General features: G+C 68.1%; 53 protein-coding genes (2 of these 53 only partly in view). 16 read left to right on the top strand and 37 right to left on the bottom strand.

All coding sequences use genetic code 11. The features are described 5' to 3' along the window. Positions 1-436, bottom strand: the start of a protein-coding gene (locus AB0J95_RS48835; protein WP_364773380.1) for a gamma-aminobutyraldehyde dehydrogenase. The gene continues 998 nt to the left of window position 1, outside the view; the window shows 436 of its 1434 coding nt (coding positions 1-436); it begins with the start codon at positions 434-436; its stop codon lies beyond the left edge, outside the window. An 11-nt stretch (positions 437-447) separates the two neighbouring features. Then, entirely contained in the window at positions 448-1827 is a 1380-nt protein-coding gene (locus AB0J95_RS48830) for an APC family permease (RefSeq protein WP_364773378.1), read from the bottom strand. A gap of 154 nt (positions 1828-1981) precedes the next feature. Here AB0J95_RS48830 and AB0J95_RS48825 point away from each other — a divergent pair, with 154 nt between their 5' ends. Both AB0J95_RS48825 and AB0J95_RS48820 read left to right on the top strand, forming a co-directional pair. Next, the gene (locus tag AB0J95_RS48825) at positions 1982-2470 is read left to right on the top strand and encodes an Lrp/AsnC family transcriptional regulator (protein ID WP_364773376.1); all 489 of its coding nucleotides are present in this window, start codon (positions 1982-1984) and stop codon (positions 2468-2470) included. A 79-nt stretch (positions 2471-2549) separates the two neighbouring features. After that, the gene (locus AB0J95_RS48820) at positions 2550-3923 is read left to right on the top strand and encodes an aspartate aminotransferase family protein (RefSeq protein ID WP_364773374.1); all 1374 of its coding nucleotides are present in this window, start codon (positions 2550-2552) and stop codon (positions 3921-3923) included. A gap of 45 nt (positions 3924-3968) precedes the next feature. Here AB0J95_RS48820 and AB0J95_RS48815 read toward each other — a convergent pair whose 3' ends face one another. Then, complete coding sequence (locus AB0J95_RS48815) at positions 3969-4217, bottom strand: hypothetical protein (protein WP_364773372.1); 249 nt, start codon at positions 4215-4217, stop codon at positions 3969-3971. A 93-nt stretch (positions 4218-4310) separates the two neighbouring features. After that, the gene (locus AB0J95_RS48810; protein ID WP_364773371.1) at positions 4311-4742 is read right to left on the bottom strand and encodes a MarR family transcriptional regulator; all 432 of its coding nucleotides are present in this window, start codon (positions 4740-4742) and stop codon (positions 4311-4313) included. A gap of 56 nt (positions 4743-4798) precedes the next feature. Here AB0J95_RS48810 and AB0J95_RS48805 point away from each other — a divergent pair, with 56 nt between their 5' ends. Beyond that, positions 4799-5125: an antibiotic biosynthesis monooxygenase family protein gene (locus AB0J95_RS48805; protein WP_364773370.1), complete on the top strand. Its 327-nt coding sequence runs from the start codon at positions 4799-4801 to the stop codon at positions 5123-5125. 213 nt (positions 5126-5338) lie between these two features. Here the strand turns inward: AB0J95_RS48805 and AB0J95_RS48800 are convergent, their stop codons facing one another. From AB0J95_RS48800 to AB0J95_RS48790, 3 genes are all read right to left on the bottom strand, one after another. Continuing rightward, positions 5339-6958: an NAD(P)/FAD-dependent oxidoreductase gene (locus AB0J95_RS48800; RefSeq protein ID WP_364773368.1), complete on the bottom strand. Its 1620-nt coding sequence runs from the start codon at positions 6956-6958 to the stop codon at positions 5339-5341. 80 nt (positions 6959-7038) lie between these two features. Beyond that, on the bottom strand, positions 7039-7881 hold the full coding sequence (locus AB0J95_RS48795) for an LLM class F420-dependent oxidoreductase (RefSeq protein ID WP_364773367.1): 843 nt from the start codon (positions 7879-7881) through the stop codon (positions 7039-7041). Between the two features lie 32 nt (positions 7882-7913). Further along, complete coding sequence (locus AB0J95_RS48790; protein WP_364773365.1) at positions 7914-8378, bottom strand: DinB family protein; 465 nt, start codon at positions 8376-8378, stop codon at positions 7914-7916. Between the two features lie 71 nt (positions 8379-8449). Between AB0J95_RS48790 and AB0J95_RS48785 the strand changes: the two genes are divergently transcribed. Continuing rightward, positions 8450-9859 carry a cytosine permease gene (locus tag AB0J95_RS48785; RefSeq protein WP_364773364.1) on the top strand — a complete coding sequence of 470 codons (1410 nt, stop codon included), beginning with the start codon at positions 8450-8452 and terminating at the stop codon, positions 9857-9859. On the opposite strand, the gene AB0J95_RS48780 is transcribed toward AB0J95_RS48785, so the two are convergent. The 3 genes from AB0J95_RS48780 to AB0J95_RS48770 all read right to left on the bottom strand — a co-directional run bounded on the left by AB0J95_RS48780 (position 9837) and on the right by AB0J95_RS48770 (position 12705). Beyond that, the gene (locus tag AB0J95_RS48780) at positions 9837-11936 is read right to left on the bottom strand and encodes a diguanylate cyclase (RefSeq protein WP_364773363.1); all 2100 of its coding nucleotides are present in this window, start codon (positions 11934-11936) and stop codon (positions 9837-9839) included. The genes AB0J95_RS48785 and AB0J95_RS48780 overlap by 23 nt on opposite strands. A 98-nt stretch (positions 11937-12034) precedes the next feature. After that, a complete protein-coding gene (locus AB0J95_RS48775; RefSeq protein ID WP_364773362.1) occupies positions 12035-12343 on the bottom strand; it encodes a hypothetical protein in 309 nt (102 codons plus the stop codon). Between the two features lie 89 nt (positions 12344-12432). Beyond that, positions 12433-12705, bottom strand: coding sequence for a LuxR C-terminal-related transcriptional regulator (locus tag AB0J95_RS48770; RefSeq protein WP_364773361.1), 273 nt, complete (start codon positions 12703-12705; stop codon positions 12433-12435). Between the two features lie 365 nt (positions 12706-13070). On the opposite strand from AB0J95_RS48770, the gene AB0J95_RS48765 reads away from it, so the two are divergent. Further along, the gene (locus AB0J95_RS48765; protein ID WP_364773360.1) at positions 13071-13493 is read left to right on the top strand and encodes a cupin domain-containing protein; all 423 of its coding nucleotides are present in this window, start codon (positions 13071-13073) and stop codon (positions 13491-13493) included. 37 nt (positions 13494-13530) lie between these two features. Here AB0J95_RS48765 and aroQ read toward each other — a convergent pair whose 3' ends face one another. Both aroQ and AB0J95_RS48755 read right to left on the bottom strand, forming a co-directional pair. Then, complete coding sequence (aroQ, locus tag AB0J95_RS48760; RefSeq protein ID WP_364773358.1) at positions 13531-14100, bottom strand: gamma subclass chorismate mutase AroQ; 570 nt, start codon at positions 14098-14100, stop codon at positions 13531-13533. Between the two features lie 21 nt (positions 14101-14121). Then, positions 14122-14754, bottom strand: coding sequence for a rhomboid family intramembrane serine protease (locus AB0J95_RS48755; RefSeq protein ID WP_364773357.1), 633 nt, complete (start codon positions 14752-14754; stop codon positions 14122-14124). Positions 14755-14845: 91 nt separating this feature from the next. On the opposite strand from AB0J95_RS48755, the gene AB0J95_RS48750 reads away from it, so the two are divergent. Then, the gene (locus AB0J95_RS48750; RefSeq protein WP_364773356.1) at positions 14846-15331 is read left to right on the top strand and encodes a DUF5134 domain-containing protein; all 486 of its coding nucleotides are present in this window, start codon (positions 14846-14848) and stop codon (positions 15329-15331) included. Between the two features lie 55 nt (positions 15332-15386). On the opposite strand, the gene AB0J95_RS48745 is transcribed toward AB0J95_RS48750, so the two are convergent. From AB0J95_RS48745 to AB0J95_RS48735, 3 genes are read right to left on the bottom strand one after another with little or no spacing between them, the layout of a single operon-like run. Beyond that, positions 15387-15824 (bottom strand): heavy metal-responsive transcriptional regulator, encoded by a 438-nt coding sequence (locus tag AB0J95_RS48745; RefSeq protein WP_364773355.1) that lies wholly within the window; start codon positions 15822-15824, stop codon positions 15387-15389. A gap of 42 nt (positions 15825-15866) precedes the next feature. Further along, positions 15867-16466, bottom strand: a complete 600-nt coding sequence (locus AB0J95_RS48740) for an FMN reductase (protein ID WP_364773354.1) — start codon at positions 16464-16466, stop codon at positions 15867-15869. 38 nt (positions 16467-16504) lie between these two features. Continuing rightward, positions 16505-16894 carry a hypothetical protein gene (locus AB0J95_RS48735; protein ID WP_364773352.1) on the bottom strand — a complete coding sequence of 130 codons (390 nt, stop codon included), beginning with the start codon at positions 16892-16894 and terminating at the stop codon, positions 16505-16507. 44 nt (positions 16895-16938) lie between these two features. On the opposite strand from AB0J95_RS48735, the gene AB0J95_RS48730 reads away from it, so the two are divergent. Further along, entirely contained in the window at positions 16939-17568 is a 630-nt protein-coding gene (locus AB0J95_RS48730; RefSeq protein ID WP_364773351.1) for a methyltransferase domain-containing protein, read from the top strand. On the opposite strand, the gene AB0J95_RS48725 is transcribed toward AB0J95_RS48730, so the two are convergent. Next, on the bottom strand, positions 17550-19040 hold the full coding sequence (locus AB0J95_RS48725) for a serine/threonine-protein kinase (RefSeq protein ID WP_364773350.1): 1491 nt from the start codon (positions 19038-19040) through the stop codon (positions 17550-17552). The two genes, AB0J95_RS48730 and AB0J95_RS48725, sit on opposite strands and share 19 nt — an antisense overlap. Before the next feature lie 12 nt (positions 19041-19052). Then, positions 19053-21374 carry an N-6 DNA methylase gene (locus AB0J95_RS48720; RefSeq protein WP_364773349.1) on the bottom strand — a complete coding sequence of 774 codons (2322 nt, stop codon included), beginning with the start codon at positions 21372-21374 and terminating at the stop codon, positions 19053-19055. A gap of 130 nt (positions 21375-21504) precedes the next feature. Between AB0J95_RS48720 and AB0J95_RS48715 the strand changes: the two genes are divergently transcribed. Next, positions 21505-22227: an AfsR/SARP family transcriptional regulator gene (locus AB0J95_RS48715; protein ID WP_364773348.1), complete on the top strand. Its 723-nt coding sequence runs from the start codon at positions 21505-21507 to the stop codon at positions 22225-22227. A gap of 30 nt (positions 22228-22257) precedes the next feature. After that, positions 22258-23016 (top strand): class I SAM-dependent methyltransferase, encoded by a 759-nt coding sequence (locus AB0J95_RS48710; protein WP_364773346.1) that lies wholly within the window; start codon positions 22258-22260, stop codon positions 23014-23016. On the opposite strand, the gene AB0J95_RS48705 is transcribed toward AB0J95_RS48710, so the two are convergent. Beyond that, entirely contained in the window at positions 22991-24178 is a 1188-nt protein-coding gene (locus AB0J95_RS48705) for an MFS transporter (RefSeq protein ID WP_364773345.1), read from the bottom strand. The two genes, AB0J95_RS48710 and AB0J95_RS48705, sit on opposite strands and share 26 nt — an antisense overlap. A gap of 67 nt (positions 24179-24245) precedes the next feature. Between AB0J95_RS48705 and AB0J95_RS48700 the strand changes: the two genes are divergently transcribed. Next, the gene (locus AB0J95_RS48700; protein ID WP_364773343.1) at positions 24246-24581 is read left to right on the top strand and encodes a helix-turn-helix domain-containing protein; all 336 of its coding nucleotides are present in this window, start codon (positions 24246-24248) and stop codon (positions 24579-24581) included. 95 nt (positions 24582-24676) lie between these two features. On the opposite strand, the gene AB0J95_RS48695 is transcribed toward AB0J95_RS48700, so the two are convergent. After that, positions 24677-25108: an MEKHLA domain-containing protein gene (locus tag AB0J95_RS48695; protein WP_364773341.1), complete on the bottom strand. Its 432-nt coding sequence runs from the start codon at positions 25106-25108 to the stop codon at positions 24677-24679. Between the two features lie 182 nt (positions 25109-25290). On the opposite strand from AB0J95_RS48695, the gene AB0J95_RS48690 reads away from it, so the two are divergent. Together AB0J95_RS48690 and AB0J95_RS48685 are read left to right on the top strand one after the other, a co-directional pair. Beyond that, a complete protein-coding gene (locus AB0J95_RS48690; RefSeq protein ID WP_364773339.1) occupies positions 25291-26214 on the top strand; it encodes a C1 family peptidase in 924 nt (307 codons plus the stop codon). 141 nt (positions 26215-26355) lie between these two features. Further along, complete coding sequence (locus AB0J95_RS48685) at positions 26356-28422, top strand: glycoside hydrolase family 2 TIM barrel-domain containing protein (protein ID WP_364773337.1); 2067 nt, start codon at positions 26356-26358, stop codon at positions 28420-28422. Here the strand turns inward: AB0J95_RS48685 and AB0J95_RS48680 are convergent. Continuing rightward, positions 28403-29524, bottom strand: coding sequence for a VanZ family protein (locus AB0J95_RS48680; protein ID WP_364773336.1), 1122 nt, complete (start codon positions 29522-29524; stop codon positions 28403-28405). The genes AB0J95_RS48685 and AB0J95_RS48680 overlap by 20 nt on opposite strands. A gap of 195 nt (positions 29525-29719) precedes the next feature. Further along, entirely contained in the window at positions 29720-32806 is a 3087-nt protein-coding gene (locus AB0J95_RS48675) for a BTAD domain-containing putative transcriptional regulator (protein ID WP_364773335.1), read from the bottom strand. A gap of 219 nt (positions 32807-33025) precedes the next feature. On the opposite strand from AB0J95_RS48675, the gene AB0J95_RS48670 reads away from it, so the two are divergent. Together AB0J95_RS48670 and AB0J95_RS48665 are read left to right on the top strand one after the other, a co-directional pair. Further along, entirely contained in the window at positions 33026-33523 is a 498-nt protein-coding gene (locus tag AB0J95_RS48670; RefSeq protein ID WP_364773333.1) for a SigE family RNA polymerase sigma factor, read from the top strand. Further along, positions 33520-34539 (top strand): LCP family protein, encoded by a 1020-nt coding sequence (locus AB0J95_RS48665; RefSeq protein ID WP_364773332.1) that lies wholly within the window; start codon positions 33520-33522, stop codon positions 34537-34539. The genes AB0J95_RS48670 and AB0J95_RS48665 overlap by 4 nt, the downstream gene beginning before the upstream one ends. A gap of 93 nt (positions 34540-34632) precedes the next feature. On the opposite strand, the gene AB0J95_RS48660 is transcribed toward AB0J95_RS48665, so the two are convergent. From AB0J95_RS48660 to AB0J95_RS48635, 6 genes are all read right to left on the bottom strand, one after another. Beyond that, complete coding sequence (locus tag AB0J95_RS48660; RefSeq protein ID WP_364773330.1) at positions 34633-36189, bottom strand: benzoate-CoA ligase family protein; 1557 nt, start codon at positions 36187-36189, stop codon at positions 34633-34635. Between the two features lie 17 nt (positions 36190-36206). Beyond that, the gene (gene boxB / locus AB0J95_RS48655) at positions 36207-37628 is read right to left on the bottom strand and encodes a benzoyl-CoA 2,3-epoxidase subunit BoxB (RefSeq protein WP_364773404.1); all 1422 of its coding nucleotides are present in this window, start codon (positions 37626-37628) and stop codon (positions 36207-36209) included. Positions 37629-37633: 5 nt separating this feature from the next. Continuing rightward, positions 37634-39250, bottom strand: a complete 1617-nt coding sequence (boxC, locus tag AB0J95_RS48650) for a 2,3-epoxybenzoyl-CoA dihydrolase (protein ID WP_364773329.1) — start codon at positions 39248-39250, stop codon at positions 37634-37636. Positions 39251-39348: 98 nt separating this feature from the next. Then, positions 39349-40161, bottom strand: coding sequence for an NAD-dependent epimerase/dehydratase family protein (locus AB0J95_RS48645; RefSeq protein ID WP_364773327.1), 813 nt, complete (start codon positions 40159-40161; stop codon positions 39349-39351). A 71-nt stretch (positions 40162-40232) separates the two neighbouring features. Next, positions 40233-41081, bottom strand: a complete 849-nt coding sequence (locus AB0J95_RS48640; RefSeq protein WP_364773325.1) for a PmoA family protein — start codon at positions 41079-41081, stop codon at positions 40233-40235. Positions 41082-41102: 21 nt separating this feature from the next. Then, positions 41103-41717 (bottom strand): VC0807 family protein, encoded by a 615-nt coding sequence (locus AB0J95_RS48635; protein ID WP_364773324.1) that lies wholly within the window; start codon positions 41715-41717, stop codon positions 41103-41105. Between the two features lie 47 nt (positions 41718-41764). Here AB0J95_RS48635 and AB0J95_RS48630 point away from each other — a divergent pair, with 47 nt between their 5' ends. Then, positions 41765-42346 (top strand): PadR family transcriptional regulator, encoded by a 582-nt coding sequence (locus tag AB0J95_RS48630; RefSeq protein WP_364773323.1) that lies wholly within the window; start codon positions 41765-41767, stop codon positions 42344-42346. 25 nt (positions 42347-42371) lie between these two features. Further along, positions 42372-43298: a WYL domain-containing protein gene (locus AB0J95_RS48625; protein ID WP_364773321.1), complete on the top strand. Its 927-nt coding sequence runs from the start codon at positions 42372-42374 to the stop codon at positions 43296-43298. Here AB0J95_RS48625 and AB0J95_RS48620 read toward each other — a convergent pair. The 10 genes from AB0J95_RS48620 to AB0J95_RS48575 all read right to left on the bottom strand — a co-directional run. Further along, a complete protein-coding gene (locus tag AB0J95_RS48620; RefSeq protein ID WP_364773319.1) occupies positions 43289-43966 on the bottom strand; it encodes a class I SAM-dependent methyltransferase in 678 nt (225 codons plus the stop codon). The two genes, AB0J95_RS48625 and AB0J95_RS48620, sit on opposite strands and share 10 nt — an antisense overlap. 99 nt (positions 43967-44065) lie before the next feature. Continuing rightward, entirely contained in the window at positions 44066-47662 is a 3597-nt protein-coding gene (metH, locus tag AB0J95_RS48615; protein WP_364773317.1) for a methionine synthase, read from the bottom strand. Between the two features lie 116 nt (positions 47663-47778). Continuing rightward, on the bottom strand, positions 47779-48537 hold the full coding sequence (locus tag AB0J95_RS48610) for an enoyl-CoA hydratase-related protein (RefSeq protein WP_364773315.1): 759 nt from the start codon (positions 48535-48537) through the stop codon (positions 47779-47781). Further along, positions 48534-50468, bottom strand: a complete 1935-nt coding sequence (locus AB0J95_RS48605; RefSeq protein ID WP_364773314.1) for an acetate--CoA ligase family protein — start codon at positions 50466-50468, stop codon at positions 48534-48536. Before AB0J95_RS48605 ends, AB0J95_RS48610 begins: the two co-directional genes overlap by 4 nt. Further along, positions 50465-51595, bottom strand: a complete 1131-nt coding sequence (locus AB0J95_RS48600) for an acyl-CoA dehydrogenase family protein (RefSeq protein ID WP_364773313.1) — start codon at positions 51593-51595, stop codon at positions 50465-50467. Before AB0J95_RS48600 ends, AB0J95_RS48605 begins: the two co-directional genes overlap by 4 nt. Continuing rightward, positions 51580-52071, bottom strand: a complete 492-nt coding sequence (locus tag AB0J95_RS48595) for a thioesterase family protein (protein ID WP_364773311.1) — start codon at positions 52069-52071, stop codon at positions 51580-51582. The genes AB0J95_RS48600 and AB0J95_RS48595 overlap by 16 nt, the downstream gene beginning before the upstream one ends. Beyond that, on the bottom strand, positions 52068-53840 hold the full coding sequence (locus AB0J95_RS48590; protein ID WP_364773309.1) for an ABC transporter ATP-binding protein: 1773 nt from the start codon (positions 53838-53840) through the stop codon (positions 52068-52070). The genes AB0J95_RS48595 and AB0J95_RS48590 overlap by 4 nt, the downstream gene beginning before the upstream one ends. Beyond that, on the bottom strand, positions 53837-54691 hold the full coding sequence (locus AB0J95_RS48585; RefSeq protein WP_364773307.1) for an ABC transporter permease: 855 nt from the start codon (positions 54689-54691) through the stop codon (positions 53837-53839). Before AB0J95_RS48585 ends, AB0J95_RS48590 begins: the two co-directional genes overlap by 4 nt. Further along, complete coding sequence (locus tag AB0J95_RS48580; protein WP_364773305.1) at positions 54688-55668, bottom strand: ABC transporter permease; 981 nt, start codon at positions 55666-55668, stop codon at positions 54688-54690. The genes AB0J95_RS48585 and AB0J95_RS48580 overlap by 4 nt, the downstream gene beginning before the upstream one ends. Next, positions 55649-57018, bottom strand: the 3' portion of a protein-coding gene (locus AB0J95_RS48575; protein WP_364773303.1) for an ABC transporter substrate-binding protein. Its footprint extends 190 nt past the window's final position; 1370 of the gene's 1560 nt are visible here — the last part of the coding sequence; its start codon lies off the right edge, out of view; it ends in the stop codon at positions 55649-55651. The genes AB0J95_RS48580 and AB0J95_RS48575 overlap by 20 nt, the downstream gene beginning before the upstream one ends.

Here is a 57018-nt window from a genome sequence, read left to right as displayed (position 1 = left end):
CGCCGACCGGTTCGCGCCGGACGTACGAGGTGAACCCGCTCAAGTACTCCCCCGCCGACTTGCCCTCCAGGATCCGCGCCGCCCCGGCGAAGAACCGGATCTGGTCGACCGCGACCGGGAGCTCCTCGACCCTGGTCACCGCCAAGGGTTTGCCGGTGTTGGCCGCCTCGGCCTGGTTGAACTCCTCGGCCCGGGCCTCCAGCGCGTCGGCGATCCTGAGCAGGGCCAGCTGGCGCTGCGACGGCGTGGTGTCCCGCCAGGTCTCGAAGGCGGCCTCGGCGGCCCGGAACGCATCGTCCACATCGGACGCCCCGGACAGCGGCGAGGTGGCGTAGACCTCGCCGGTGGCCGGGTCGACGACGTCGAGCGTGCGACCGTCGGCCGCGCCGGTCTGCTTGCCGTTGACGAAGTTGCGGAACACTTGCTTGTCGGACAAGGGACTCTCTCTCACTCGGAAACGACCGTGACGACCCAGCGGTCCGCCGCGCGCGGGCGCAGGTACAACAGCCAGTACACGGCGGCGACCACCAGTGTGGCAAGAGTGATCAACAAGTCAGTGATGCTCTGCTGCACCAATATGTAGACCAGGGCACCGGCGATGACCACCGGGAGCACGGGCCATCCCTTCATCCGCCAGGCCGGCGCGCCCTTGAACTCGCCGCGCCGCGCGGCCAGGCTCGCGATCGCCACCCCGAGGTACATCGCGGTGACGACCACGCTGGTCACGCCGTTGAGCGTGTCCACCGGCGCGAAGCACAGCGCGGCCCCGCCGAGGCCCACGACCAGCGTGGACACCCACGGCGAGCCGAACCGGTGGCTGACCGTGCCGAACGACCGGTTCAGCGCCGCGGGCCAGGCGCGGTCGCGGGCGGAGGCGTACAGCACGCGGGAGTTCTGGATGACCATCACGATCACCGCGTTGACGATCGCCAGGGCGATGCTGAGGCTGACGAACGTGCCCACCCCGGTGTTGCTCCACGTGGTGACCATTCCGGCCACGTCTCCGCTGGTCAGCGTGGCGATGTCGGGGGCGCCGAGGGTGATCGCGATGACCGGGATGATGATCACCGCGGCGCCGATGCCGAGCGTCCACAGCACCGTCCGGACAACTGTCCGCCGCGGGTCGCGCATCTCCTCGGACAGGTAGACCGCGGTGGTGAAGCCCTGCAACACGAACAGCGCTACCGCGAGCCCGGCCACGATCGTGATCGCGCTCAGCGCGTCGCCCGAGTCGGTGATCGTCGGGGTGACCAGGACACTCGCTGGCCGCGAGACGTGGCTGAAGCCGAGGAACGACACGACCGCGATGGCGATGATCTCCAGGCACAGGAAGATGCCGGTGATCCAGGCGTTGGCGCGCAGGTTGAGCAGGCCCATCAGGGTGGACAGGATCATCACGGCCGCGCCGGCGACCGGCGGACTGATGTCCGCCACCGACGAGATGTACTCCGCCGTGCCCAGCGCGATGATCGGCGGGATGATCATGACGATGATGAAGGAGAGCACGAACATCATCCAGCCGGCGAACCGCCCGGCGAGGATGCCGAGCATGGCGTACTCGCCGCCCGCGCTCGGCACGAGCGTGCCCAGTTCCGAGTAGCAGAGCGCCACACCGATGCACAGGATCGCGGCGAGCACGATCGTCAGCACGGTGCCGGTGCCGGTCTCCCCTAACAACGGCGGGACCACGACGAACAGCGAGGACGCCGGGGTCAGGCAGCTCAGCGTCAGCAGGGTGCCGCCGAGCACGCCGATCGAGCGGACAAGTGGCCGCGGTCTGCCTTCGTGCTCCGAAGGGGGCGCTGTGGTGGAAACGGTGTCGGTCATGCGCGCCTCCTCGGGTGTTGTGTGAGGCACTAAACATCGCGGATCTCGCAATGTCAACGGCTCGTTGACGACGAAATCCGTTGTTTACGGGACCCGTTGATCCGGATCTGACGGTCTCGCGTGTCGCGTGACGGCCTTGTGACGTGCGGCGATAATGCCCAGCGTGACCAGGACGAACCCGGCCCAGCCCGCGGCCCCGCTGCTGGACGACATCGCCAAGCAGATCATCGAGCAGCTGCAGGAGGACGGCAGGCGGCCGTACTCGGCCATCGGCAAGGCCGTCGGCCTGTCGGAGGCGGCTGTGCGCCAACGGGTGCAGCGGCTGTCCGACGCGGGCGTGATCCAGATCGTCGCGGTGACCGATCCGATGCAGGTCGGGCTGTTCCGCCAGGCGATGATCGCGATCAACGTGGACGGGCCGCTCGAGCCGGTGGCCGACGCGCTGGCCGAGATCGACGAGATCGACTACGTCGTGGTGTGCGCGGGCCGGTTCGACATCCTGTGCGAGGCGATCTGCGAGGACGACGCGAGTCTGCTGTCCTTGATCTCGACGCGGATCCGGACCGTCCCCGGGGTGCGGTACGCGGAAACCCTCGTGTACCTCAAGCTGCGCAAGCAGTCCTACCAGTGGGGCACTCGCTGACCTACGAAATCCGTTGTTCAAGTTCTGATCGACAACGGAATCACTTGCATGTCGCGTCTCAGTGTGCGATAAACGAGGTATGACGCCCTCGCCCTATGACCTGTCCCGCTCGGCGGGTGAGCACCTGTTCATGCACTTCACCCGCCACTCAGGCTTCGCGCAGTCGCCGCCGCCCGTGATCGTGCGCGGCGAGGGCGCCTACGTGTTCGACGCCGAGGGCAAGCGTTACCTCGACGGCCTCGCCGGGCTGTTCGCCGTCCAAGTTGGACACGGCCGTGCCGAACTGGCCGAGGCCGCGGCGCGGCAGACCGCCGAGCTGGCCTACTTCCCGTTGTGGGGGTACGCGCATCCCCGGGCGATCGAGCTGGCCGAGCGGATGACCGCGGCCGCGCCCGGTGACCTCAACCGCGTGTTCTTCACCGTGAGCGGTGGCGAATCCGTTGAGACGGCGTGGAAACTGGCCAAGCAGTACTTCAAGCTGACCGGGAAACCCACCAAGCACAAGGTGATCAGCCGCTCCCTTGCCTACCATGGCACTTCCCAGGGCGCGCTGTCGATCACCGGGATTCCCGCGGCCAAGCAGGACTTCGAACCGTTGGTGCCCAGCGCCATCAAGGTGCCGAACACCAACTTCTACCGTGCGCCAGAGATCTTCCGCTCGGACTACTCGGGTTATGGCCGGTGGGCGGCGGACCAGATCGCCGCCGCGATCGAGATGGAGGGGCCGGACACCGTCGCGGCGGTGTTCCTGGAGCCCGTGCAGAACACCGGCGGTTGTTTCGTCCCGCCGCCCGGATACTTCGAGCGGGTGCGTGAGATCTGCGACGAGTATGACGTTCTGCTGGTGTCCGACGAGGTCATCTGCGCCTTCGGCCGTCTCGGCCACGACTACGGCGCCAAGCGTTACGGCTACCAGCCGGACATCCTCACGGTCGCGAAAGGACTCACCTCCGGCTACGCGCCGCTGGGCGGCGTGCTGGTCAGCGACCGGCTGATGGAACCGTTCCTCAACGGCACCACCACGTTCCTGCACGGCTCGACCTACGGCGGCCACCCGGTGTCCTGCGCCGTGGCCCTCGCCAACCTCGACCTGATGCAACGCGAAGGGTTGTACCAGCACGTGCTGTCCAATGAGGACGCCTTCAGGTCCACACTGGACAAGCTGTACGACCTCCCGATCGTCGGCAACGTCCGGGGTGCGGGCTTCTTCTACGGCATCGAGCTGGTGAAGGACAAGGAAACCCGCGAGACCTTCAGCCCGGAGGAGTCCGAACGCGTGCTGCGCGGCTTCCTCTCCACGGCGCTTTTCGACGCCGGGCTGTACTGCCGCGCCGACGACCGCGCCGAACCCGTCATCCAGTTCTCCCCGCCGCTGATCTGCGGCCAGGAGCAGTTCGACGAGATCGAGCAGATCCTCCGCAAGGTCCTCACCGAAGCCTGGCACCTCCTCTGAAGTCCGGTTGTGAGTGGTTTCGCTTATTCCAACGAGCAAAACCACTCACGAGCCGGGCTTCACCAGCTGACTGATCCGCTGCGGGGAGACGCCGAGAATCCGCGCCGCGTCCTGTTTGGACGTCCCCGCACCGAGGATGTGCGCGACCGCCTGACGGATCTTCTCCGCGGCGCTGCGCTGAGCCTGCTCTGCCGCCCGGGTTTCCTCCCGGGCCCTCCTGGCCTCGTCGCCCAGTTCACCGGGCAGCTCGAATTCGAGCTCGACGCCGACCTCCTCGGGCGCGATGTCACCCATGACGGCCACCAGGTCCCTGGCCATCCGCTCGGCCTCAGTGGTGGTCCGCCCCTCAAGAGGTGGCGGCTTGCCGCGGGGACAAGGCGCGGCGGGTCAAGGGGTTTCGAGGTCTACGGCGCAGGCGTTGAGCCAGGAGAGGACCAACTCCGCGTGGTCGCCGGCGTTGGTGCGGAGGATGTCTTCGAGGTGCTGGACGTGGGTGGCGGCGGCGGACAGGTGGGTTTGGCCTTTGGGGGTGAGCGTTGTTGTTTTGGCGCGGCCGGTGGTGGGGTCGGTGCGCGTGATGAGGCCCGCTTCTTCGAGGGCTGTCACGATGCGGATCATGGTGGGTGCGGTCACGAAGGAACGGCGGGCGAGTTCGGCGTTGGAGATGCCGGGCTCCTCGGCGAGCAATGCCAGAACGGCGTACTGAGGCGCGGTCAGGCCGAACGAGGCCAAGGCGCCGTCCATCCGCGCGCGCAAAGCCTGTTGCAGGCGTTTGAGGGCGAAGCCGACGGTGTGGCCCGGATCCACGTGCGAACTCATGCCGAGTATGTTAGCGTACTAATATCGATGTTAGCACGCTAACTTAGGAGGCTAAGATGATGACCACCATCGACGCGCACGCGGATCTGGTCACGTTGATCAACGTCTTCACCGTCGCACCCGACCGGCAGGAGGAGTTGTTCCAGGCGCTGGACAAGGCAACCGTCGACTTCTTCACCGGTCAGCAGGGGTTCATCTCGGCGAACCTGCACGTCAGCGAAGACGGCACCAAGGTCGTCAACTACGCCCAGTGGGCCAGTACGGAGGCCTACCAACAGGTCCTGCAGACCGAGGCCGCGAAGCAGCACATCGCCGAGATCATGACGATCGCGGAACGGGCTGAGCCTCGGCTGTACGAGGTTCGGTCGACACACCATCAGTGACAGCGCGCGATCCAGCACGAACACACCGGCCAAGATCCACGGAATGGGCATCCACGAAACGAACAGGCAGAACAATCCAATACCGACCACCGCGCAGGCGCCCCGAAGCCGTTGCCGAACGCCACCGGCACGTTCCGGTCATCGCGGTGATCGCCACCGCCATAAACACCACCCAAGAGCCCCGCGGAGTTCGGCTGAGCCGGTCGACCGTCGTCACTTTCCCGAGATGTCGGCCAGGATCTCCTGTGCGGCACGGGCTCCGGACTCGGCGCCGCCGTTCATGAAGCCCTGGAAGTCCACGGAGGTGTGTTCACCCGCGAGGTGGATGTTGCCCTGTCGTTGGGCTTCGTATCCGGCGAAGCGGTGGCAGTACCCGATCGGGTAGTAGCTGTAGGCGCCGTAGGACAACGGGTTCACGTGCCACGCGGACAAGGCCGCCTTGCCGGTCCAGTAGCTGCGGATGTCCGGGACCACGGCGGCGATCTGCGCGAGCTTGCGCCGGACCGCCTGCCGCACATACGGATCAGTGGCCCGCGGGAACGGTTGGGACGGGCGGAACTCTCGTGCGCCATTGCCGCCGCCGTACTGGATGGCGATCCCGCGGCTGCCCGGCTGCCCCGCGGTCGCGTCCCACACCTCCTGATAGCCGCTGTCGCTGAAGCTCTCACCGTTCGCGATCCCCGGCCACGGCCCGCGCCCGAGCCAGGGACGGGCGCTGAACTGCATGTTGAGCTTGCTGCAGTCGCCCATGCGCAGCGTCGCGATCGCGCCCTTCATCCGCGGGTCGAACCCGGCCCGGCGGTAGTCGATCCGTTGCAGCACACCAAGAGGGATGGTCAGAATGGTGTGGTCCACCTGGACCGGCTTGTGCCCGTTGAAAAACAGTGTTTGACCGCCGTCGGTCCGGCGGACGATCTCGGTCAGGTGCCAGCCGTGCTGGACCGTGCCGGCCGGTAAGGAATGCGCGATGGCCTCGGGCAGGCGCTGGTTGCCGCCGGTGATGTGGAACCGTTCGTCCGAGCTGCCCCAGATGTGCGGCTCCTTGAGGTCCTCCTGGTCGATCATCATGTAGACGAGGTTGACCGCGGTCTGGTCGCACGTCTCCGCGCCGTACTCCACAACGTAAGCGGCGTCGACGAAGCGGGCGAACCACGTCGAGTACCCGCCCGGCACCCGGGAGGCGATCCACTCCTGCACGCTCATGTTGCTCAGCGCGGTCGAGGCGGGCGTGGCGGAGTCCCAGACCGGGAAGTCCGGCGCCTTGTCCACGTCCTCCCGCAACGCCTTGTACACGGGCAGGAAGTCCTCGACGAACTGTTTGTGCGAGCGATAGCGCCCCTCGAAGAACAGCACATCCTCGCCGCCCCGCGGCGCGGCCTCGTGCACGTCCGTCAGGCCCAGTCCGAACCGCGCGCACAGATCCCGGATGACGGTGTGGTCGGTGTCGATCAACTCGCCGCCGTACTCGGAGATCTGTCCGCCGTCCCAGTACGAACGCTCCGAGAACATCCGCCCGCCAACATGATCGGACGCCTCGTAGACCGTCGCCCGCACACCCGCGTCCGCCAGCGTCAACGCCGCGTTGAGACCCGCGATGCCACCACCGACGATCGCGATCCGAGGAGCGTTCCGGACGGTGGCATGGGCTCGCCGGCCGCCGAGCAGGAACGTGCCGGCCCCCAGGACCCCACCGATCTTGAGCACGTCACGGCGGCTGAACGTGCGTGCCTGCCGGGTCTCGCGGTACTCCAGCACCGGCATGCCGAGCCGCTCGGCGGCGGCGTGATCCAGGACGACCCGGCGCAGGAAACGGAACATCTCGGTACGCGCCACGACACCTCCAAACAGTGGTGCCGATCAGCGAACCGTACGAAATCCGTGTTGTCAACGCCTCCAGGCGACGAAATCCGTAGCTACGAGTACAGCTTGGTGCCGAGCCGGGCGATCCAGGCCTCGATGTCCTCCGCCGAGCGGTCCGGCAGACCGAAGATCACGTCCGTCACCCCGATCGACTCCAGGTGCGCGAGCCGCCCGGGATCCGGCCGCCCACCAAGAGCGGCGATCCTCGGTTCGCCCGCACGCCCGGCGTCGCGCCACATTTCCCGCAACAGAGCCGTTTGCGCGTCGATGTCCACTTCGGCCGGTGTGGTGATCCAGCCATCGGCCGACTGGACGATCCACCGGAACGTCTTCTCGGTGCCGCCCGCGCCGATCAGAACTGGAATGTGTTCTTGTACCGGTTTCGGCCAGGCCCAGCTAGGTCCGAAGTGGACGAACTCACCCTTGTAGGAGGCCTCCTCCTGTGTCCACAGTGCACGCATCGCCTCGATGTACTCGCGCAGCACCGTCCGCCGCTTGCCGCCGGGGACGCCGTGGTCGGTCAGTTCGTCCGTGTTCCAGCCAAATCCGGCGCCCAGCGTCACCCGGCCGCCGGACAGGTGGTCCAGCGTGGCGATGGTCTTGGCGAGCGTGATCGGGTCGCTCTCGGTGGGCAGGGCGACGGCCGTGGACAGCCTGATCCGGGACGTCACGGACGCGACGGTCGCCAAGGACACCCAGGGATCCAGCGTCCGGACATACCGGTCGTCCGGCAGCGAGGAGTCTCCGGTCCGGGGATGGGGAGACTCCCGCTTCACCGGGATGTGGGTGTGTTCCGGGACATAGAACGAGTCGAAGCCGGCCCGCTCCGCCGCGACGGCCGCGGCCGCCGGGGTGATCCCTCGGTCACTGGTGAACAGCACGATCCCGTAGCGCACCCCGACACAATATTAGAACACGTTTCAGTTTGTCACGTGTGGGCGTAGTCGGTGTTGCTCAACGGCGTCGCGTACAGGTCCCGCATCAGCGCCGCCTCGGCGCCGTGGTGGATCAGTTCGTCCAGGATGTGCAGGGCGAAGGCGCGGCGAGTGGACTGCCCGTACGGCCCGAAACCGATCGGTTCGGCCAACGACTCCTCGGTCGTCGCCGCCAGCACGCCGCGCCAGGTCTGGTAGGCCTGCTCCAGCGCCGCCAAGACCTCGAGCGCGGTCGACGGCGAGACTTCCACCGCCGGCAACGGGTCCTGCCCCAGCCAGCTGCCGATCCGTTCGGCCCGCAGGAACTCGATGATGTGCCCCAGCCGCCACACCAGCGTGGTGAAACCGGCCGCGGGCGCCCAGTGGTATTCCCGGTCAGTGAGACCGGCCATCCGGTCGCGCAGCCGGGTGTACGCGAAATCGGACAGGTCAAGCAGATCGTCCCGTGAAGTCGCCATGCCATCGAAACGTACTCGTGTTGCTCCGGCGTTACGGTTCTCTCACCGAACTACGAGGACAGGGGTTGCCCGTGACGACATCTCCATCGACCGGCGAAGAACTCGCCATCGGCTTGTCCCACGACTACTCGACCAGCGACGCCGGTGTGGTGCCGCTGAGCCAACGCCGCTCGCTGTACCACTTCACCGCGCTGTGGATCACGTTGGCGGCCGGGCTGACCTACCTGTTCCTGGGCTTTCAGTACCACGACGCGGGATACTCGCTCGGCCGCGCGATCGCGGCCGGCGCGGTCGGTGCGGTGGCCTACCTGATCTACGCCTTACCCGCGGCATATCTGGGCTCCTCCACCGGGCTCACCCATTCGCTGCTCAGCAGGCTGATCTTCGGCAAACTGGGCTCGGTGCTCGTGTCGATCATCCTGATCGGGGTGGCCGCGGGCTGGACGGCCTTCGCGTTCAACCTGCTCGCCACCATCTACGACGGGTTGTTCGGCTGGGGCAACATCGTGCTGATCAGCGTGATACTGGCGGTCATCGGCGTGACCAACAACGTGTTCGGGTTCGGCGGGATCGCCGCGTTCGCCCGGTATCTGGTGGCACCGCTGATGATCCTGTGGATCGGCTACCTGGTGATCAAGGGCCTGGTGACCATCCCGGCGGACACGCTGAACGCGGGCACCGGCGAGAACCTGCCGTTCCTGGCCGGGGCCGGGCTGGCGATCGGCTCGGTGATGTGGGGCAACGAACCGGACACCTGGCGGTACGGCAAGCCGAAGTTCTTCTGGCCGGCGCTGCCGCTGGTGATCGCGTTCGCCATCGGGCTCGTGCTGTTCGTGGCGGGCGGCTGGATGATGGGAGCGCTCTCCGGCGCCGGGCAGTACGACATCGGCCCGGCCTTCAAGTACTCCGTGGAGTACTCGTTGTTCGGCATCCTCGCGCTCGGCGCGATCGTGGCCACCGTCCTGCAGATCGCGATCAACGACGGCAACTACTACGAGATGATCAACGCGGGCCAGAACCTCGTCGGGCACGCACGGGGCTGGAAGCGGTTCTACACCTGCCTGGTGATGGCGGGCGTGGCGGCGCTGTTCACGTGGTGGTTCCCACACCTGGAGAACGGGTTCTTCGAGGTGGCCGGGTGGACGTCGATCGCGCTGCCGAGCGCGACCGTGGTGATGTGCGTGGACCGGTTCGCCCTACCGCGACTGTCCGGTGTGGACCGTGGTGTCGCGGTGCCGTCCTGGCGGGCGGCCGGGTTCGCGAACTGGCCGGCGATCATCGCGGTGCTGGTGGCCGTGCTGTTCGGCGCGTGGGGCCTGAACCTGTTGCCGGGTCAGCAAACCGCGCCGGACCTCGGGCTGGTGCCGGTCGAGTCGTGGCTGATCGCGGGCCTGGTGTACCTCGGCCTTGGCGCCCTCGCCGCGAAACTGCCCAGCGCCAAGGCCGTTCTCGGGTTCGCTACGTCTTCTGCGGGTGGATGACCGGAGGCAGGGCCAAGCCCTCCTCGGCGGGAGCCAGCAGCGCTAGCTTGCCGACCAGGCCGCGATGGTGCAGATCCAGGAAAAGGTCCGCCACGTCCGGGTCGAACTGCGAGCCGCGGCCGGCCTGGATCTGCGCCCTGGACTCGTCCTCGGTGCGGGCGGTCTGGTACGGGCGGTCGGAGCGCATGGCCGCCCACGAGTCGCAGACCGCCAGCACCCGGGCCTCGATCCGGATCTCCTGCCCGGCAAGGCCTTCCGGGTAGCCGGCGCCGTCGTAGCGCTCGTGGTGCTGGCGGATCACCTTGGCCACGTTGTCGTAGCCGGGCAGCATCCGGGCCAGCTGGAAGCCGAAGTCCGGGTGGCGGCGCACCAGCCGCCACTCGTCCTCGGACAGCGCGCCCGGCTTGCGCAGCACCGACTCCGGGATGACGATCTTGCCCACGTCGTGCAGCCGCCCGGCCAGCTCGGCCGACCGGACCGATGTGGTCGCCAGGCCCAGCTCGCCGGCCAGCATGGACGACCACCGGCCGATCGCACGGCTGTGCTCGTAGCTGGACAGCCAGCCGTCCACCCGGTCGGCGATCTCGCACAGGTAGTCGACCAGCAGGCGGTCGGCGTCGGATCCGTTGGCGGACACCGGGCTCACCACGATCCGGTCCCGGCCGGACGCCTTGGCCGCGTACAACGCCCGGTCGGCCATGGAGACCAGCTCGCTGGGTTGCTCGCCGTGCAGGGGATAGCTGGCGCTGCCGACCGACACGGTCACCGCCACCCAGGTGTTCTCGGCCGCCACGATCGGGCTCGCGGCGACCTGCTTGCGCAGCCGGTCGGCGATGATCGGCACGTCCTTGGGCTCGACGTTCGGCGACAGCAGCGCGAACTCCTCGCCGCCGTACCGCGCGAGCACCTCCCCGCCGCGCACCGTGCTGCGCAGCCGGGCGGAGATCTCGACCAGGACCCGGTCGCCGGCCGGATGCCCGTACCGGTCGTTGATCGACTTGAACCGGTCCACGTCGATCAGCAGCACCGCTGCCGATGTCCCGGTGCGTTTGGCCCGCGCCAGCTCGATCGGCAGCTGCGCTTCGAAGAACCGGCGCGTGTACAGACCGGTGAGACTGTCGGTGATGGCCAGTTTGCGTTGCGCCGCCACCAAACCGACCAACCGGAGAATGGTCAGCAGGAACAGCACCGCGCACGCCACCGCGACCACCAACACGTCCTGGATGGAGTCGGTGAGGAACTGGATGATCAACGTCGCGGGCGCGACCAGCGCCGCCGCGAACGTAACGGCGATTCGCACCGGCCCCAGGGAGGTGTCCTGCGGCGGTGGCCGCTCCCCCAGCCGGCTCATGGTCGGATCGAGCGCGGCCGCGCCGAGCGCGAGGTTCGCCGTGAGCCAGACGGCATCAAGGAAGTTGCCGGTCGAATATGTGCCCTCGAGTTGTTGCAGGACGTACATAGTGTCCGCCGCCATGATGCCGACCAGGTTGGCGATCAGCAGGAAGTACGCGCGCGGCCGGCTGCCGGACCGCAGAATCAGCGGCAGCGCAACGGACAGCAGTGCCAGGTCGGCAACGGGATAACCCAGCGACGCCACTTTGACCAGCGCGGGCGAGTCCAGCCGCGCCTGTGGGCCGATCACATACAGCCAGGAAAGCATCGCCGCCACAACGGCGATCACCGCGGCATCGAGCAGGCTCGGCCAGTCACGGCCAGGGGCACGGCGCCTGATCAACAACAACAGACCGGCCACTACCAGCGGATAGTGCGCCAGATACAACACATCCGCGATCGACGGATAGTCGAGGACGTTCAGCAGGTAGTGCGAGACATAGAAAAACGCGTCGGCCGCCGCGTAGATGACCTGGCTTGCCCCCAGCAGCAGCCAAGGCAGTCGTGGCCTGGGCCGATGCCGCCAGACGCCAATGAACACGGCGATACTGGCGGATGTGCTGACCAGGCAGTAAAGAACGACGCGCGGCACCACCCCGCCGCCACTGGGCGGGGTCAGGTAGTAGACGACTTGCAGCACCAGGCCGGACGCCAGATACAGGAGCCAAGCCCGGCCGGACGCCATGCGGCCCCCTGGAGGTGTTCGCACCCGGACACTATTCCAGAAGCACAGTCGGCGGGCAGCACCGTCCGATTTGTTGAGCCCTCAAAGGATGACAATTGTCAGCAGATATCGGGATCGTGGTACTGGCCGAAGAACGCGGACTCGTCGACAACGCGCAAGCCGCGCCGGCCGAACACGAGGAACCCGGTGGGGCGCAGCTCGTGCTCGCCCGCCTGATCGCCCAGCACACCGACCGGGCCGCCGGTCTCCTCGCGGATGGCGAACTTGACGTCCGGCGGCACCAGCCCGGTCTCCCGCAGCCGCGCCACCCAGGCGCTGATCTCCGGAAGCACCGACGGATCGGTGTAGCAGGCGGCCCGGACCGGCGTCGGCCACGGCTGGTAGACCCTGATCACTCGACTCCGCATGGCTCCCATCCCCGTATGGCCGCGATCAACCACCCGAGGAGAGAACGTAGCACAACTGTCGAACACATGTTCGACAGTTGTGCCCCGAGTCAGCCGGCCAGGCGCGCGGGCGCCTCGGCGGCGGCCGGGTTCTCGGCATTCAGCAGGCCGAGTCGTTCGGCCGCGGCACCGGCCTGGAACCGGTTGTCGGCCTGCAGCAACTGGTACAGGGTCGAGATCCGGCGGGCCAGAGTCCTCGGCGCGAGGCACATCCGGCGGGCGATGGCTGTGTCCGGCAGGCCGGAGGCCAGCAGGACCAGCAGCTCGCGCTGCTCGCGGTCGAGCACCAGCACGTTCGACTTCACCCTGGAGCGAGACTTCATTTCCTTCGGCTCCTGATTGCGGCGGGATTGTGAGACCTGGTGTGGCGCCAGCGCCGACACCACACCAGGTGGAATGCCCCGATCGCCGAGACGGCACCGAAGGGGGTGTCGGCACCGATTCCCACCTGACACGGGCCCTGCCCCCGTGTCAGATTTCGGGCTTATCGCCGGGGCTGTTCGCACCTCACCGTGGTGCGACAAGAACCAATTTACCGGAGAAAGGCCAGTTCAGCGGGCTGTTTCCGGTGAGTTTTCGCGCAATGGTCGGTGTCCATTCGGGCAGCCGGCGGGCGCGGGCGTCCGCAGTGGACGGTTTCCCCTAGGGTCGGATGCGAAGCGAGGGGATTTCGATAAGGAGGCAACCCATGCGCACGGCCGCATTGACCGCCATGGTTGTGAGCGCTCTCACGCTAACGTCCGCCGTGGCCGCCGCGACCCCGTCCCGCGGGGTCACCGGAACGATCATCAGCCAGACCACGGTGGGCGGCAAGGACATCGTCGTCCGGGAGATCACACTGGACCGCGACGGGTCGACCGGATGGCACTGGCACGACGGCACGTTGTACGCCTACGTCAAACAAGGCACGCTCACGCACAACGACTCCGACTGCACCACCCAGGACGTTTACCCGGCTGGGAGCGCTTTCATAGAGCCGTCCGGCAACGACCACGTACATATCGGCCGGAACCGGGGGAATACGCCGGTCATTCTCGAGGTTGTTTACGTGCTTCCGCACGGGAAGCCGTTGTCCGAGGACGCGCCCAACCCCGGTTGCGACTTCCAGTAATTTCATGCATGTGAACCGTGAATCCGTTTTCAGGGATTCACGGTTCACAAACCGGGCGCAGCGAGACCGTGACGGCCTTCCGGTGCAATGCGTCGAGCCGGTTGGCGATATCCGCGGACACTTCCGCCTCCACGTGCCACACGAAACACCGCACGTTGCGGTCGCGAATTCGCCTGGTGTTCACCAATTGTTCAAGTATCTGCCCGGTGATCCGGTCGAGCCGCGGGCGCACCTCCTTGGCCAGGTCCGGCCGTTCGGTGGGCGCCTGGTCCGGATGTGCGGTCCAGCGCTCGAACAGGCCCCGCTGGACGACCTTGTTGGCCTCGATCTGGGCCCGGAAGAACCGCACGCCGGCTTCCGGCGGCAGGCCGAGGCCGGCCGACTTGGCGGCCACGTCGTCGAGGACCTGCTTCTCCCGCACCGGGTCGTCGATCGGCTGCGTGGTGCCGAACTTGGCCGCGGCCACCTTGTCCGCCAACAGGATCCGCTGCACCGCCAGGCCGGCCAGCGGGCCGAGCGGCCCCAGCGCCGCCGGCTGATCCGCCTGAGCGGGCGTCCCGATGCCGACCGCCGCCACCGCGGCCACCACTGCCGACCGAACACGCATGTCCCCACCTCCGCATCCGGTTCACAAGATACGCGGAGTTCCGGTTACCTCGCGCCCACCGACCAGGTGGCGGGAAATGGCCACCCCGAGCACCGCCGAAACGCCGTGGCCAATGGTGGTGAAGTCGGGCAGCCAGCCGAACCACTCGACGAACAACAGCGGCAGAATCAGCACAACGACCCAGAGCGGGCGAATTCGCCGGGGCACGAGGAACGTCACCGCGCCCATGCAGCCGAGCGCGCCGTAACTGACGCCATAGTCCGGCGCGGCACGTACTTCCGATGGGTAAGAACCGGTTTTGAGCGCCACCGCGACCACCAGAAGAGTGACCAATGTGGCGAGAACATGCACCGCCGCGAAAGTCCCCAGCGCCCGGAAAGTCCCGAACCGCCGCTCCAGCCAGCCCATGCTGAACGCGATTCCGGCCAGCACGATCGACAACGCCCCCAGCACCCCGCCGGTCAGGTCGACCACGAAAGCGCTGCCGATCAGCCGCAGCGGGAAGGACCAGTCCACATCGGCCAGGCTGGTGCTCACCGCGCGCTCCACGATCAGGCGCCCGCCATCCGGGAGAACCGCGACGACGACCACGTTCACCGTGAGTAACAAGACCAGGTAGACAGCGGTCCCCGGAGCGCGGCGAACGAAGGTCACCGCCGAAACGGTAGATGACCGATCAGTTTTCGCTACCCATCTTGTCTTTATCCGTACCAGACTCGTACGAACGGCTACGGAAGGTGATCAAATGCTCGCCGGCTGGTTGCTGACGATCGTGTTCACCGGGACGGCACTGTGGTTCCTCGTCGGCTGCGCGCGTCCGCGGGCGTGCACCAGCGAGCGGGTCACCAGTGTCGCGCATGTAGTCATGGGGTTGGCCATGGTGGCAATGGTGTGGAACACGGGACTGCCAGCATGGCTACAGGTCGCGTTCTTCGCGTCGGCGACGGTGTGGTTCGCGGGTCTGGCTACGGTCCCCCACCAGGCACCGGACTTCCGTTCGTTGCACCACGCGCTGATGGCGGCGGCGATGGTGTGGATGGTGGTGTCGATGTCGCTTGGCCACCACGTCGTGTCTGCGGCGACTGTGGTGAGTGCCGTGTTCGCTTGGTACTTCCTACTGGCCGCGTTGCCGTTCTTCTATGGCGTCGTGCGGCGGCGTCCCAAGGCCCTGGACGCGGTGAGCCACGCCGCTATGAGCCTGGGTGCGGGCGTGCTGCTGCTCGGCATGTGAACCGGCGCCGGTTCTGGATTACTCGGTTACTCAGCAGCCACAGCCGCAACCACAGTCACACACAACCGTCACCTCCCTCCTCACCCGGTGGGCACCAGTTCCCTGGTGGCACGGCGGGACACTGCCCTTCCGGCAGTGAGGCGAGAGTGCGGGCCATGTCGGACCGCAGGGCGCTCAGGCGTGCGACCTCGGCGTCCAGTTCGGCGATGTGCCGCCGGATCAGCTGTTCGGCGGGTTCACACGGGCAGACCCCGGTATCCCGGACCGCGAGCAGCTCGCCGATCTCCTTGAGCCGCAGCCCGAACCGCTGGCAGCCCTGGATGAACTGCAGCCGGTCGACGGTTTCCGGCGGGTAGACCCGGTATCCCGACGCCGTGCGCGGTGGTGGGGCGAGCAGCCCGGCACGCTCGTAGTAGCGGACCGTGTCCGGGCTGACCCCCACCTCGGCCGCGAGCTCGGCGACGCGAAGACCCGATGCAGATGTGACCGTCACATCGTCGACGGTAAACCTTGGAGCATGCTCCAAGGTCAAGCCTCACGACTTGCGCAGGGCCGCCAGTTGCTGCTCGAACGGCAGGACCGACGGCGGCACGACCGGGATGGGCTTGTTCGCCATCAACGCCGCCAGCTCGTCGGCCGCGCGGCCGATGCGGGAGGTGATGTCCTGCTCGGTGCCGCCCCAGTCGTCGGTCGCCACGTACACCGAGGTCGGCGCGACCACCATGCGCAGGTACACGAACATCGGGCGCAGTGCGTGCTCCAGCGCGAGCGAGTGCCGTCCGGTGCCGCCGGTCGCGGCGATCAGGACCGGCTTGCCGACCAGTGCGGTGTCCTCGATGACGTCGAAGAACGACTTGAACAGCCCGCTGTAGGAGGCGGTGAAGATCGGTGACACGGCGATCACGCCGTCGGCGGCGGTCACGGTGTCGATCGCGGCCCGCAGCTGCGCGCTGGGGAACCCGCTGACCATGTTCTTGGCGATGTCCACCGCCAGGTCGCGCAGCTCAACAAAATCGACACTGACCTCGGCACCGACGTCGTCGAGTTTCGCCACCGCCGCCGCGGTCAGGCGGTCGGCCAGCAACCGGGTGGACGACGGCCGGCTCAGTCCCGCTGAGATCACTGCAAGCTTCATGCCCGGCGCAACGACCGCCGGTTAGTCATTATTCCTTACTATCTGGGGCCGGCCCGGAAGTTGGCGCGGGCCAGGGTGTCCGCGTCGAGCACGACCTCGTCGATCGCCTCGATGACGTCCTGCTCGATCACGACCTCCGCCCAGTTGTCGGTGGCGCCGCAGGAAGCGCACGCCCAGGGCTGTAACAGGATCGTCGGCTCGCCGTCCTGCGGTGCACGCAGCAGTTCGTAGCCGTTGTCCAGCGCCCGTTGCGTCGTCACGGGCAGCTTGTCGCCGACGCCGAGGTACGCCAGGTTGGGGGTGTCCCGCAGCCTGGTGGTCATCTCGAGCATCTCGTCGGGCTGCGCTGTCCGGTTGCAATGTGCACAACGCAACGGGGCGACCAGATAGTCGAACCGATATCCCACGTCCCTTGATGGTGGGGCCATCGGCAGACGATAGCGTTGGACGCACGCGTCGGATAAGGGGCTTGGTGAGACTCGCGGACGATGGGGAGCTCGAACGTTCCTCTGTGGTCGCCAACCGGGCGATGAACCGGACACGCGGACTGTCCGGACGGGACGGTTACTCCGCCGTGCTCGGCGTCGACATCCTCGCGCTGGCCCCGGCCAGTTGGCTGGACCTGTGCTGTGGCAGCGGGAAAGCCCTGCTGGAGGCGGCGGGCGCGCTGGACACAGTGATCACTGGCGTGGACCTGGTCGGCTTCTTCGCGGGTCCCCTACCGGCCACAGTGGATCTCGTGGCGGCCTCGGTGACCGGCTGGCGCCCGGACCGCCGGTACGACTTGATCACGTGCGTGCACGGGCTGCACTACGTGGGCGACAAGCTCGGACTGCTCGCGGCGGCCGCATCCTGGCTCATGCCAAATGGACTGCTGATCGCGAACTTCGACGTGTCGTCCTTGCGCGATCAGGACGGCAGGCCACTGCGGGTCACGAAGGTGTTGCGCGAGGCGGGTTTCCAGTACGCGCGTCACCGGATCCGGCGCCAGGGCCCGGCGGAGGTCGCGTTCGGCGTTCTCGATCTGGGCGCGGACCCGAAAGCGGGCCTGAACTACACCGGCCAGCCCGCGGTGCACTCCTACTACAGCAGCCAGGGGTAGCGTTTTCCCAGCCGCCGCTGGCGAAGCACCACGCCGGGCACGAACAACGCGAGGCTGATCGAGATCCCGGTGATCGGGTCCGTGGTCGCGAAACTCCATGCCTGCACGTGGGTCGCGGCGAGGATGGCCGACACGCCGTAGGTCACCGTGGCCAGGCCGCCGATGATCAGCAGCACGCGTTCCATGATCCGTTCGCCCGCGCTGGCCGGCCGGGTGGCGCGATACCAGGACAACGCCCACACGCTCGACAACCCCAGCCTGCGCTTGCGCATCCGCGCGCCGATCAGGATGAACAGCAGGCCGAACCCGATGCCGAACGCGACATCCGCGCGCGGGTTCTTGGACACCGCGTCGGACACGGCGAAGCCGAGCAGCATGAAGCCGAACGCGATCAGCGCGCCCTCGCTCATCCGTCGCGCCGGGGTGTCCCAGAACTTCACCCGCACCGTCGGCGGTTCGTACGCCATGGGCGGTGGGGGCATTGCCGGTTGCGGCACCGGCATTGGTTGTGGCACCGGGCTTGGCATGCTGACCGGGAGTTGCTGGTGCGCGATGGACACCGAAGGGCGTTGCGGGGTCGACATCATGTCGCGGAACGGGCGCGTCGGGTCCATCGGGATCAGCGGGCCGTTCGACGGCGGCGGCAGCAACGAGATCATCACGTCGTAGACCTCGCGCGCGCTCGCCGGGCGCTCCCGCGGGTCCTTGGCCAGCAGCCTGGTCACCAGATGGCCCATCCGCGGGTCGACCTCGGGCCGGATCTCGTGCACCGGCATCGGGATCTCGGAGTAGTGCCGGTGCATGATCGCCAGCGCGGTGCTCGCCTCGAACACGTGCCTGCCGGTGATCAGCTCGTAGAGCACGCAGCCGAGCGAGTAGAGGTCGCTGCTGGGACTGGAAACACCGTGCATGGCCTGCTCGGGCGCCATGTACGCGGGCGTGCCGACCGCCTCGGAGGTGCGGGTGATCCGGGTCAGGTCGGCGTCCCTCAGTACCGCGATGCCGAAGTCCAGCACCTTGATCTCACCGGCGTGCGTGATCATCACGTTGCGCGGCTTGAGGTCCCGGTGCACCAGCCCGGCCTCGTGCGCGGCGCCCAGGATGGACGAGATCTGCGCGCCGATCGCGGCCACCCAGCCGAGCGGGACGGGTTCGTTCTCGGCGGAGAACTCGGCCAGGTCGGCCCCGCCGATCAGCTGCATGACCAGGTAGAGATCGTCCTGGTCGGTGCCGGTGTCGTAGACCGCCGGGACGCCGGGGTTCTCCAGTCGCGCGGTCAGCCGGGCCTCCCGGGCGAACCGGCTGATCAACGCCTCGACGTCGGACCCGGCCGGTAACGAGCTGGGCCGTAACAGCTTGACCGCGACGTCGCGGTCCAGGCGGGTGTCGCGGCCGAGCCAGACCTCGCCCATGCCGCCCCGGCCGAGCGGGCGGACCAGCTCGTACCGGCCGCCGACCACCCGGTCGACCATGTCGTCGCTCCTCTACCGCGGATGCCTCGGCGGCGCCACCAGCCCGTCAACCAGACCGTCCACTGTGGCCTGGACGACCTGGTTCGCCACCGCGCCGGCCTGGGCCAGCGCGGTAGAGAAGGTACCGAGAGCCGAGAACACCGCCGCATACCGGTACTGCTCGGCGAGCGGCATCCGCGGGATCTCGCAGCGCCGCACGTCCAGCCGGGCGGCCGCGGACAGGTGGGTGCTGGCCTGCCGGGAGTTGGCCGAGCCGGTCAGGAAACCGGCCAGGAACCAGGGATCGAGCACGTCACGGTTGGGGCGCAGCAGGCACAGGCCGCGGCCGAGGACGGCGCCGGCGTCGTTGATCACACGCGCGACCAGGCGGTGGCCGGCCGTTGGCAGGACGACGTCGCCTGGCTCCACCCGGACCGCGTCGCCGGCCAATTGGCGTGACATCCGGCGGGTGGGCGGCCGGTCGGCGAGGACGTCCGACAGATCGAGCACCGGCACGGCCTCCCCCGGCGACTCACCGGCGGGTGCGTCGGACTGTTTGAGGTGCAGCGCCCCAGTCTTGATCAACTCTGCCACGGTTGTCAGCACCCGGCGTTGTTGCGGCTGCCCGGTCCAGTCAAGGGTGGGCAACATCGGAACAAGCCCAGCAAGCCGTGAACTCAGTTCACGGTGCCCAGCGAGAAGTTTCTCGGCAGTGTCGGGGGCGGAGGAGACCGGCAGATTGCGCGCGGGGGTCAGGTCGACCTCCTCGCCCAGCAGCTCCAGGGCCGGAATGGAGCGCGCCACCCCCGGACGGCTGTCCACCACCTGGGCTTGGTCGAACGTTCGCCAGGCACCCACCACCAGGTCCGTCGCCTGATCCCACTCGCTCGCGGTCGCCTCGATGACCAGCAGGTTGTGCTCCGCGGCGGCGCCTGGTCTGCGCAACAGCCACAAGTGCACCGGCCCCGGCAACGCGATCACCGCCCGCAACGCACCCCGGCGCAACAACTCGGCCCGGATCCGCCGCCCCGACCTGCGGGAAGCCACCGACGGCGGCATCAGGATCGCGACCAACCCACCGGGCCGCACATGCGCGAGCGCGTGCTGCACCCACGCCAGCTCCGACTCCATCCGCGGCGGGATGCCGTACTCCCACCGTTCGTCGTGCAGGAGTTCCTCGTGCCCCCACTGCCGTTCGCCGACCGGCGGATCGCACACCACCACATCCACCTGCCGGCCGCGGAAACCGTCGTTGAGCAGGGAGTCCGCCGCAGTCAGCTCGACCTGCACGCCCCTCAGCGCGAGCCGGACCTCGGCCAGACCGGCGAGCCCGGGGTCGATCTCCTGGCCGAGGCACTGAGCACCTTGCCTGGCGACTCCGGCCAGCAGCGACCCCGCGCCACACGCCGGGTCGAGCACGACACCCTTCCGCACGTCGGCGAGCTGGGCGATCAGCCGCGCCGCCTCCACCGGGGTGACGGCCATCCACCGGGCGTTGGCCTGCGCGAACCGCTCCCAGAGGGCTTCGGCGGTCGCCAGGGCGCCGTGCTCCTTCGCGACGGCGGCGACCTCACGGACCAGTGCAGCAGGCAGCACGTCCTGGTCGCTGCCCAACCGCGAAGAACCCGGCCCCTGATCGCCGCCACGGCGCAGCGAACCTTGCTGCCGCCCAGCGCCCTGACCAGCAACCTGGCCCGACGGGCCTGGATCAGCGCCTGGCTGCGGAGTGGCCTGGCCGCCCGGGCCCTGGTCAGCGCCCGGGCGCAGCGAGCTCTGGGCGCCCCCCTGCCGGGAGGCGTCATGGCCGTGCCCACCTTGACCAGGGCTCTGCTGGAATGCGCCCTGGTCACCGGCCCGGCGAGGCACGCCTTCACCGGCAGCCCGCTCTGGCAGACCCTGATCCGCGCCCCGGCGCAGTGCCCCCTGGTCAGCCCCGTGACCAGCAGCTTGGCCGGAGGAGCCGGCACCGGCGCCTGGGCGCATCGAGCCCACGTCGCCGCCCGGTCGTGAGCCGCCGTGGCCGCCCTGGCCGGCGCCTTGCGGGAGGGCGCCCTGGTCGGTGGCTTGGCGGAGGAGGTAGCGGCCGATCGCCGCGAGGATGTCCGCGGGTTCCTGGTCGCCGCGGTGGGCCTCGACGAGTTGCCAGAGGCGTTCCCAAGGGGAGGAGGCCTGGAGTTTTCCCTGGTCACGGAGCCAGCGTTCGACCTCCGAGAGGGTGAACAGGGGGCTGTTGGGGGTGCCGCCGACGGGAGCGGGGAAGTCCTCGTAGCGCCGCCGCCAGTTGCTCACCGCGGCCCGGCCGACCCCGGCCAGCCGGGCGATGTCCGCCGCTGTGACGGCAGCCTCGTTCGACACTCCGCCCCCTTCCTTCCGTGTTCACACGCTTGGGCAGTGGAAACATACCCTATCGCAGAAATGCTTGTTGACAGAGTTCACACGCCCGTGGTCATATTTCGCCGCAACACCCAGGCGAGAGGTAGGGGCGATGTTCAAGGTTGCTTGTCTGCGGTTCGGGGTCCTCGGCCCGTTGGCCGTCACCACCGGCGAAGGCGCGCCGGTCTCGTTGCGCGGCAACAGGCTGCCCGCGTTGTTGAGCGAGTTGCTGTTCAACGCCAACCGGGCGGTGTCGATCGGCCGGCTGGTCGAGGTGCTGTGGGGCGACGAGCCGCCCAAGTCGTACGTGTCGAACCTGCACACCTACATCTCGCGGCTGCGGGAACGGCTGGACGGCGTCCCGATCGACCTGGTGCCCGGCGGGTACCGGATCGGCGTGGACACCGAGGAGCTGGACCTGCTGGTGTTCCGGGCCGAAGCGCAGGCCGGCCGCGAGACGGCCGACCCGGCGACCGCCGCCGCGCACTTCCGCCGCGCGCTGGACCAGTGGCGCGGCACCGACTTCCACCAGCCCCACCTCGAGCTGGAGGCGGTCCGCCTGGAGGCCGAACGGATCATGGTCGTCGAGGAATGGGTCGACGCCTCGCTCGCCGCGGGCCACGCCGCCGCGGTGATCGGCGAACTGGAGGCGTTCGTGCGGCTCTACCCATTACGCGAGCGGTTCGCCGCGCAGCTGATGGAGGCGCTGACCAGGTGCGGCCGCCGAGCGGAGGCATTGGCGGTCTACCAACGGACTCGCCGTGAACTCGTGGACCAGCTGGGCATCGAGCCCGGCCCGCAGCTGCGGGCGTTGCAGGCCCGGATCCTCGGATAACGGATCGACAACGCTGGCATAGTCGTGATCATGCGACTAGCGGGGGATTTCAACTACGAGACGCACGGACAGCACTACTCCACCATCCGCCGTCCCGACCCACGGATCGCCGCGTACCTCCACGCCGCTCTCGGCGACGCGAAGACCGTCATCAACGTTGGCGCGGGCGCCGGCAACTACGAACCCGAAGACCGTGACGTGACGGCGATCGAGCCGTCCGCGTCGATGCGTTCCCAACGCCCTTCCCGGCTCACTCCGGCGGTCGACGCCGTCGCAGGCGAACTTCCCTTCCCGGACAACAGTTTCGACGCCGCCATGGCGGTGCTTACCGTGCACCACTGGCCGGACGCCGACCAAGGCCTGCGCGAGATGCGCAGAGTCAGCCGTGGCCCGGTCATCGTGCTCACGTTCGACGGTGACCTGGTGAACCGGTTGTGGCTCAACGATTACACGCCCGAACTGTTCACCGCAGAGGCCCGTCGTTACCCGGCGATCTCGCACATCCAAGCTGTTCTCGGCGGGACGAGCACGGTCACGCCGGTGCCGATCCCGGTCGACTGCACGGATGGGTTCACTGAAGCCTTCTACGCGCGCCCGGCGATGTTCCTCGACCCCGCGGTGCGCGCGAGCCAGTCCGCGTGGGGGTTCGTCTCCCCCGCCGTGGTCGAACGTGGCATGGCGGATCTGCGACGGGACTTGGAAAACGGCGAATGGCACCGCAAGTACGGTGCCATCGCGAGCCAGTCCTCCTACGAGGGTGCGGTCAGGCTGGTTGCAGCTCTGCCGTAGCCGGTGCCGGGCGGTGCCGGTAGGCGTATGCGAATGCCAAGCCCAGCACCGCGATCAGCGCGCCCGTGACCGGAAGTGCCGTCGCACCGGCGTTGTCGAGCACCGCACCGCCGAGCGCGGACCCGGCGGCGACGCCGATGTAGATCGCCGATCCGTTCAGGCCCATCGCCACCGTCGGCACGTCCGGCGCGATCGTGAACAGGCGGTGCTGCTGGGGCACCATCAGCATGCCGCCGAACGCACCGACGGCGACCGCGATCACGATCGTGGTCAACAACGTCTGCGCTCCGGCGATGAGCAACGCCATGGTGATCGCCGTGCCCGCCAACGAAAGCATGCGGACTCGGTCGGTGCCGAACCTGTCCGTCCACCGGCCCGCGAAGTGGTTGCCGGCGACCTGGCCGACGCCGTAACCGACGAGCACCCAGGACAGGACCGCGCCGACCGCGGAGGGCGCGACCACCAACGGCAGATACGCGAACACCGTCAGCACGGCCATGAACCCGAGCGTTGTCACCAGCAGCACTTTTAGCACTGGCAGACGAGCTAGCACTGCTAGCCTCTCCCTCAGGCTGACCGGCGGGACGCGCACCGACGGCACGCTCAACATCATCAGCGCGACGAGCACGGACACCCCGGCGATCGCCCACATCACCGCGCGCCAGCCCAGTCCCTGCGCGGCGAACACGCCGATGGGCACGCCGAGCACGATGGACACGTTCATCCCGGTCATCACCGTTGACAACACCCGGCCCCGGCGTTCCGGCGTGGCCAGCGCCCCGGCGACCACGTAAGCGTTCGCCTGGAAGGCCGCCGCCCCCACAGCGGCCAGAATCCTTGAGATCAGCATCATCGTGTAGCCATCGGCGAGTGCCTGCCCGGCCATCCCCACAGTGAACAACCCCAGCCCCCAGGCCAGCAGCGTCCGGCGGTCCCAGTTCCCGGTCGCGGCGGCGATCACCGGCGAGGCGATCGCGTAGGTCAATGCGAAGGACGTGCTCAGCTGCCCGACCGCGGACTCGGTGACCCCCAGGTCATGCGCGATCAGGGGCAGCAGCCCGTTCAGCACGAACCCGTCCGTGCCCACGATGAACGTGCCCACGGCCAGGACGACAAGCACACTCGTCGACAACCGATCGTTTGATGGACGTCGAATCGTCATGCGGGCTATGATGGATGCATACTTCGACGCTTGTCAAATAGTCTAAGGATTGGAGACGCTGAGACCCGTGACCCGGTTCCTGCCGCAGCCCAGCGTGGGCGACATCGACATCGTGACCGTGCTGCACGCCCTCGCGGACCCGGTGCGGCTCGAGCTCATCCGGGATCTGAGCCGCAACACCGACCCCAAGACGTGCGCGGTCGACGCCTACGACATCGAGATCTCCGCGCCGACCCTGTCGCACCACTGGCGGGTGCTGCGCGAGGCCGGCCTGACCACCACGATGGTCGACGGCCGCAAGCGCTGGGTGGAGATCCGCCGCGACGACATCGAGTCGCGCTTTCCCGGTCTGCTGGGTGCGATCCTGACTCAGGACCCGGCTTCCGCGCCCGTGGAGCCCTGAACCATGCGGGCGTAACGGGTTCCGGCGGCCGGCAGCACGATCCCGGCGCCGAGGAACCCGGCCACCCGGACCAGACCGTCCAAGGCGGACAGGTGTCACGGTTGGGTCAATGGGGACCAGTGGGGGAACAGCGCGGCTTGGCCTGCGTGGTCGCCGTTGTCGTCCACGACGTTCCAGATGGTCGCGTCCTCGATCCAGAACCTTCGGCCGGACTTGGCGATCCGCACGCCGCGGTAGCCCGTCACGAAGTTGTCCGCCGCGACTTTGGCGAGCAGGGTCTGGCGGGCGGACTGGAGTTCGGTCTCCGCCGAAAGTCTTGAGGGCAGCTCGGTGAACTCGCTCCAGGTGTACTCGAAGCAGTGTTGCGCCGTTTTGTTGGCGTACACGAACAGCGGGTCCGGATCGGTGTTGTGCACCAGCAGTCCGAAGGGGGCCGTCCAGTACAGCCATTGCTCATCCAGCGGGCCCTTGGAAAATGGCTTACCGGCGAACTTCTCGTAGCTGCGGGCAACGAGATCGATGAGCACGCGTGTTCACTCCCCAGCGTGACTGATCCACTGTAGACAGTAACCGAACGTAGGTGGGCCGAGGCCGAATCGCAACCTGGGGACCAGTATCTGCGGCCCGCCCCGGCGCTCTTTCGGATATCGCGTCAGTCTGGCGAGTTCTCGCTGGGCGGCGCACAGGCCGGATCCAGTGAGGGAAACACATGGACACGATCTTGCTGCCGGGGCGCACCGCGCCGACCGGCATGGGCTGGCTGCCCGACCGTCCGGATGTTCGCGACCTGACGCACGAGTCGCCCGAGATCAAGGAGATCCTCGGCAAGTCCGGGTCGAAGGCGCTGCGCTCGCTCGCTGCCACGAGCGCCGCGGACACGGACAGCGGCGAGCTGCCCGCCACGACGGACCTGCGCGAGTGGTTCTCCCCGGTGGAGGACCAGGAGCAGATCGGCTCGTGCACCGCCAACGCCGCCTGCGGGATGGTCGAGTACTACCAGCGGCGCACGTTCGGCAAGTACATCGACATGTCCCGGCTGTTCGTCTACAAGGTCACCCGCCAGTACCTCGGGCTGACCGGCGACACCGGTGCGTACCTGCGCAGTGTCATGGGCGCGTTGGCACTGTTCGGCGCACCGCCGGAGAAGTACTGGCCGTACGAGACCGCCAAGTTCGAGGACGACCCGCCCGCGTTCGCCTTCGCGTTCGCGCAGAACTACCAGGCGCTGACCTACTTCCGGCTCGACCCGGCCGGGCAGAGCGGCGAGGACACGCTGACCGTGGTCAAGAGCCACCTCGCCTCGGGCATCCCGGCGATCTTCGGCTTCACCGTGTACGCCACCATCCGCAAGCCCAAGAAGGCCGGCGACATCCCGTACCCCGCCAAGAACGAGACCGTCCTGGGTGGACACGCGATTGTCGCGGTCGGCTACGACGACAACCGCACCGTCACCAACCCGTCCGACGGCAACACCCAGACGGGTGCGTTCCTGATCCGCAACTCGTGGGGCACCACGTGGGGCGAGGAGGGCTACGGCTGGCTGCCGTACGAGTACGTGCGCCAGGGCCTCGCCGAGGACTGGTGGGCGATGACATCCGCCGAATGGGTGGAGACCGCCGCGTTCGACGAGTGACACGCCAAGCCGAAAGGCCCGCTGCCGTGAGGTAGCGGGCCTTCGTCATTGACGGGCTCGGCCTCGCTGATTACGTTCTGAATCGTTCCATCTCTGAACAACGTTCACATACACAAACAGTGCTGGTCGTGGAGGTGGTGTATGTCCCTGCGCCGAGTTGTTCTGCCCCTGTTACTCCTGGCCACGCTGGTGGCCGTGCCTTCGTCCCCCGTCTCCGCCGCGCCCGAGGTGCGCCAGCTGTCGAGCCTGAACTCCGGCTGGCGGTTCCTGCGCAGCGACGCGGCCAACGCGCAGTCGCCGACCTTCAACGACTCGTCCTGGTCGGCGGTGAACGTCCCGCACACCTGGAACGCGCAGGACGGACAGGACGGCGGCAGCAACTACTACCGCGGAATCGGTTGGTACAGAAAGCATTTCACGCCCTCGACCACACTGGCGGGCAAGAAGCTGTGGCTGCAGTTCGACGGCGTCAACACGATCGCCGAGGTCTGGGTCAACGGCACCCGGCTGGGTGACCACCGCGGCGGGTTCGCCACGTTCCGGTTCGACGCGAGTGCGGCCCTCCGGCTCGGCCAGGACAACGTGGTGGCCGTGAAGGTCAACAACGCGTCGAACCCGGACATCGCGCCGCTCTCGGCGGACTTCACCTTCTTCGGCGGGATCTACCGCGATGTCACGCTCGTCGCGGTCGACCCGTTGTCCATCCGGATGGGCGACTTCGGCGGACCGGGTGTCTACTTGCGACAGAAGTCCGTCACGGCGTCCTCGGCCGGCGTCGACGTGACCACCAAGGCGTGGAACAACAACACGTCCGCGAAACAGGTCCAGGTCCGGACCACTGTCCGCGATGCCGCCGGAGCGGTCGTCACGTCAGCTAGCGCCGCTAGCCGAACTGTCAACGCTGCCACCGGCTTCGACACCGTGCAGAGCATCACCATCGGCTCACCCCATCGCTGGCAGGGCAAGGCGGATCCGTACCTCTACCAGGCCACGGTGGAGATCATCGACGCCTCGACCGGAACGGTCACCGACGCGGTCACCCAGCCGCTGGGACTCCGAGAATCCACTGTGGACCCAAGCAGCGGCTTCCTCCTCAACGGCCGGCACCTGAGCCTGCACGGCGTGAACGCGCACCAGGACCGGCTCAACCAGGGCTGGGCCGTCACGCCCGTGCAGCAGACGCAGGACTTCGACCTGATGGACGAGATGGGCGTGAACGCCCTGCGGACCGCGCACTACCAGCAGTCGCAGACCGTCTACTCGCTCGCCGACCAGCGCGGGTACGTCATCTGGGCGGAGATCCCGCTGGTCAACCAGGTCACCGACAGCGCCGCGTTCCGGGCCAACGCCCAGCAGCAGCTGTCCGAGCTGATCCGGCAGAACTACAACCACCCGTCGATCTTCTTCTGGGGCATCGGCAACGAACAGGCCTCGGACAACGCCGTCACCAACAGCATTCTGACCACTTTGGACAACCAGGTGGCCACCGAGGACCCGAGCCGGATGTCCACATACGCCACCAACAAGGGCGACACCGACGGTCTGGCCAGTCACACGGATGTCATCGGCTACAACAAGTACTACGGCTGGTACTCCAGCGGGACCGGGCCGGGTGCGTGGGCGGATCAGTTGCACGCCAAGGATCCCGGCCGCAAGATCGGCATCAGCGAGTACGGCGCCGGCGGCAGCGTCAACCAGCACCAGGAACCGCCCCAGCAACCCGTGACCACATCGAAGTTCCATCCTGAGGAGTACGAGAGCCTGCTGCACGAGAACCACTGGAAGCAGATCTCGACGCGGCCGTACCTGTGGGGCACGTTCGTGTGGAACATGTTCGACTTCGCGGTGGACAGCCGGTCCGAGGGCGACACCAACGGCCGCAACGACAAGGGCCTGGTGACCTACGACCGCAACACCCGCAAGGACGCGTTCTACTGGTACAAGGCGAACTGGACCAACACGTCCTTCGCGTACATCACCAGTCGCAGGTGGACCCAGCGGACCGCGGCCGCCACAACGGTGAAGGTCTACGGCACAGCCGACTCGATCTCGTTGTCGCTCAACGGGACCACGATCTCGACGAAGACCTCGGCCGACCACATCTACACGTGGCCGGTCACCTTGTCCCCCGGCCAGAACGTGGTCAAGGTGACCGGGACACGCGGCGGTCAGACGTTCACCGACACGGTCACGTGGACGCTCGCCTGACGATCGCCACGTTGGTCGTGCGGCTGAGCTGCTCGTAGGGGGCACGGTGGTCGTCGCTGAAGAACACCGCCAGCGGCGTCCACACCCCTACGACGAACACGGAAAGCAGCATGCCGGCCGGGATCAGCAGCCGGGACGGGTGATCACTGACGTCCCAGATGTCGACCGACAAAGCCAGCCACAGCAACCAGGCCGGCGACAGCAGGATCCCGTAGCGCACCAGCAGCGCCAGCGGTCCGGCCCGCCGGCCGTTGGTTCGCTCCACCCGCAACAACATCGCTCGTTTGCCCAATGTGGACCCACTGAGCAGGGGCGCGAGCACGAACCACACCACGGCCGCCAGGATGATCGGAATCTCCTGCCCGGTGGTCGGTTTGCCGAACAGCGTGAGCAGGCCGAGCCAGAACGCGACCAGCGTGGCGAACCCGAGGATGTCGGTGAACAGCGCGAACAACCGCCGGGTGATGGTGACCTTGTCCGCGTACCGCTTGACGTCGTGGGCCGGTTCGAGCGGCGGCAGGATCCGGCTCAGCGGGCCGCCGATCGCGGCGCCGAGGAAGGCCCCAGCGGTGTTGAGGATCAGATCGTCCACACTGAACAACCGGTACGCGCACGGGTAGACGAACCAGAGCCCGGTCAGCTGGGTGAGCTCGAAGAACAGCGACACCCCGAACCCGACCAGCACCGCGGGCAGGAACCTCATCTTCACCAGATAGCGCAGGTAGATGCCCAGCGGCACAAGCAGAACGACGTTCAGCGCGGTCGACCACAGTGGCGCGTTGCGCATGATCGCGCCGAGGTCCCAGTGCCCGCGGGCGCGTTGCTGGATGACCTCGACGAAGTAGAACGGCCGCAGCTGCGGGGTGCTCGCGTAGGACTGCGTCGCGCAGTACGCCCCGCCGTCCCGCGGCAACGGGATGATCGTCTGCAGCAACGCGGCCAGCAGGTAAAACAGGAACGAGTAGAACATCACCGACGTCCACCCGCCCGCGCGGCCCCGCCGCCGGTAGCTGACCACCGCCGCCGGCACCATCACAACCAGGACCACCAGCGGGAACACCCACAGCGCCGTCGTCACCGGCAACAAGAACGTCGCGACCACGAGCGAACTTATACCCCGTCGGGCACGTCCCTAAGCGACCGGTCCACCGGGTACGCCAACCGGCCCATCGCCGCGCCGCCCGATCGCCGCACTGTCCTTCATGGACACCCCAGCCGCCACGTCCAACGCCCGGATCCCAAGGCACTTCCCGGGATCAGCAGCTCAGCCGGATCCCGCGCGACGCTCATGAGCCGATCACTTCCGGATGCGGTCCGAACCAAGCCGCGCCACCAGCGGCGACAGGACCGCCTCGCAGGAGGTGTGGCCGATGTCGCGGCACAGGTCAAGGGCGTCGGCCGCGGCGACGGCGGCGAGGCCATCCTGGCCGGAGCGGGAGTAGATCAACGCCAACGCGGTGACCGCCGCCAGTTCTGGCAGGCGATATCCGCTTTGGCGCGCCACGATCCCGGCCCGGGAGGCGTTCTCGATCGCGGTGTCGAACTCGCCCAGCTCGGCGTTCAGCCGCGCCCGGGCGGTCAGGCCGTACGCCAGGTGCCAGCGGAGGCTGCCGCGGTCGACGATCGCGTCGGCCAGGTCGAGGTGTTCCGCGGCCGCCCCGAGCCGGCCCAGCCCGATCTCGGCGTCGGCCTGGGCGATCAGCGCCGCGCTCTCGGACAACTGGTCGCGCTCGGACCGCGACAGCTCTACCGCACGCACCGCCTCGACGTACGCGCCCGCGAAATCGCCTGTCTCCCAACGCAACCGGCTCATCCAGGTGAACGTGGTGGCCACGTCGTGCATGCCGAGCTCCTGGAACACCGCCCGTGCCTGCGACATGAACTCCTCGGACTCGGTGAACTGACCGCGGTCCAACAGGATCGCGCCGAGGTCACGCAGATCCCGTGCCATCGCAAGGCGCAGCCCATGGCGGCGGCTAATGTCCAGTGCCTGCCTGCTGGTGTCCTCGGCCAGCCGCAACCGGCCCAGGTGGTGGTACTGCTCGGCCAGGGCGTGCAGTGTCCGGTTCTCCCCCACCACCGAGCCCAGCTCGGCGAACAACGCGGCCGCCTTCTGGTTGTGGCTGATGGACTCCGGCAGCCGGCCGGTCCACTCCAGCGCGAAGCTCAGGCCGGCCAGCGAGGCCGCCTCGCACTCCGGCCAGCCGCACTCGCGGGCCATCGCGGCCGACCGGTTCAGCTGCTCGATCGCGCGTTCCCGTTGGCCCGAACGGAAAAGCGGCTCGCCGATGCTGTTGAGCAGCATGGCCTGGACCTCCGGCTCGCCATGCCTGCGCGCGGAGGAGAGGATCGGCGCCGCCAGCTCGATCCACTCGCCGCGCCGCCCGTTGCGCTGGTAGACCACGCGCAGGTCGTCGGCGAGCCACCAGGCCTGCGGGAACGGCCCGCGCGCGGCGGCCTCCAGCATCGCGGCGGCGAGGTTCGGCAGGTCGGCTACCTCGGCCGCCTCGTAGCCGGACGGGCCGACCGGGTTGCCGGGCAGGCGCAGGATGTCCGGTTCGAACAGCTGGCTGGCCGCGCTGGTGATGCCCGCGTAGTAGTCGAGCAGCCGGCCGCGGGCCCGCTCGCGATCCGGGTCCAGCCGGACCTCGCGACCGGCGAACAACCGCACCAGGTCATGGAAACGGTAGCGGTCCGTCGTGTGCTGCTCGACCAAGTGCGCCGCTGACAACGCTTTCAGCTCACGAGCGGTGTCCTCCAGCGGCAGCCCGGACACCGCGGCCGCCGCCGCGGCGGTGAAGTCCGGGCCGGGGATCAGCCCCAGCATCCGGAAAAGCTGCTGGCTGCGGGTTTTCAGCGCGCGGTAGGACGCGGTGAACGCGACCGTCACCGGGCTGTCGTCACCGTCGAGGGACAGACCCGCGAGGCGGTCGCCCTTGGCCAGTTCCGCGACCACGGCGGCGATCCCGCCGCCGGGCACGGTGGCCACGTTCGCTGCGGCGATCCGCAACGCCAGCGGCAGCCCGCCGCAGAGCTGCGCCAGCTCAACGGATGCGGCAACCTCGGCGGTCACCATGCCGGTGCCCAGCACCCCGGCCAGCAGGGCACGAGACTCCACTTCGGACATCTCGCTCACCGCGACCTGGTGCGCGCCCATCTCCGCGACCAGCCCGCCGAGCCGGTTGCGGCTGGTCACCAGCGCGACCCCGGCCGGCGGCAGCAGCGGGCGAACCTGCTCGGCGTCGCGCGCGTTGTCCAGCACCACAAGGACTTCGCGGTCGGCGAGCAGGGACCGGTACAGACCTGTCTGCTGGTCCAGGCCATCCGGCACGCGGCCGGGCGCCACGCCGAGCGAGTGCAGCAGCTGGGCCATGGCCGCGATCGGGGTCAACGGCTCGTGGTCGGGGTCGAACCCGCGCAGGTTGACGTAGAGCTGGCCGTCCGGGAACCGCTCGCGCCGGGTGTGCGCCCAGTGCACCGCCAGCGCCGTCTTGCCGATCCCCGCGGTCCCGCTGATCAGGCAGATCGCATCGGTGGCGGCCGCGGAATCGAGCCGTCTCAGCTCGGCGTCGCGGCCGGTGAAACCCCGGATGTCCCGCGGCAATTCGGCGGGCCTGGCGTGCGGAATCCCGGCGGCGGGCTGTTCCTCGACGGGATCAAGGACTTGCTGGTGAATTTCCCGCAATGCCTGGCCCGGTTCGATTCCCAGCTCCTCGACCAGGCGGTGATGCGTTTCGAGGTAAACACTGAGCGCTTCCGAGCGCCGCTGGGAACGATGCAGCGCGAGCATCAGCTGGGCCTGCAGGCGTTCGCGCAGCGGGTTGTCCGCGGCCGCCTTGCGCAGCTCGGCGACGACCTGGACGTGCCGTCCGGCGGCCAGCTCAGCGTCGAACAGCTCCTCCAGCGCGATCAGCCTGCGCTCCTCCAGGGCCGAACCCTCGCGCTCGACCAGCGGGGCGCTCACCCCGCCCAGCGCCGGACCGGCCCACAGCGCCAGCGCGTCCCGCAGCCGGCTCGCCGCCTCGGCCGCCCGGCCCTCGCGGGCGTCCACCCTGGCCTCGGCCACGGCCTGGTCGAACATGTCCAGGTCCAGCTCGCCCGGCTCGACCCGGATGCGGTAGCCGGCGCGGACCCGGTCGATCACGTCCCGGCCCAGCAGCGCGCGCAGCTCGTGCACGTAGACCCGGACCCGGCCGAGCACCGACCGCGGCGTGTTCTCCCCCCACACGAGCGTGAACAGCTGCTCCTCGGAGACCATCCGGTTGGCGTTGAGCAGCAGCGCGGCCAGCACGGCCCGCTGCTTGGGCGCGCCCAGCCCGGTCCTGCCGCGCACCGAGACCGGCCCCAGGATCCGGTAACGTGCCTGGTCGCGCGCGTCGCCCATCGAATCCCCCCGATTCGTCGCGATGACCTCGTGAAAAACGCCCACTGCACGAACAGAATTCCACGTCCGTACGGCCTGGCCAACGCGTTCAAGGTCACGCGCGTTGCCGGTCGAACAACCGTCGTGACAGACGTCACAAATTGATCTGCTGGCCCGTTCAACATTTGCCGGGTGTCCGGAGTTTCCCGGTCGCACACCCCAACAGCGGAAGGAGCGCCGGTGCCGGACGGCTTCGAGCAGTTCGCCGCGGAGCGACTCGATCGGCTCCTGCGGTACGCCACCGCGATGACCTGCGACCGGTATCTGGCCCAGGACATCGTGCAGGAGGTGCTGGCCCGGGCCCAGCACCGGTGGCCCAAGATCGCGGCGATGGACGCGCCCTACCTGTACGTCAAGCGGATGGTGACCAACGAGTACCTCTCGTGGCGCCGCCGCCGCGCGGCCCGGGACATCGCCTCCTCCCGCGCGACCCTGGAGACGCTCACCCCGCCGGTGCACGATCCGGCCGTGCAGCACGCCGAACGCGACGCCATGCGCGCCCGGATCGCCGTACTGCCAAGGAAACAACGCGCCGCCCTGGTGCTGCGCTACTACGAGGACTGCACGGACGCGGAGATCGCGGACGTGTTGCGCTGCACGGAGGCCACCGTCCGCAGCCACATTTCCCGTGCGCTCAAGACGTTGCGCACGGCCGACCGGGTCATGGAGGTGCTGTGAACGAGGAAACCCTGATCCGTCAGGCGATCGAGGAAGAGGCCAGCCAGGCCGTCGACCCCGGCACCGTGCTGGCCGGTCTCCGGGACACGCAGCCGAGGCGGCGAACCGGAATGCTGATGGCCGTCGCCGGAACCGCCGTCGCCGCAGCGGTTGTGGCCGTCGTGGTGCCGCTGACCGCGTCTCGTGACGAGCAGCCCGCTCCCGCGGCCAACTCCTCGGCCGCGCCGGTCCCAGCCGCCGAGGAGAACATCCTGCTGGTGGGAACGGACGACCACGGCGCCCCGTACACCGACACCATGATCCTGATCCACCGGGGCCCGGGGGGTTCGTTCCGCGCCGTCTCGCTGCCGCGCGACACCTTTGTGGAGATTCCCGGCTTCGGCCACCACAAGCTCAACTCGGCATACGTACGCGGCACGATGAACAACGGCGGCACCGAGGGCGGGACGAAGGCGCTGGTGGGCGCGGTCGAGCAGCTCACCGGCGCGCGCGTCGACCACTACGCGTTCATCGACACGCCCGACCTGCCCAAGGTCGTCAACGCCCTCGGCGGCGTGGAGGTCTGCCTGCGCAACAAGGTGAAGGACACGTACGCCGGCGTCGACCTCCCCGCCGGGAAACAGGTCATCAACGGTGAGCAGGCCCTGGGGTACCTCCGGCAGCGGCACGGCCTGCCCAACGGCGACCTCGACCGGATCGCCCGCGCACAGGCGTTCCTGACGTCGTTGCTGGCCAAGGTGGCCGGGCGGACCGACCTCAGCAAGGCGGTCGAGCTGGTGCAGAGCGCCGTGCGGGTGGACCCGAACTGGGACGTGCTGCGGTTCGCCAACGGACTCGCGGGAGCGACCCTGACCACGGCCACCATCCCGTACCAGAACGTGGCGCTGAAGACCCCTGCCGACGGGGACGCGATCGGCGTCGACCCGGCCGCGGTGAAGAAGTTCGTCACCGACTTCTTCGCCCAGCGGCCGGGCACGGCTCAGCCAGGTGCCCCTGGGGACGGCTGCGTCAACTGACGCCACTGGGGTCGTCCGGCTGCGGCCGGGCGACCCCAGTGCTGTGGCCGGATAGGTTCACCGACTCGACGGCCAACCCACCCGGCCACAGCACTAACTCGGGCTGGTGTCCACGCTGGCTATCTGGCGGAGGATGTTGCGGCGGACTTTGCCGGTCGCGGTGCGGGGCAACCTGGTCAGCTCGATGACCATGCGGGGGCGTTTGAACGCCGCCAGCCCGTCACGGCACCACTGGATCAGCTCGTCCTCGTCGACCTTGTGTCCCGCGACCGGGACGACGCAGGCGACCGTCTTGTCCAGACCATCCTGGTCGGGCACGCCGACCACCGCGACCTCCGCGACGGAAGGGTGTTCCAGCAGGCGGTTCTCCACTTCGCTTGGTGTCACCCAGATTCCGCCCGACTTGAGCATGTCTCCGGTGCGGCCCAAGCTGGTGTACGTGCCGTCCTCGTTGCGCACGTATGTGTCGCCGGTGCGGGTCCAGTCGCCCAGGAACACGCGGCGGGAGGTGTCCGTGCGGCACCAGTAGCCGGTCGCCGCGGACTCGCCCTTCACATACAGCTCGCCGGACACACCGTGCCCCTCGATCACCGCGCCGAACTCGTCCCGCAGCTCGACTTCGTACCCGGGCACCGGCACCCCCGAGGATGCGGGCCGGACCTGGCCGGGCCGGTTGGACACGAAGATGTGCAGCAGCTCGGTGGAGCCGATGCCGTCCAGGATCTCCAGGCCGAACCGGTCCCGCATGCCGTGGCACATCCGCGGCGGCAACGCCTCCCCCGCCGAAACACCTAGGCGCACACCGGCGAACGTGTCGTCGGGCAGGTCACCCGCGAGCACCGGGCCCCAGAAGCTGGGCATCCCGAACAACAACGTCGGCTGGTGTTCGGCGATCCGCCGCGCGATCAGGTCACCCGACGGGCGGCTCGGCTCCAGCACCGCCGAAGCGCTCACGGACAACGGGAAGAACATCGAGTTCCCCAGCCCGTAGGCGAAGAACAGCTTGGCCACGGACAAACACCGGTCCTCCGGCCGGATCCCGAGCACCTGCTGGCCATAAGTCTCGGCCACGACCTGGATATCGCGGTGCCGGTGCATGGCGGCCTTGGGTTCGCCGGTCGTCCCGGAGGTGTACAGCCACAACGCGGGCGAGTCGGACCAGGTGGCGTAGGGCTCGCTCAACCGGCCGTGCAGGGTCAGGACCCGCCACGGCAGAGCCTGCTCGGGCTCCATCCCGGCCATGACGACGTGCTCGACGTCGGGCGCCCCGTCGACGGCGATGGTGATCGCCCGCGCGTACTCCGACGAGCCCAGCACCGTCCGCGCCCGCGAGTCGATCACGAGTTTGCGCAGCTCAGGACCGGTGAGCATGGTCGAGCACGGCACCGCGACCGCGCCGAGCCACATCGAGGCGAGGATCGCGGTGAACAGCTCGACCTCGTCGGTCATGCACATCAGCACCCGGTCCTCGGGCCGCACGCCGAGCGAGCGCAGCCCGGCGGCGATGGTCTGGACCTCGTCGCCAAGCTCGGCGTACGTGAGCGTCCGGCTGGGTGCGACGACCGCGACCCGGTCACCGGCGCCCAACTGGACGTGTCTGTCCACTAAGTACTGTGCTGCGTTGAAAGCCGTGGTGGTGGGGGCAGTCATGGCGGGATCCGTCCGGCTCAGGTCAGATACACGTACTCGTAGTCGAACGGCTTGGAGTTGATGCCGTGCGTCGGCGGCGCGACCCAGCTGGCGATCTTGCCGCGCTCGTAGACCGGGTGCATCAGCGACCGGACGAAGGTCAGGTCTTCGCTCGTCGGCAGCCACTTGTGCTTGGCCGCCTGCCAGGTCTGCTCGTCCACGATCGTGCCGTCCGGGGTGATGTGGTGTCCGGCGTGCAGCCCGACATTACGGTTGAAACCGACGTGCGGCAATGCGAAGGAATACGAGATCTCGGCCTCGCTGAGGATCTTGTTCCACCGCTTGATCCCGCTGTTGCAGTCCGCTATGTACTCGCCACGCAGGTCGAGGTTGAGCGCCAGCAGGGTCTGCACCTCGTCGGTGCTCCAGGTGCCGTCGGTGTTCGGCCGCTCGAAGAACGTGGAGCCGTCGGCGAGCTGGTGGTCGTCCTTGCGCCGGGTCTCCTGCCAGCGGCCCTTGAGCCCGGCGGTGTAGTAGTTGGCCGCGTTGGTGGAGGTCTCGCTGCCGAACAGGTCCAGCGACACCGTGTAGTGGAAGTTGATGTACTTCTGGATGATGTCCAGCGGGATCCCGCCGTGCTTGCCGATGTCCAGCGTGTCGTGCTCGCGGATCAGCTCGGCACTGCGCGTCACCACCCGGTCCACCCCGGTGGTGCCGACGAACATGTGGTGCGCCTCCTCCTTGAGCATGAACTCGCAGGTGCGCGACAACGGGTCGAAGGCGCTCTCCTTCAACGTGCCGAGCTGGTACTTGCCGTCCCGGTCGGTGAAGTAGGTGAACATGTAGAAGGCCAGCCAGTCGGCGGTCTCCTCGTTGAACGCACCCAGGATGCGCGGCGCGTCCGGGCTGCCGGAGTTGCGGAACAGCAGCGCCTCCGCCTCCTCGCGGCCCTCCCGGCCGAAGTAGGCGTGCAGCAGGTACACCATCGCCCAGAGGTGCCTGCCTTCCTCCACGTTGACCTGGAACAGGTTGCGCAGGTCGTAAAGGCTTGGCGCGGTCAGGCCCAGAAGTCGTTGCTGCTCCACCGAAGCGGGTTCGGTGTCGCCCTGGATCACGATCAGCCGCTGCAGATCGGCCCGGTACTCGCCGGGAACCTGTTGCCAGGCCGGTTCACCCTTGTGCTCACCGAACGCGATCGACCGGCCCGGGTCGCGCTCGGCGAGGAAGATCCCCCACCGGTAGTCCGGGACGTGCACGTGGTCGAAGTGCGCCCACCCCTCCCGGCCGACGCTGACCGCGGTGCGCAGGTACACGCCGTGGGTCTCCAGCGTGGGGCCCATCTCGCCCCACCAGTTCATGAACTTCGGCTGCCAGCCCTCCAGCGCCCGCTGCAGCCGCCGGTCGCCGGCCAGGTTGACGTTGTTCGGGATCTTGGCGTCGTAGTCGATCTTTTCCGGCAAAGGTGTCACACCCGCTTCCGGTCGAAGGCGGCCTTGCGGCCGGTGCCGTACCGCCTCAGCGCGCCGTCCTCACCGGACGCGTTGGGCCGGTTGAAGATCCAGTTCTGCCAGGCGGTCAGCCGGCCGAAGATCTTGGTCTCCAGCGTTTCCGGGCCGACGAACCGGTGGTTGGCCTCCATCCCGGTCAGCGCGTCCGGTGACAGCGAGGCGCGCGCCTCGACGGCCAGCCGCACCTCGTCGTCCCAGTCCAGGTCGTCCAGCGCCTCGGTGACCAGGCCCAGCTCGTCGGCCTTGGCCGGGGGCAGCGGCCGGTCGACCTCCTTGCGCAGCCAGTCCAGGTGATCGGTCTCGCCGTAGAACCGGGACTCTGCTCTGGACAGTCCGTTGCCCATCGGGAACGTGCCGAAGTTGTGCTGCGACAACGTGATCGACACGCCGTCCTCGTCCAGCAGGTACTGCCGGTCGCATGCGAGCGCCAGTTCCAGGAGTACTCCGGCGAAGCAGCTGCCGGGTTCGATCAGCGCGATCAGGCTGCGGCTGGTGACGTCCAGGCGCTTGAGGGTGCGCTTGTAGTAGTGCGTGATCTCGTTGCACAGCCAGTCTTCCCGGCCGACGATCGCGTTCTCGTGCGCCAGCACCTTCCCGGGATCGCCTTCGGTGCGGATCACCCAGGTACCCAGCTCGGGTTCATTGGTGCGCAAGCGCAGGATCAGATCGTCGAGCTCGCGGGTCATGGCGAGCAGCCAGGTATCCGCGCCTTCCGCGTGCACGTCCGGTTGTTCTGTGTCCGGCCCCTTGACGGTGACGTCGACAGTGCGGGCCTGGCGGTCGTACTTCGCGGTCACGTAACGGTAAGTGATGCCGTCGTCGGTGACTTCCCGTTGCATGGGCGTGAGTTCGATGCCCTCGGCGTCCGGACGTGTGCTCCGCTCAGCCATTTCCGTCGCGCGCTTGTGCACGTAGGAGGTGAAGTCGCGGCGCGGGGCGAGTTCGTCGACCAGCCGCCATTCGACCGCGGTCTTGCCTTTGATGCCGTCGCTGCGGGTGGCGAAGATGTCCGCGCGGTCCTTGCGCACCCGGCGTTTGTCGACGACACGGGTCAGGCCGCCGGTGCCGGGCAGCACGCCGAGCAGCGGGACCTCGGGCAACGCGACCGTGGAGGAGTTGTCGTCGACCAGGATGATCGTGTCGCAGGCCAGGGCCAGCTCGTAGCCGCCGCCCGCGCAGGACCCGTTCACCGCGGCCAGCCAGGTCTGGCCGGAGTGCTCGGTCGCGTCCTCCATGCCGTTGCGGGTCTCGTTGGTGAACTTGCAGAAGTTCACCTTCCACTCGTGCGAGGACGCCGCCAGCATCCGGATGTTCGCGCCGGCGCAGAACACGTTGTCCTTCGCGCTGGTAAGGACAACGGTCTTGACGCCGGGGTGCTCGAACCGCAGCCGCTGCACGGCGTCGTAGAGCTCGATGTCCACGCCGAGGTCGTACGAGTTGAGCTTGAGCTCGTAGCCCTCGACCAGGCCACCCTGCTCGTCGACGGTCATCTCCAGCCACGCCACCGGCCCGTCCACCCGCAGGCGCCAGTGCCGGTAGGTGGCGGGATGCCGATCGAATGTGACCTGAGGCATACTCCATTTTCTACACGATGACACCTACACGTCAAGCTTGTGTAGAACTTTGTGGGCCTGTTCCCCCCTCAGGCATACACCCGGCCACTCCCGGTGGTCTACAGCTCGTTCAGGGGATCGGTGTGCCGCGGACGCCAGCCAAGTTCGTCGCGGGCTTTGGCGCTCGACAGCTGCTGGTCGAGGGCGAACGCGTCCGCGATCGGACCCATCTCCTGACGGGCCTCTTCGATCGTGATCGACCGCGTTTGCTTGCCCTTCGCCAAGACCTCACTGACCTGACGGGCGGTGGGGCGCGCTTCGTTGACTCCAATGTAGACAGAGCCCTTGGCGGCGTTGAGCGCCCGCACGTACAGGTCCGCGATGTCATCGACATGCACGAGATCCCAGTGGTTCTCGCCGTCGCCGATGTACGGGACGACGTCCTTGCTGGCGTAGAACGTCTCGATCAGACCTTCGCCGCGCCCGTAAACCAGCCCGGGCACAACGACAACCCCGCCCCTGGCGCGGACTTCCTTCTCGTTGTCCAGACGCCAGGCCACGATCCCCGGCGGGTTGTACGGCGAACTCTCGGTGGCGACCCCATCCGTGTCGCCGTACACCCACGTCCCTCCACTATGGACGTAGACCTCGGCGCCCTGCTGCATCGCCTGCGCCGCGGCGCGGTCGATCGCGGGTGTGTCACCGTCGAAGTCCTGCGCGAGGTGAATCGCCGCCCCAGCGGCTTTCGCCGCCTCCCGCAGGACCTCGGTGCCGGTGATCGTGCCCCGGACCGGGGTCCCGCCGAGGTCCTTGACCAGCTCCGCGCTCTTGTCGCTGCGGGTCAGCGCGGTGACCTCATGCCCCGCGCGCACCAGAGCCGGAACGACCGAACGACCGATGTAACCAGTGCCACCTGTCACGAAAACCTTCATGCATCCAGCATGTGCGCAGGTAGCACGCCACGTCCAAGACCTGTTCGAGCGCCTGTGATGCCCTACGGGTATCAGAACGGGTGCCGCTGGATGTGGTCGGTGAGGCGGTCACGGGTCCATCGGCCGTTCCCGATCACCACGCGGTAGCGCAGGTTCAGCGTGTCGCCGGCGGGGAGGGTCAGGGGTTCGAAGAACGCGAGGGAGGGGTTCACGACCGGGTACGGGTCGGCGCGGACGAACCAGCGGCGGTCCGGAACGGGGTTGGCGGGGTCGTCGTGGAACAGCAGGGTTGAATGGCGGTCGACCTCGTCGTGCTCGCCCACGAACGCGAGCCAGGATCCCTTGCCGCCCATCAGGTCCCCGTCCTCGGTGAGCACCGAACCGCCGGTGAACGAGCGCGGCCCGCGCCAGAAGAACCCGCAGTACCCGGCCATCTCCCGGCCGAACACCGTGGGACTGCCGAACTCCAGCGCCCGGCCGCGGACGTTGCTCAGCGATGTCGTGAAAGCCAGGATCCAGTGGTCGTCGCCGACCGTGTAGCCGATCTCCCGGCGCTCGTCGATCCAGCGTTCCCCGGTCGCGGTGATCCAGTCGACCCGCTCGGTCAGCGGCCCGTCGAACCCTTGGTGCGCCAGCGATCCCACATTCGGCAACACCTGGTAACCGGACTCGCGCACCCACGACACCCCGCCCCAGAAGTTCTGGCCGGACAGGTGCGAAGCGGTCATCGCCAGACCCTTGTGCCACCGGTGGTCATGCGGCCGGAACCCGGTGACCACATCGCCGTCGAGTGTCCTCAGTGGATGGAAGCTCGGGCACGGGCTCTCGAACGCGGGCAGGCTCGGCCGGTACACATACCGGAACAACTCAACGCCACCAACCGTTAACGTCACCGCGCGGCCGTCGTCCGTGAGGTCCACCCTCCTTCTCTACCACGCGGGTCAGCTTCGTTCGAGCAGTTCCTCGATGATCTTCCTGGCCGGCTGGATGAGGATCGCACTGACCACGACCACCGCCCCGATCATGACGAAGCCGAGAATGTTGGAGACGTCGATCGCGTGGGCAAGGTCGGAGGCGGTGGCCAGGATGTCGGCGCGGATGACCGCGGTGGCGACCATGATCAGACCGAACGACGCCGTGATCAGCCGCTGCCACATCCGGTACCGCGGCACCTCCCGCCACGCGTGGTCGAACGCCGCCGCGCGGCGGGAGTCGCCGAAAGTCGCGATCGCGGCGGTGCTCACGTGGCTGAACGGCCGCCGGAACAGCAGCGTGGCCAGGCAGAAAACGCCGCCGATGAGCACGTACACCGGCTCGCGGAGGGCGGCTACCAGCGCGCTCTGCGTGACCAGCGAGAGGGTCAATGTTGCGGCGAGTTCGCACAACACCAATAGCCCGATCATGTCGACGCGATGACGGCGAACAGTTTCTGTCAACGCGACGATGGCGACCGCGATCGCCGGGGCGGTGAGCGCCCAGAACACACCGGCTCCGAACGCACGCAGGAGGTAGTAGCCGCCGATCGAGAGGGCGATCTCCAGTAAAGCCGTTCGCATGTCCCCTCCTCGGCTTTAGTACGTCACGTACTAGTACGATACATACTATGGCACCTCGCGGGCAGCTGTCCCCGGTCGTGATCGCCGTCCTCGCGCTGCTGGCCGAGGCGCCGATGCACGCCTACCGCATGCAGCAGCTGATGAAGGAACGCGGCGTTGAGCTGGTGGTCAACGTGCGCAACCGGTCCGGCCTGCATGCCGCGATCGACCGGCTGGCCCGCGACGAGCTGATCCGTGTCCGTGCCGTCGAACGCGACACGCGCCATCCCGAGCGCACGGTTTACGAGCTGACGCCGAGCGGCAAGGACGCCCTGCTGACCGGTCTACGTGAGAGCGTCGCCGCTCCGGCGCGGGAGTTTCCGCTGTTCCCGGCGGTGGTGTCGTTCCTGCACCTACTCAGCCCGCGGGACGCGCTGGAGCAATTCGAGCGCCGGGTCGAAGCCTTGGAGCAGGCGCTCGCGGCGACTCAGGCCGTGCTCACCGCCTCGATCGAGTACGGCGTTCCCCGGCTGCACCTGCTGGAACACGAGTACCTCAAGACCGTCACCGAGGCGGAGCTGGCTTGGGTGCGGGGTGTGGTCGCGGACATCAAGGCCGGCACGCTGACCTGGGAAGTGCTCATGGGGTGAGCACTTTGTCTGCGAAACTTCGGGTATGCGCGCGGATCGGTTGGTGGCGGCGCTCCTGTTGATGCAGGCGCGTGGGCGGGTGACGGCCGCTGAGCTGGCGTCGGAGCTGGAGGTCTCGGTGGCCACCGCCCGCCGCGACCTCGAAGCGCTCTCGACGGCGGGCATTCCGGTGTACCCGCAGCCTGGGCGCGGCGGCGGGTGGGAGTTGCTCGGTGGGGCACGGACGGATCTGAGCGGGCTGACCGCAGCCGAGGCGCAGGCGTTGTTCCTGCTGGTCGGGCCCGCGGCGGCGGTGGCTCCCGAGGCGAAGGCGGCGTTGCGCAAGCTGGTGCAGGCGTTGCCCCAGACGTTCCGCGCGGACGCGCAAGCCGCGGCCGAGGCGACGGTCATCGACCCGTCGCGCTGGGGCGAGCACAGCAAGCAGACGCCCATCGCGGTGCGGACCCTGCAGACCGCCGTGGTGCGGCGGCTCAAGGTCCGGCTGACCTACAGCGGTCGCGAGCGGGTGATCGACCCGTGGGGTCTCGTGAACAAGGACGACATCTGGTACCTGATCGCCGGAACCGGCCAGGGCCGCCGCACCTTCCGGGTCGACCGGATCGCCACTGTCGAGGTCACGGCCGAACCCGCGGACCGGCCGGGCGACTTCGACCTGTCCGCGGTCTGGGACGAAGTCGTTCAGCAGATGGAAGAACGCCGGTCCACTGTGGAGACGCGGGTGCTGGTCGAGACCCGGTTCGTGCCGATTCTGCGCGACCAGTTCGGCCGGCACTGCGAGGTCGAGGCGGACCTGCCCGACGGCCGGTCCCGGGTTCGCCTCGCCGCGCATCTGCCGATCGGCATCGCCCAGCACCTGGCCGGCTGGGGCGCGCTGGTCGAAGTGATCGACTCCGGCCCGGTCAAAGCCGAACTGGCGCGCCTGGGCCGCGAACTCGTGGATCGCTACAGCTGAAAGAAGATCATCGGGTTGTCGTGTCCACTGTGGATCGGTTCGGCCAGCCCGAGCTTGGCGCGGTGCCGCATGATCCGGTCGTACACCCCGGGAGCGGCCTTGCGCGAGGCGGTGAAGTACGAGATCCGCTTGTCCGCCAGCCACTTCAGCACAACGGATCCTTCGGACAACGGCAGCGCCCGCCGCCCATGGAACACGTCATGCACGCTCACCGGGCAGGAAACCCCGGGGAACACCGCCTCCAGGTACCACCGGGCAAAGGAAGCGGTGTGCGCGGCATCCACGAACAGGTATCCGATGTCCTCGGGAAGCCTCGCCTCCCGCACATCTCCCTGCGCGAAACTCCACCGCGAGGCCAGCTCCGCGGGCACGGACGCGTTGGCCGTGATGTCGTACGAGTGCAGCTGCCCGAACTCGTTGTCCCGCAACGCCCGCAGAATCCACGACGTCGACCACCCGTACAACGACCCCATCTCGACGACGGTGGCGGGACACGTCTCCCGCAACCGCAGGTACGTCAGCTCGGCCTCGATGTCGTCCAGCTGGGCCTTGAGCCCGGACTCGTACAACTTCCGTTGCTCGGCGCGGACCTTCAGCAGGTCAGGCAGGTACTTCGAGTACAGCGCGACGACATCCTCGACATCCAGCCGGGAAACATTGGCGTGCAAGGGAATCTCCTCCAAGATCGGAACCAGGTCACGATCTCAGCGAAGACTCCCTTGCCGACAGCCAGAACTCCCCCACCCGCGGCTGGGGGATAACCCCCCTTACTCGGGGTCGTAGCCGAGGTTGGGCCGCAGCCAGCGCTCGACTTCGGCCAGGTCAAGACCGCGGCGGGCGGTGTAGTCGTCGATCTGGTCCTTGCCCAGCCGGCCCACGGTGAAGTACCGCGAGGCGGGGTGGGCGAAGATCAGGCCGCTCACGCTGGCCGCCGGGGTCATGGCGAACGACGACGTCAGGCCCATGCCGAGGTTGTCCGACTCGAGCAGCTCGAACAGGTCCTGCTTGAGGCTGTGGTCCGGGCTGGCCGGGTAGCCCAGCGCGGGCCGGATGCCGCGGAACCGCTCGGCGTGCAGGTCCTCGAGCTTCGGGTCGGCGTCCGGCTCGAACCAGTCCCGCCGCGCCTTGAGGTGGATGTACTCGGCGAACGCCTCGGCGAGCCGGTCGGCCAGGGCCTTGACCATGATCGACTTGTAGTCGTCGTTGCGCTCCTCGTAGGACGCCGCGAGCTGCTCGGCGCCGTGGATCGCCACGGCGAACCCGCCGAGGTGGTCACCGGCCGGCGCGATGTAGTCCGAGAGGCAGCGGTTCGGGCGGTTCTCCGGCTTCTCGGTCTGCTGGCGCAGCATCGGGAACTTCACGCCGTTCTCCAGGATGATGTCGTCACCCTCGGAGTGGGCGGGCCAGAAGCCATACGCCCCAACGGCCTGGAACGAGCCGTCGGCGATGATCTGGTCCAGCAACGCGTTCGCGTCGTCGAACAGCTCGCGGGCCACCGGCTGGTCCAGGATCGCCGGGAACTTGCCCTTCAGCTCCCAGGCCAGGAACAGGAACTGCCAGTCGATCATCTCGCGCAGCTCGGCGATCGACGGACGGACGACCCGCAGGCCGGTGAAGTCAGGCGTCGGGATGTCCGCGAAGGACACGACCTCGCGGTTCGCCCGAGCCTGCTCAATGGTCAGCAGCGCCTTCTGGTGCCGGTTCGCGTGCTGCTCGCGCAGCCGCTCCTGCTCGGCGATGTTCTCCTTGTGCAGCACCTCGGCGCGGTCCGGGTCCAGCAGGTCCGACACCACACCGACCACACGGGACGCGTCGAGCACGTGCACCGTGGTCTCGTCGTAGACGGGCGCGATCCGCACGGCGGTGTGCTGGCGGGAGGTCGTGGCGCCACCGATCAGCAGCGGCAGCTTCAGCCCGCGCCGCTGCATCTCCGACGCCACACTGACCATCTCGTCCAGCGACGGCGTGATCAGCCCGGAAAGCCCGACGGCGTCGGCACCTTCGGCCACCGCAGTGTCCAGGATGACCGACGCGGGCACCATCACGCCGAGGTCGATCACCTCGTAGTTGTTGCAGCCCAAGACAACGCCCACGATGTTCTTGCCGATGTCGTGCACGTCGCCCTTGACCGTTGCGAGCACGATCTTCCCGTTGCCGCGCCCGGTGTCCCGGCCCTCCAGCCGGGCCTGCTCCTTCTCCTCCTCCATGAACGGCTCGAGGTAGGCGACCGACCGCTTCATCACGCGCGCGCTCTTGACCACCTGCGGCAGGAACATCTTGCCGGAGCCGAACAGGTCACCGACGATCTTCATGCCGTCCATCAGCGGTCCCTCGATCACCTCGAGCGGACGCGCCATCTCCTGGCGGGCTTCCTCGGTGTCCTCTTCGATGTAGTCGACGATGCCGTGCACCAAAGCGTGCGCGAGCCGCTCGCGAACCGTGCCCTCGCGCCAGGACAGGTCGACGATCCGCTTGGTTCCCTGCCCGCGAACGGTCTCGGCGAACTCGACCAGCCGGTCGGTGGCGTCCTCCCGCCGGTCGAACAGCACGTCCTCGACCAGCTCCAGCAGGTCGGCCGGGATGTCCTGGTACACCGCGAGCTGACCGGCGTTCACGATGCCCATGTCCAGGCCGGCCTTGACGGCGTGGAACAGGAACGCCGAGTGCATCGCCTCGCGCACGACGTTGTTGCCGCGGAAGGAGAACGACAGGTTCGAGATACCGCCGCTGATCCGCACGCCCGGGCAGCGCTGCTTGATCTGCGGCAACGCGTCGATGAACGCCTTGGCGTACCCGTTGTGCTCGGCGATACCGGTGGCCACAGCGAGCACGTTCGGGTCGAAAATGATGTCCTCGGCCGGGAAACCGGCCTTCTGGGTCAGCAGGTCGTAGGCACGGGCGCAGATCTCGACCTTGCGCTCGGTGGTGTCGGCCTGGCCCTGCTCGTCGAACGCCATCACCACGACACCGGCGCCGTAGTCACGGATCTTGCGGGCGTGCTCGAGGAACGGCTCCTCGCCCTCCTTGAGGCTGATCGAGTTGACCACGCCCTTGCCCTGCACGCACTTGAGCCCGGCCTCCAGGACCGTCCACTTGGAACTGTCCACCATGATCGGGATCCGGGCCACCTCCGGCTCGGTCGCGATCAGGTTGAGGAACGTGGTCATCGCCTGCTCGCTGTCCAGCAGGTCGGCGTCCATGTTGACGTCCAGCAGGTTCGCACCGCCGCGGACCTGGTCCAGCGCCACGTCGACGGCGGCCTGGTGGTCGTCGCCCTCGATCAGCTTGCGGAACTTGGCCGAGCCGGTGACGTTGGTGCGCTCACCGATCATCACGAACCCGGTGTCCTCACCGATGCCGAACGGCTCCAGGCCGCTGAACCGGGTGGTGTGCCGCGGCGAGGCCAGCTCGCGCGGCGCCTTGCCGCGCACGGTCTCGGCGATCTTGGCGATGTGCGCGGGGGTGGTGCCGCAACAGCCGCCGACGACGTTCACCATGCCGGAGTCGGCGAACTCGCCCAGCAGCGCGGCCGTCTGCTCGGGGGTCTCGTCGTAGCCACCGAAGGCGTTCGGCAGACCGGCGTTCGGGTGGCTGGCCACGTACGTGTCCGCTAGGCGGGACAACTCGGCGACGTGCGGGCGCATCTCGGCGGCGCCGAGCGAGCAGTTCACGCCGACCATCAGCGGCTTGGCGTGCTCGATCGAGCTCCAGAACGCCTCGACGGTCTGCCCGGACAGCGTGCGGCCGCTCAGGTCGACGATGGTGACCGAGATCCACAGCGGCAGCTGCGGCGCGACCTCGCGGGCGGCGGCGATGGCGGCCTTGCAGTTCAGCGTGTCGAAGATGGTCTCGATCAGCAGCAGGTCCACGCCGCCCTCGGCGAGCGCCGCGATCTGCTCCGCGTAGGCGGCCTTGACCTGGTCGAACGTCACCGCGCGGAACGCCGGGTCCTCGACCTTCGGCGACAGCGACAGGGTGACGTTCAGCGGGCCGATCGACCCGGCGACGAACCGGCCGCCCGCCTCGTCGGCGGCCTGGCGGGCGATCTTCGCGCCCTGCACGTTCATCTCGCGCACCAGGCGCTGCAGGCCGTAGTCGGCCTGGCCGATGCTGGTGGCGGTGAAGGTGTTCGTCGTGGTGATGTCCGCGCCGGCGGCCAGGTACTGGCGGTGCACGTCGAGGATGACGTCCGGGCGGGTCAGGTTGAGCAGGTCCGGGTCGCCGGTCACGTCGTGGGTGTGGTCGGCGATCAGGTCGCCCCGGTAGTCCTCGGGAGTGAGCCTGGCACCCTGCAGCATCGTGCCCCACGCACCGTCGAGCACGACGATCCGCTGGTCCAGCAGTTCTCGCAGGGTATTCACCATGGCATCCTCCCGTTGTCCAGGAGGCGCCCTTCGGTGGTGGAATGGGCCGAGCGTGGCGGGCTTGGCGGCCCGTTGCAGCGCCTCTCGACCGCACCCAAGGATAGCGGAAGACCCGATCACGATCCGAGCCACACAGGTGGACGCCTCTCGCCGAACGCCCGGGGTCCCTCGACCGCGTCGTCGGACGCCAAAACGGCCTGATAGCGCGGTAAACGCCGAAAAATCCGGTAGCCGTCGGCCACCGATTCCGTCTCACATGTTGAGATGATCTCCTTGATGGCCGAGATGGCAAGCGGTGCCGAAGCCTCGGTCATGCGGGCCAGCGCCAGGGCTGCGGCGACCGGATCCGCGTCCACCCGGTTCACCAAACCCCACGCCAGCGCCTCTTCGGCGGACATCCGGCGGCCGGTGAGCAGCAGCTCCATGGCGATCGCCCGGGGCAGCCGTTTCGGCAGCCGCAGCACCCCGCCGGAGTCCGGCACGAGCCCGAGGGTGGCCTCCGGCAGGGCGAACCGGGCTTGTGGACCGGCCACAATCAGGTCGGCGGCGAGGGCCAGCTCGAACCCGCCGCCCAGTGCGGGACCGTTCACGGCCGCGATGACCGGTTTGTCGAGGGTGAACAACTCGGTCAGCCCGGCGAAGCCACCCGGGCCGTGGTCGGCGTCGACCGCTTCGCCCGCCTTGAGGTCCCAGCCGGCCGAGAAGAATTCGCCCGATCCGGTGATGATGGCGACCCGCAACGCCCGATCCTGCTGCAGCCGGTCGAAGGCGGCGTACAGCTCGTGGCTGGTGGCTACGTCGATCGCGTTCACTTTGGGCCGGTCCAGGGTGATGACCAGGGTCTTTCCGTCGACGTCGGTCCGCACGGCGGTCATCGCCGGATCAACGCGTCCACCGCGACAACTCCTTTGGGGCACACCACAAGGGGGTTCACATCCAGCTCGGCGACCGCGTCCGCCTGCGCATACGCGGCGATTGCGAGGACGGCCTCGAGAACCGCGTCGACATCACCAGGCTCCCGGCCTCGAAAACCGGTGAGCAACGGCCAGATCTTCAACGACGTCAAGGCTTCCCGGACCTCGTCCCGATCAACGGGAAACAACAGCGTGGCCGTGTCGCGCAACAACTCCACCAGCACGCCACCGGCGCCGATCGTGAGCAGGTGGCCGAACTGGGGGTCGTGCCGGACGCCGACGATCAACTCCGCCACCGCGCCGGGGACCATGCGCTCGACCAGGAACTCCTCGTAGGGCATGTCCTGCACGGCCACTACCACGGCTTTCGCGTTTTCCAGGCCGAGGCGGACCGCGTTCAGCTCGGACTTGTGGGCGACGCCGAGCGCCTTGACCACCACCGGACAACCGAGTTCTTCGGCCGCTTGAACGGGATCCCGGGTCCGCCGGCCGTCCGGCACCGGAACACCGTGGCCTGCCAGGGCCTCCTTGCTCTGCCACTCGTCGAGCAGCTGGGCGCTGCCGACCGGGATCACCGGCGCGATCGGCCGGGCTTCGCGGTCGACGCTCGCCGCGATGGCGTCCAGGCACTCGGGAAGCCCCTGCATGGGGGCGATTCCGTGGGCGATGAGCCGCTCGCCGAGGGACTCCGGGAGGTTCTCCGGGAGCAGGCTGACCACGCAGCCTCTTGTTGGCTTGGCGTCAATGAAAGCGTCCAGCGTGGTGCCCCACTCGTCACTCTGACACCGATCGTCACGGGGGAAATCGAGCATGAGCAGTTGGACATCGGTTTCCCGCAGCGCCGCGAAGCACTGGGTCTGTGCGGTCCGGTCGCCCCAGATATAGGTGTGGTAGTCGAGCGGGTTGCTGATGGCCACCTTGTCGCCGAGGACGACGGTCAGCGCCTCTCTAACAGTGTTAGAGAGGGGTGCGAGGTCCAGGCCACGGTCCTGAGCCAGGTCCGCGACCAGCGCCGCCTCGCCGCCGGAGCAGCTCGCCGAGGTGACCCTCTTGCCCGGCAGCGGGCCGTGGACGTGCAGGAACTTCAGCGTCTCGACGAACCTGGGCACGTCCCGGACGCGCGCGATGCCGAGCCGGCGGAACAGGGCGTCGTAGGCGATGTCCGGGCCGGCGAGCGAGCTGGTGTGGCTGACGGTGATCCTCGCGCCCTGCTCGGACGTGCCGGATTTCAGCACCACGAGCGGAGTTCCGCGGGTTTTCGACACGATCGCGGCCCGGGCGAAGGCTTCGATGTCGTCGAGACCCTCGATGTGCAGGCCGATCGCGGTGATCCGAGGGTCCGTGACCAGCTCGGTGATCAGCTCCGGGACGGTGACCCCGGCCATGTTGCCCACCGCGATCACGCAGCCGATCGGGAGGCTGCGGCGCTGCATGGTCAGGTTGACCGCGATGTTCCCGCTCTGCGTGATGATGGCGACGCCTCGCTCAACCCGCCGGCCGCCCTGCTGGTCCGGCCACAGCGCGGCGCCGTCGAGGTAGTTGAGCAGGCCGTAGCAGTTCGGGCCGATCAGGGGCATGCCGCCGGCCGCGTCGACCAGCCGTTGCTGCAACGCCTTCGCCCCGGTCTCGGCGAACCCCGACGCGTAGCAGACCGCTCCCCCAGCGCCTCTCGCCGCCAGCTGACCAACCACGTCTACAGTGGACTCACGGTTGACCGCGATGAAGCTGGCGTCCGGTGGTTCGGGTAAGGAATCCACGTCCGGGAAGCCGAGCCGGGGATGCACGAGCCAGATCTCACCGCGGTAGCCGAGGGCACGGCTCTGCCGGATGACCTCCTTGGCGTGGGCGCCGCCGACGACGGCGATGTGCCGGGGCGAGAGCAGCCTTTTCACGAGACCGCCCGCAGCAGCGAACGCGCGATGATGTGCCGCTGGATCTCACTGGTGCCGTCCCAGATCCGCTCCACCCTGGCGTCCCGCCAGAACCGCTCCACCGGGAGCTCGGCCATCAGACCCATCCCGCCGAACACCTGCACGGCCTGGTCGGTGATCCGGCCGAGCGCCTCGGAGGCGAACAGCTTGGCCATGGCCGCGTCCTGGTCGGTCATGCCGCCGTTGTCCTGTTTCCAGGCCGCCCGCAGGGTCAGCAGCTCGGCCGCCTCCAGCTCACACACCAAGTCCGCCAACGCAAAGCTCACACCCTGGAAGCTGCCGATGGTCCGGCCGAACTGTTTGCGGGTAGCCGCCCACGCGATCGCCATGTCCAGTACCCGCCTCGCCCGGCCCACACTCGCCGCGGCGACCGTCAACCTGCTGGCCCCCAGCCACTCCCCCATCAGCTCGAAGCCGCGTCCTTCCACCCCAAGGAGTTGCTTGGCGGGGATCCGGCAGCCCTCGAAGATCAGCTCGCACTGGTGGTACCCGCGATGGGACACGCACTGCGATCCTCTTCGGACAGTCAGCCCTGGCGCGTTCGTGTCGACGAGAAAGCACGAGATCCCGGCATCGGCCCGCGCGAACAGGATCACGAAGTCGGCCAGGTCGGCGTGGCTGATGAAGTGCTTGGTGCCGTTGATGACGTACTCGCCGCCCTGCCGCTCGGCCCGCGTGCGCATGGATCGCACATCGGAGCCGGCGCCCGGCTCGGTCATCGCCAGGCAGTCGTGCCGCTCGCCCCGGATCGCGGGCAGCAGGTACGTGTCGATCTGATCGCCTTGGCAGGCCAGGAGAATGTTGCTCGGCCGGGCCACGAGCATCTGCAGCGCATACCCGGCCCGCCCCAGCTCACGCTCGACCAGCGTCACGCCAACGGCATCCAGGCCGCCACCGCCGAGTTCAGCGGGCATGTTCGGGGCGTACAGGCCCGCGGCCAACGCCTTGGCGCGGATATCCCGCGCCAGCTCGGGTGGCACCTCGTCGAGGCGCTCCACCAGGTCCTCGTGCGGGTACAGTTCGGTCTCGGCGAAGTCCCGGACCGTGTCGGCGATGAGAGCTTGCTCGGCTGTCAGGTCGAACCGCATCGGGCCTCCCGCTGGCGGCGAATACCGATCACACTGCCGGTCCGCACCGGCTTCGGGAGTACGGCGTGCTCGGCGTGCAGGGCCGAGAGCCGTTCGTGCAGCCAGGGCGGCATCGCCGTGACCCGGCCCGCACCCATGTCCACATGCAACAGCATCTGCTCGGCAGTGGCCAGCAGGTCCTCGTCGCAGTACATCTCGTGGAAGATGTGCAGCCGCTTGGTGTCCACGTCCAGCACACGGAGGGTGAAGGCCAGCTCGGCGCCCGCGCCGATCTCGCGGATGTTGTGCTGGTGAGTCTCCACTGTGTACAACGAGCGGCCACTGTCCCGGTAGGACTCGTCGATACCGACGTGCCGGAAGAAGGCGTCCGAGTTGTCGCCGAACGCCTGCAGGTACCGGAACTCGCTGACATGACCGTTGTAGTCCAACCAGTCGTCCGGGACGACCGTCTCATACAACCGCAGCGGGCCGGTCATCCCGTGGCCATTCGCGGGGTGTTCGCCAGCAACGTCTTGGTGTAGTCGGCTTCCGGCGTGTCCAGCACCCGTTCGGTCGGGCCGTCCTCGACGATCCGGCCGTCCTCGAGAACGACCGTCCTCGTGGCGATCGACCGGACCAGCGCCAGGTTGTGGGTCACGAAAAGCATGGACAGGCCGCGGGTCTGCCGCAGGTCGTCCAGCAACGCGATGATCGACGCCTGCACGGACACGTCCAGCGCCGACGTCACCTCGTCGCAGATCAGCACTTCCGGCTCGCACGCCAGCGCTCGCGCGATCGCCACCCGCTGTCGTTCCCCGCCGGACAGCCTCACGGGCAGCAATCCCTTGGCAGAACGGGGCAACGAGACCTGGTCGAGCAGTTCGAGGACCCGCTTCTCCGCGTCGGCACCCTTGGCCAGCCCGAACAGGATCACCGGCCGCCGGATGATCTCGCCGACCGTCATCCGCGGATTCAGGGCCAGGTAAGGGTTCTGGAAGACGTACTGGATCGACTTGCGCAGCTGGGGAGTCCGTTTGCGAGCGCCCGCGGGCACCGGCTGGCCCTCGAACAGGATCGAGCCAGTCCATTCGTCGTGCAGGCCACCGATACACCGGGACAACGTCGACTTGCCGCTCCCCGACTCACCCACGAGTGCCACGCAACCGTTGCGTGGCACCGAGATGTCAATGTCGTGCAGAATCTCGACCCGGCCGTAGGACGCCGACAGGCCCGCGACTTCCAGAACCGTGTCCGTGGCATCGCATTCGGCCGCCGGCGCGGCCATCGGGACGGCGTTCGGCTGTGCTCGCACGTGTTCGGCCCGAAGACACCGGGACAACAACCCGCTGACCTCGATGACCGGCGGCTCGACCTCGGCGCACTCGGACTGCTGGTACTCGCAGCGATCGTGGAACCGGCAGCCCGACGGCCGATGCCCGGGCGACGGCGCATGGCCCGCGATCCCAGTCAGCACGCGGGGTTCGGTCACGCTCGGCACGGCCGCGAGCAATGCCCGGGTGTACGGGTGGGACGGGGCTGCGAAGATCTCCTCCTTGGTCCCGATCTCCACGATCTGCCCCGCGTAAAGCACGGCCACCCGATGCGCCAACTCGCCGACGACAGCCAGGTCGTGGGTGACGTAGACGGCCGCGACCTTGTGCCGTTGGCAGAGATCCCGCACTGTCTCCAGGACGTGCGCCTGGTTGGTCACGTCCAGGCCGGTCGTGGGTTCGTCGAGGACGAGAACCTTGGGCCGCAACGCGAAGGCCATCGCGATCACCACCCGCTGAGCCTGCCCGCCGGACAGCTGATGCGGATACCGCCTCAGGAACTCCTCGTCACTGGGCAGAGCGACTTCCGCGAGCACCTCGCGGACCCGTTCGTCGCGTTGCGCGGGCGTCCCGGACTCGTGCACGTCCAGAACCTCACGGATCTGATAACCCACCCGCAGCACCGGGTTCAGTGACGCGGCCGGGTCCTGTGGCACGTACGCGACCACCGACCCACGCCGTTTCCGGGACACCGCAACAGGTTGGCCGAGCAGCTCGGTGCCGTCGATGTCCACCGTCCCGGCCACGATCCGCGCACCACGCCGGGCATGCGCCAGCAACGCAGTGCCCACAGTGGTCTTCCCGCTGCCCGATTCGCCGACCAGGGCGAGAATCTCGCCGGGAAACACCTCGAAGCTGATCTCGTCGACCACATCCGGTCCTGCGCGGTCGAGCTGAACCTTCAGGCCCGCAACGGAACACGACGCTGTGGTCATGCCGACGCCTCCTCGTTCTGGTCGGCGTTGGCCGCCGCTGCGGCGATCCCGTCGGCGACGAGGTTCGTGCCCACCGTCAGGACCGCGATCGCGATCACCGGCGCGAGGATCGCCCAGGGCTGCACGAGCAGCGCCAGGCGGTTCTCGTTGATCATCATGCCCCAGTCGGCCGCCCGCGGATCGGCGACGAACCCGAGGAACCCGATCGACGCGACCAGCCCGATCGAGTACGTCAGCCGCAGGCCCAGCTCGGCCAGCAGTGGTCCGGACATGTTGGGCAGCAGCTCACCGAACATGATCCGCCCGCGCGGTTCGCCCATCGCCTCAGCGGACTGGATGAACTCCCTGGTGGCCAACGTGGTCGTCATCCCTCGCGTCAGCCGCGCAACACGAGGAGCGTGCGAGAGCCCGACGATGACGATGATCAGCCACTGCTGCGGCCCGGCGACCGTCAGCAACACCAGCGCCAGCACGATCTGCGGGAAGGCCAGCACGACGTCGGTGAGCCGCATGATCACCTCGTCCAGCCATCCTTTGGCGTACCCGGCGACCAGGCCAGCGACCACACCGACGACCATGCCCAGCACGGTCGCCAGCACCGCCGTCACCAGGACCGAGAACCCGCCTTCCAGCAACCGGCTCAGCACGTCCTGTCCCAAGTAGTCAGTGCCGAAGGCCGCCTTGCCACCGGGTTTCGCGTACGGACGGCCGACGATGTCGTTCGGCCCGTGCGGCGCCAGCAAAGGACCGAGGAGCGCGACCACCGCGATCACGCCGGTCAGCACGAGACCCGCCCACGTGCGCGGGTACCGCAGCGACACCCGGAAAGCCCGGCTCCAGGACCCGTTCATCGCACCGCCGTCCTCAGCCGGGGCGTGACCAGGATGGTCAGCACGTCCGCGATCAGGTTCACCACCACGTAAACCGCCGCGATCAGCAGCGCAAGCGCTTGCACCACCGGCAGGTCACGGTTGCGCACGGCGTCGACGAGGGTCATGCCGATGCCCTGGTACTGGAAGACGTTCTCCACCACCACGATCCCGCCGGCCAGCCACGCCAGCTGCAACGCCATCACCTGGATCGCGGGCACGACAGCGTTTGCGAGCGCGTGTCTGCGGACGGCAAGGCCTTCAGGCAGCCCCTTGAGCCGGGCCATCTCCACGTAGTCGCTCTCCAGCACCTCGATCAGCGACGCCCGCAGAATCCGGCTCACATAAGGGACCACCGCCAGCACAAGAGTCAACACCGGCAGGACCATGGCCTGAACGTTCGTCCAAGGTGGACCGCCGGCCGAAAGCGACACCGACGGCAGGATCCGGAACACGGTGGTCGACAGCAACGCCACCAACAGAATGCCGATCACGAACTCCGGAAGAGCCGCGACGGCCAGCATGATCACCTGTATCAGGCTGTCTGTTCGCTTGCCGTGCCGCCGGGCGGCCACGATCGCCAGGAACCCGGCCACCGGGATGATCACAACCGCGGCGATGAGCACCAGGACCGCGCTGTTGGCGATCCGCGGCCCGATCAGCGCGCCGACCGACCCGCCGCCGGTCAGCGACTCGCCGAGGTCACCGGTGAACACCCCGCCCAGCCAGGAGAAGTAACGCTCCACAATGGACTGGTCCATGTGCAGCCTGGCCTGCAGGGCGGCCAGCCGCTCGGGGGTGGCCGACCGGCCCAGGATGGCCCGGGCCGGATCGCCGAGCGCGTTGGTGGCCAGGAAGACCACGATCGAGATCAGCCACAGCGTCAGCGCGGCGAGGCCGAGCCGACGCAGCAGCCACTTGGTCCAGGCCCTGCCCGGCTCAGGTGCTGACCGAGACACTACGGAACCCGTAGGAGGACAACGGCATGTTGCGGTCCGGTACGAACCCGGTGACCTTGGCCGAGTAGGCGTCCACCTGGTTCTTGAAGCCCCAGATGATGTGCCCGCCGGTGTCGTACTCGATCTTCTGGGCTTGTTTCAGCAGGTCCGTGCGCTTGCCCTTGTCCAGCTCGCGCTGGGCCCGGCCGATCAGGTCGACGAACCCCGGGTCGTTCCAGTGCGTCTCGTTGAAGGACGAAGTGGACAGTGACCCGTTGGCCACCTGCGGCAGGTAGCTGCGGGTGAACCAGTAGTCCTGGGCGAACGGCCAGCTCAGGTAGTCCTTGCCGTAGAAGGTGGCCGAGTCGGTGTTGCGGATCTGCACGGTCACCCCGGCGCCCTTGGCCTGCTCGGCGAACAGCTGCGCCGCCTCGACCGCGCCCGAGCCGATGCCGCTGGAGGTCACCAGCTCGACGGTCATGCTCTCGTGGCCCGCGGACTTGAGCAGCGACTTGGCCTGGTCCAGGTCCTGGTGTCGTTGCGGCAGTTCGGATGCGTAGGCCGGGTCGAAGGGCGCGTACATGTCGTTGCCGATCCGGCCCTGCCCGTTGAGCGCCTGCGCGACCATCTGCGGCCGGTCCACGATCAGCCGGAACGCCTGGCGCACCCGGACATCGTCGAACGGCGCCGAGTCGACCCGCATGGTGAACGGCGTCCACGAGGCGGTCTCGGAGATCAACACCTGTGCCCCGGCCGCCTTGACGACATCCATTTGCGAGGTGGGCAGGTTGTCCAGGCAGTCGATCTGCCCACTGAGCAGCGCGTTGACCTTGGCGGTGTCATCGGGGAAGTCGATGATCACCAGCTCGTCCGGCAACGCCTTGTCCCGCCAGTAGTTGTCGAACCGGGTGAACGTGCTCCGGCCGCCCGCGGCGAAGTCCTTGAAGGCGAACGGCCCGGTGCCGACCGGCTTGGTGAGGTCGAAGCCGACCGGCACGATACCCATCATGTACTGGGCGAGCTGGTCGTCCAGCACGGAGTAGGCGTACTTCAGCGGGATCTCGACCGTGGTGGCGTCGACCCGCTTGAGCGCGCCGCCGTCGATCATCGCCAGGCCGGTGGCGCCGATCCCGGGCTGCTTCGGGTCGAGGATCCGGCGCAGCGAGAAGATCACGTCGTCGGCGTCGACGGTCTTGCCGTTGTGGAAGGTCAGGCCGGACCGGATCTTCAGCGTCCACACCTTCGCGTCGGCCGAGGGCGTGAGCGACTCGCCGAGCAGCGGCTCGATCTCGTACTTGGCGTTGCGGGTGAACAACGGCTCGTACAGGTTGAGGCAGCGGGCCTGGTCGGGATAGGTCACCGGGTTGTGCG

This window comes from Actinocrispum sp. NPDC049592 (assembly GCF_040675465.1).
Classification (GTDB): Bacteria; Actinomycetota; Actinomycetes; order Mycobacteriales; family Pseudonocardiaceae; genus Kibdelosporangium.
This window is presented reverse-complemented; position numbering and strand designations above follow the sequence as displayed.

Excerpts from the sequence above, each read along its gene's own strand:
- AB0J95_RS48715 (WP_364773348.1), top strand. The coding sequence starts at position 21,505 with ATGTTCAAGGTTGCTTGTCTGCGGTTCGGGGTCCTCGGCCCGTTGGCC.
- AB0J95_RS48735 (WP_364773352.1), bottom strand. The coding sequence starts at position 16,894 with ATGGCCCCACCATCAAGGGACGTGGGATATCGGTTCGACTATCTGGTC.
- AB0J95_RS48770 (WP_364773361.1), bottom strand. The coding sequence starts at position 12,705 with ATGAAGTCTCGCTCCAGGGTGAAGTCGAACGTGCTGGTGCTCGACCGC.
- AB0J95_RS48725 (WP_364773350.1), bottom strand. The coding sequence starts at position 19,040 with ATGGTCGACCGGGTGGTCGGCGGCCGGTACGAGCTGGTCCGCCCGCTC.
- metH (WP_364773317.1), bottom strand. The coding sequence starts at position 47,662 with ATGGTGAATACCCTGCGAGAACTGCTGGACCAGCGGATCGTCGTGCTC.
- AB0J95_RS48820 (WP_364773374.1), top strand. The coding sequence starts at position 2,550 with ATGACGCCCTCGCCCTATGACCTGTCCCGCTCGGCGGGTGAGCACCTG.
- AB0J95_RS48780 (WP_364773363.1), bottom strand. The coding sequence starts at position 11,936 with ATGGCGTCCGGCCGGGCTTGGCTCCTGTATCTGGCGTCCGGCCTGGTG.
- AB0J95_RS48710 (WP_364773346.1), top strand. The coding sequence starts at position 22,258 with ATGCGACTAGCGGGGGATTTCAACTACGAGACGCACGGACAGCACTAC.
- AB0J95_RS48635 (WP_364773324.1), bottom strand. The coding sequence starts at position 41,717 with ATGCGAACGGCTTTACTGGAGATCGCCCTCTCGATCGGCGGCTACTAC.
- boxC (WP_364773329.1), bottom strand. The coding sequence starts at position 39,250 with ATGCCTCAGGTCACATTCGATCGGCATCCCGCCACCTACCGGCACTGG.
- AB0J95_RS48750 (WP_364773356.1), top strand. The coding sequence starts at position 14,846 with ATGCTCGCCGGCTGGTTGCTGACGATCGTGTTCACCGGGACGGCACTG.
- AB0J95_RS48585 (WP_364773307.1), bottom strand. The coding sequence starts at position 54,691 with ATGAACGGGTCCTGGAGCCGGGCTTTCCGGGTGTCGCTGCGGTACCCG.
- AB0J95_RS48690 (WP_364773339.1), top strand. The coding sequence starts at position 25,291 with ATGGACACGATCTTGCTGCCGGGGCGCACCGCGCCGACCGGCATGGGC.
- aroQ (WP_364773358.1), bottom strand. The coding sequence starts at position 14,100 with ATGCGTGTTCGGTCGGCAGTGGTGGCCGCGGTGGCGGCGGTCGGCATC.
- AB0J95_RS48825 (WP_364773376.1), top strand. The coding sequence starts at position 1,982 with ATGCCCAGCGTGACCAGGACGAACCCGGCCCAGCCCGCGGCCCCGCTG.
- AB0J95_RS48645 (WP_364773327.1), bottom strand. The coding sequence starts at position 40,161 with ATGAAGGTTTTCGTGACAGGTGGCACTGGTTACATCGGTCGTTCGGTC.
- AB0J95_RS48775 (WP_364773362.1), bottom strand. The coding sequence starts at position 12,343 with ATGCGGAGTCGAGTGATCAGGGTCTACCAGCCGTGGCCGACGCCGGTC.
- AB0J95_RS48610 (WP_364773315.1), bottom strand. The coding sequence starts at position 48,537 with ATGACCGCCGTGCGGACCGACGTCGACGGAAAGACCCTGGTCATCACC.
- AB0J95_RS48660 (WP_364773330.1), bottom strand. The coding sequence starts at position 36,189 with ATGACTGCCCCCACCACCACGGCTTTCAACGCAGCACAGTACTTAGTG.
- AB0J95_RS48600 (WP_364773313.1), bottom strand. The coding sequence starts at position 51,595 with ATGCGGTTCGACCTGACAGCCGAGCAAGCTCTCATCGCCGACACGGTC.
- AB0J95_RS48705 (WP_364773345.1), bottom strand. The coding sequence starts at position 24,178 with ATGACGATTCGACGTCCATCAAACGATCGGTTGTCGACGAGTGTGCTT.
- AB0J95_RS48630 (WP_364773323.1), top strand. The coding sequence starts at position 41,765 with ATGGCACCTCGCGGGCAGCTGTCCCCGGTCGTGATCGCCGTCCTCGCG.
- AB0J95_RS48815 (WP_364773372.1), bottom strand. The coding sequence starts at position 4,217 with ATGGGTGACATCGCGCCCGAGGAGGTCGGCGTCGAGCTCGAATTCGAG.
- AB0J95_RS48685 (WP_364773337.1), top strand. The coding sequence starts at position 26,356 with ATGTCCCTGCGCCGAGTTGTTCTGCCCCTGTTACTCCTGGCCACGCTG.
- AB0J95_RS48810 (WP_364773371.1), bottom strand. The coding sequence starts at position 4,742 with ATGAGTTCGCACGTGGATCCGGGCCACACCGTCGGCTTCGCCCTCAAA.
- AB0J95_RS48675 (WP_364773335.1), bottom strand. The coding sequence starts at position 32,806 with ATGGGCGACGCGCGCGACCAGGCACGTTACCGGATCCTGGGGCCGGTC.
- AB0J95_RS48740 (WP_364773354.1), bottom strand. The coding sequence starts at position 16,466 with ATGAAGCTTGCAGTGATCTCAGCGGGACTGAGCCGGCCGTCGTCCACC.
- AB0J95_RS48805 (WP_364773370.1), top strand. The coding sequence starts at position 4,799 with ATGATGACCACCATCGACGCGCACGCGGATCTGGTCACGTTGATCAAC.
- AB0J95_RS48765 (WP_364773360.1), top strand. The coding sequence starts at position 13,071 with ATGCGCACGGCCGCATTGACCGCCATGGTTGTGAGCGCTCTCACGCTA.
- AB0J95_RS48790 (WP_364773365.1), bottom strand. The coding sequence starts at position 8,378 with ATGGCGACTTCACGGGACGATCTGCTTGACCTGTCCGATTTCGCGTAC.
- AB0J95_RS48625 (WP_364773321.1), top strand. The coding sequence starts at position 42,372 with ATGCGCGCGGATCGGTTGGTGGCGGCGCTCCTGTTGATGCAGGCGCGT.
- AB0J95_RS48590 (WP_364773309.1), bottom strand. The coding sequence starts at position 53,840 with ATGACCACAGCGTCGTGTTCCGTTGCGGGCCTGAAGGTTCAGCTCGAC.
- AB0J95_RS48830 (WP_364773378.1), bottom strand. The coding sequence starts at position 1,827 with ATGACCGACACCGTTTCCACCACAGCGCCCCCTTCGGAGCACGAAGGC.
- AB0J95_RS48595 (WP_364773311.1), bottom strand. The coding sequence starts at position 52,071 with ATGACCGGCCCGCTGCGGTTGTATGAGACGGTCGTCCCGGACGACTGG.